We start from the raw sequence: 57,362 nt of genomic DNA on the forward strand, positions 1-57,362 counted from the left end.
TCAATCACTTGCAACCTTCTTTTCAAGATTGCCCCGAAGCATTTCGTCCCGGGTGAGCCGCCCATTCTACATCCCTTTGTTGGTCCGTCAACACCCTTTGCGATGAACTTCTTGCTAGGGGAGTTGCCGTACGCGAGAGGTGCGTTGGCGGGGTGGCGAATATTAGGGATTGCATGCCGATCTGGCAAGCGATTTCTGCAAATTTTTTTGCATGTAGCGCGGCGCGTGCTCGCGCTACATGTCAAGCGGAAGAAAACTCACGCCTGAGTGAGCAACACGCGCGCGAAGTTGCGCTTGCCGACTTGCAACACGGCTTCGAATCCCGGCGCAAACACGCGCTGCGCGTCTTCGACAACTTCCGCATCGATGCGCACGGCGCGCTCTTTGAGCTTGCGGTTCGCTTCGGAGTTGCTAGTGGTAAGGCCCGCGGCGGTGAGCAACGCAGGCAAGCGTAACCCCTCCACCGGCACAGCGATTTCCGTGAGCGGCAGCAAGCTCGTATCGCCCTCACCGCGCACCACCGCGTGCCAGCCTGCAATCGCCTGCTCGGCAGCTTGCGCGCTGTGGAATCGCGCTGCCAGTTCGCGCGCGAGACGAAGCTTGGCATCGCGCGGATTGAGCACACCGCTGGCTACGTCATGCTTCATCTTGGCCAGTTCGTCGAGCGAAACATCGAAGCTCAGCAACTCGAACCAACGCCACATCAGCTCATCGCCGATCTTCAAGGTCTTGGTGACGATATCGATCGCCGGCTCATTGATGCCGATGTAATTGCCCAGCGACTTGGACATCTTGTTGACGCCATCCAGCCCTTCGAGCAGGGGCATGGTGAGCACGATCTGCGGCGGCTGACCGTGATGCTCTTGCAGCGCGCGACCCATCAGCAGATTGAACTTCTGATCGGTACCGCCGAGCTCGACGTCGCACTTCAACGCGACGGAGTCGTAACCCTGCACCAGCGGATAGAGAAATTCGTGGATGGCGATCGGCTGCTGCGCGGCATAGCGCTTGGCGAAATCATCGCGCTCAAGCATGCGCGCAACCGTGTGCTGTGCGGCGAGTTTGATCATGTCGGCCGCGTTCATCTTGCCGAACCATTCGGAGTTGAAACGCAGCTCGGTTTTCTCGCGGTCCAGCACTTTGTAGACCTGCTCGGCGTACGTCTGCGCATTCGCCAGCACGTCTTCACGGCTGAGCGGCTTGCGCGTGATGTTTTTGCCGGTGGGATCCCCGATCATGCCGGTGAAATCGCCGATCAGGAAGATCACGGTGTGCCCCAGATCCTGGAACTGGCGCATCTTGTTGAGCAGAACGGTGTGGCCCAGATGCAGATCCGGCGCAGTGGGATCGAAGCCGGCCTTGATGCGCAATGGGCGCCCGAGCTTGAGGCGTGCCGCCAACTCCTCCTGCTTGATGATCTCGTCGGCGCCGCGCGCAATAGTGGCCAGCGCCTGCTCAAGCTCGTTCATGTGATCCTCTTCGAAAGTAGATGCCTAGGCAGCCAAAAAGGTGATGGTCGCCGTCAATAACGTTAATTGTGCGTTAACCGGAAAGCTTGCGCAAACCCTTGATGCGAAAGGCATTGACGCCCTTTGCACAAGCTCGTTATGGTACGCGGAATTGATACTTTGTAACCGCTGGGGGGCGGTGTTGGCGATGAATAAGAATAATAAGGTCGATTAGCGATGGCCCAGAGCAAGCCCGATCCGCGTACCGCACGCAAACTGGCCATCCGCCGCAAGGCACAACGCCGACACTCCCACTTCTATCAGCACTGCGCGCATTGGTCGTTCAATCGCCAGCCGGACGGTACTCAGCCGCCCATTCACTGGCATCGCGAACGCTGGATGCTTGCGGCGACGGCGCTGTTGATCACCGTGCTCTCCGGTTTCCTGATCCCTGCATGGGCCACGGCGATGAAACCCGTCGCCACACAACCTGTGGCGCACACCCTGTTGCCGCTCGCGTTGCCGAAGATCGAAGCGCCCGCCTTGAAGGCGGCGACCACGGAAGATTGGCGTGTGGTCGCGGTACACCCCGGTCAAACGCTTGCCGATATTTTCCAGAGCCAAGGTTTGAGCCTGGCTGATTTGCAGCGCGTCGTGGACAACGCAGGCGATGCAAAGTCAGCGTTGCATCACATCCGCCCGGGCCAGGAATTCGATTTCCTGATCGGCAGCCACGGTAATCTCGAAGGCATTCGTTTCGACAAGGACGAATCCACACGCGCAATCATCCGTCTCGATAGCGCCACGCCGAGTATGACCACCGTCGCGCGCGCCGTGGAAACGCGCGAGCAGATCGCGCATGGCGTGATTGACGATTCGCTGTTCGCCGCCGCCAACAAGGCTGGCCTCAGCAACGCGATGGTGATCAAACTTGCCGACCTGTTCAAGTACGACATCGACTTCGTGCAGGATCTGCGCGTCGGCGACAGCTTCACCGTGATCTACGACACCGTCTATCGCGATGGCACTTACTTGCACGAAGGCGATATCGTCGCTGCCGAATTCATCAACCAGGGCCAGCGCTATACGGCATATCGTTTCAAGCGCCCGGACGGCAGCTTCGGCTGGTTCAGTGAAGATGGTCGTCCGTTGCAGAAATCCTTCCTGCGCATTCCGGTGGATTTCACACGCATCTCCTCGCCGTTCAGTGCCGCACGCATGCATCCGATCCTTGGCCTGATGCGCGCGCACAAGGGTGTGGATTACGCCGCACCCACCGGCACGCCGATTCACGCTGCCGGCGATGGCGTGATCAAATTCCGCGGCTGGATGAATGGTTACGGTAATTTCGTCATCATCCAGCACAACGCGCACATCAGCACGGCCTACGGTCATATGTCGCGCTTTGCGACCGAACACGTGGGACAGCATGTGCGACAGGGTGATGTGATCGGCTACGTGGGCATGACGGGGTTAGCTACCGGCCCGCATTTGCATTACGAATTCCGCGTCGATGGTGTACAGCGCAATCCGCAGACAGTCACGCTGCCCAAACCCGAACCGCTCCCCGCCGTGCAGCTTGCGCAGTTCAAGAGCACCGTGGTGAAGCCGCAATTGGCGCGCCTGATGGACATCGACAATCACTACAAGCTTGCAAGCGCCGAATCTGCCGCTCATGGCAATGGCTAAGCCGGATGACGCTTCGGCGCTCTACATCGGTTTGATTTCCGGCACCAGCGCGGACGGCATCGACGCCGCGCTCGTGCGTTTCGAGAAGGGCCAGCCCCGACTGATTGATGCCATCGCGCATGCATGGCCCGCTGCGCTGCGCCAGCAGATCCTTGGCGTAGCGCAGGGGGAAGCCACGCTTGATCTGGATGCATTCGGGCGCCTGGACATCGCGGTCGGCCATGCATTCGCCGACGCAGTCGAGACGTTGCTTGCGCATGGCGGCACGCCAGCATCATCGGTGCGAGCCATTGGTTCGCACGGACAGACGATCCGCCATCGCCCTTCCGGCGAATTTCCCTTTACTTTGCAGATCGGCCACGCCAGTGTGATCGCCGAACGATGCGGCATCGATGTCGTGGCGGATTTTCGCAGTGCGGATGTTGCCGCCGGTGGTCAGGGCGCACCCTTGCTTCCTGCCGTGCATGCCATGCTGCTCAGTGCATTCGGCCATACGCGTGTCGTGCTTAACCTCGGCGGCATTGCAAACATCACCGTGCTTACAGCGAACGGACACGTTTTCGGGTTCGATACCGGGCCGGCGAATGGACTGATGGATGCCTGGTGTCTTCGCCATCGTGGCGAAGCCTTCGACCGCAATGGTGCCTTTGCGGCGAGTGGAAGCGTGGATGAAGCCCTTCTCGCCACCTTGTTGCGCGATCCCTACTTTGCGTTGCCGCCGCCCAAGAGCACCGGACGTGAACATTTCCATCTCAGCTGGCTGGATGCACGTGCGCAGGCAAGAGCGTTGTCGCCCGCTGACGTGCAGGCCACGTTGCTGGAGCTCACGGCGCGCAGCATTGCCATGGCGATCGATGCGCATGCAAACGATGCCAAGGATGTTCTGCTCTGTGGCGGGGGCGTGCATAACTCCGCGTTGGTGCAGCGCTTGCGCGAGTTGTTGCAACCGCGCGAGCTGCGAAGCACCGCCGAACACGGCGTCGATCCGGATTACCTGGAAGCCACGGCTTTCGCGTGGCTTGCACGGCAGCGGCTACTTGGATTGCCGGGCAACCTGCCGGCCGTTACGGGCGCAAAAGGACCGCGCGTGCTGGGTGCGGTCTATCCGGCACCCGCTACGCGCTGATCATTCCAGTAATTCACTCACATGACTGGGTGCAAGCTGCTCGGCGCGAGCCGTGGCAAGCGCTTGCATCGCTTCCTGAAACGCCGCGCGCTCATTCGCATCCCAATGGCCGCTGGCGATGGAAAGATCGCTCGATTCCAGCAGGTTTTCCGCCAGCAAGCCACCGCCTTCGGACACGCCCAAACCTTGCCGTAGCGCCTGCAACACGACGTCGTTAATCGACCAATGACGCTCTTTGGCCAGTAGTTTGATGCGATCGGCCATCAATCGGTCGATGTGACGAATCATTAGATCCGGCATAGGACAGTTGCTCCGTTGCCACACAGCCCTGTGTGGCGATCCTCTCCAACTGCGCGGCGGCTGACAATCGTCAGTGCGGCGATTCGTGGATCAGTTCGCAATGGCTTTGTGAGCGCTTTCAGCTCCCGTTGGCGGAAGGTGCTGCAACCGGATCGAAACGCCGCCACAGCCAGGCGAAAAGCAACATCGCCGGCAACGCCGAACCGACGGTAATCACGAAATAGCCGCCATAGCCCGAAGCCGCCACGATGCTGCCAGCAAAAAAGCCAAGCATTTTGCCCGGCAGATTCACCAGTGAACTGAGCAAGGCGTATTGCGTGGCCGTATGTTGGCGATTCACTAGCAAGGAAAGGAAAGCAACAGTGGGTGGACCGAGCATGCCCTCGAAGAAATTCTGGCCGGAAATGGCCAAGGTCAGGATCGAAAGATGACCCTGATGGTGAATCAGCAACACGTACAGCAAATTGCTGACCGCACCGAGCACGATGCATACGCCGAGGGATCGCCACGCACCCCAGCGTGCCACCGCCGCACCGCCGGCGAACGCACCCACGATTCCGACCCAGATGCCATAGATCTTGGTAACAGCGCCGATCTCCGTATTGGAAAAACCCATGTCGCGATAAAACGGTCCCATCACACCGCCAATGATCGCTTGCTCGGGAATCTTGAACAGCAAGATGAACAATAAGGTCAGCAGCGCAAGCATCCAGCCGTAGCGGCGGAAGAAGTCGGCAAATGGATCGATCACGCTTTCGCGCATGGCCTGCCGCCACGACGACGGCCTGAGGCGCAACACGTCGGGCTCGCGCATCGTCAGCGTCGTGATGACCGGTATCGCCATGGTTATCGCCATCAGCACATAGATCTGCGCCCAGCGGATGTGATCGGCCAGAATGAGTGCCAGCGCACCGGACACGAGCATGCCGAGTCGATAGCCCAGCACGTACGTTGCGACCAAGGCGCCTTGTGCCGAGGGCGGCGCAATTTCGATGCGGTACGCGTCAATCGCGATGTCTTGGGTGGCGCCCAGGAACGCGACGATCACCGTGACGGTCACAAACGCCGTCAGCTGGTGCGGCGTCAGCGCAGCCATCCCTAACAGGCCGACGAACACCCCCAGCTGCGCAAACAGCAACCATCCACGGCGCTGCCCCAGGCGCGTGAACAACGGCAGGCGCCAGTGATCCAGCAGCGGCGCCCACATGAACTTGAATGCGTAGGTCATGCCGGCGCTGGCGATCATCGTGATGTCCTTCAGCAGGATGCCATTCTGTTTCAGCCAGAACGACAACGTGTAAGACACCAGCAGAAACGGCAGGCCGGAAGAAAATCCGAGCAGACACAACGTCCACGCGGAGGGCTGCGAGAACGCTTGCCAGATGGACAGCCTACGCGCTGCCGGCGCGGCCACCTCAGTCGGCATAGTCGACTGTATAGGGCGCGTGATCGGAGAAGCGTTCGTCGCGATAGACCGAACAATGTTTGAGACGCTTTTGCAGCGACGGCGTCACGATCTGATAGTCGATACGCCATCCCACATTGTTCTCGCGCGCACGGCCACGGTTGGACCACCACGTATATTCGACCGCCTGCGGCTTGATCGTGCGAAAGCTATCCACCCAGCCGTGCTTGTCGATCAGATCATTGAGCCATGTGCGTTCTTCCGGCAGGCAACCGGAGTTTTTCTGGTTGGAGCGCCAGTTCTTGATATCCAGTTCGCTGCGCACGATGTTCCAGTCGCCGCAAAGCACGTAATCGCGACCACTCTTGAGCCACTTGTCGAAGATCGGCGTGAGCCAATTCATGGCCTTGAACTTGAATTGCTGACGCTCCTCGCCGGACGAACCCGAGGGCACATACAGCGATACCACGCTCAGATTGCCAAAACGCGCTTCGATGTAACGCCCTTCGTTATCGAATTCATCCCAGCCAAGTTGGGTGAGCACCTTGTCCGGCTCGCGCTTGGCGTAGATCGCCACACCGCTGTAGCCCTTCTTGCTGCTGGCATCGCGATAGAAGCAGTGATGCCCATCGGGCCGGAACATGGGGTCGGCGAGCTGATCTTCTTGCGATTTGGTTTCCTGCAGGCAGACCACATCGGCGCGCTGCTTGCGTAGCCACTCGAAGACGCCCTTGGTGGCGGCGGAGCGGATGCCGTTGGCGTTGAGGCTGATGATGCGCATGGGGGCTCCTCGTGGGATGGGCCATGATAGCAACCGCGGGCGCGAAGCGAGGGACGCGTTACCATGGTGCATCTTCACCTTTCGCAAGCGACTGCCATGCACGATTACCAGCGCGACTTCATCGAACTCACCCTGCAACGCGACGTATTGCGCTTCGGCGAATTCACGCTCAAGTCCGGTCGCGTCAGCCCCTATTTCTTCAACATGGGCCGCATCGATTCAGGCGCGGCGCTGGGCCGCCTGGGCCGTGCCTACGCGGCAGCCGTGGTTAATTCCGGACTTCAGGTGGACATGCTGTTCGGCCCCGCCTACAAGGGCATTGCCCTGGCCGCGGCTACTGCCATCGCGCTGGCCGACCAGCATCGCCGCGACGTGCCCTGGGCCTATAACCGGAAGGAGGCGAAGGATCATGGTGAAGGCGGCATGCTCGTCGGCGCGCCACTCCAAGGTCGCGTGCTGATCGTGGATGACGTGATGACTGCCGGCACCGCCGTGCGTGAATCCCTAGCGCTGATTCGCGCGCAGGGCGCCACGCCCGCGGGCGTATTGATTGCGTTGGATCGGCAGGAACGCGGCCAGGGTGAGCTTTCCGCGGCGCAGGAAGTGCAGCGCGACTACGGCATTCCGGTCGTCGCCATCACCAGCTTCAGCGACGTGCTCACCTATGCGGGCGAGCGGCCGGACCTCTCCGCGGAACATCAGCGCATGCTCGCCTACCGCGAGCACTACGGCGTGAAAAGCTGAGGAACCCGTTCGCCGCAGTGATTCCAATCACGCCGGAGCGTTGCCGTCACCCAGATGCCAGAAGCCCATGGCTATACTGGGCCTCGAGGAGGGGGTCATGCGTCGATTTGCGTTACTTGTTTTGTCGTTGAGCATTGCCGGCCTGGCGGCAGCCCAGGGCGCTTCCAACAGTAGCGTTCACTACCGCTGGGTGGACGGCAGCGGCCTGTCGCACTTCAGTGACAGCCTTACCCAGGATGCCATCAAATATGGCTACGATGTCATCAGCAGTAACGGCATGGTGCTGCGGCACGTGCAGCGGGAACTCACGCCAACCGAGCGCGCTGCCGCCGAAAAGCAGGCCGCCGAGGACGCGGCGCGGCAACGCGCCATCAACGAACAGAAGCAGCAGGATCTGCAGCTTCTAAACACCTACCCAGACGAAGACGCGCTCAGATCCGAGCAGCAACAGGTGCTCGACAATCTCGATGAGCAGATGAACACCACGCGCCTGAACCTGCACAGCCAGGATGCCGCGCTGGATGATCTGCTCAACCGCGCCGCCGACGATGAGCGCGCTAAGAAACCTGTGCCGAAAATGCTGACCGATCAGATCAACGATCAACGCACCGTGGTCGCCAACGAACGTGCGCTGCTCGAACGCCAGAAAACCACGCGCGAAACCATGCTGCAACAGCAGGCGCAGGAGCTGGAGCATTTCCGCTCGTTGAAGGCGTCGGAAAAGGCCAACCGCGGCTATTGACCGTTTCATGCTCGCCGCACAGGGCGCAGAAACCCGTCTTCTCGTGGTCGCCATGCCCGCGCAAGCGGAAATCCATGCCGCTTGGATCTAGCCCTATTCCCGTTTGCTTGGGAACAGCGGCACCTAGAACGGCAACTTCAGCGATGGATCCACCGCCAGCAACTGCGCGCGGAACGTATCCTGGATCCGCTTGAGCGCCGGCGCGTTGTCGGCGTCGAAGCGCAACACCAGGACCGGCGTGGTATTGGAGGGACGCACCAGTCCCCAGCCATCCGACCAATCGGCACGTACGCCATCGATGGTCACTAGCGTGGCGTCTTCGAAGTGCGCTTTCTCGCGGAATTTCTCCATGAAACGATAGTGCTCGCCTTCGGCCATTTCCACTTTCAGTTCGGGCGTGGAAACGCCTTTCGGACACGTGGCGAAGATGTCTTCCGGTGTACGCCCTTCGATGTCACCTGCCAGGATTTCCAGCAGGCGCGCGCCGGCATAGATGCCGTCGTCGAAGCCATACCAGCGCTCCTGGAAGAAAAAATGACCGCTCATTTCACCGGCCAACTCCGCCCCCGTTTCGCGCATCTTCGCCTTGATCAGCGAATGGCCGGTACGCCACATCAGCGGGCTGCCGCCGGCATCGAGAATCTGACCTTTCAGATGGCCCGTGCATTTGACGTCGTAGATGATCGTCGCGCCGGGCTGGCGTGAAAGCACGTCGCGTGCGAACAGCATCAGCGTGCGATCGGGGAAGATGATTTCGCCGCTGCGGGTTACCACCCCCAAGCGGTCGCCATCACCGTCGAACGCCACGCCCAGATCTGCACCGGTCTGCTTCACCGACAGAATCAGGTCTTGAAGATTGTGCGGATCGGACGGATCGGGATGATGGTTCGGGAAATTACCATCCACATCGCAATACAGCGGAATCACATCGCAACCGATGCCTTCGAGCACCTGCGGCGCCACTGCACCGGGAATACCGTTGCCGCAATCGACCACGATTTTCAGGCGGCGCTCGGTTTGGACATCCGACGTGATGCGCTCGATGTAGTCGGGCACCACATCGACCTCGCGCACATTGCCGCCGCCGCCCGCTTCGAGCGCGCCTGTGGCAATGCGCTGATAAAGATCCTGGATGGCACCTTCCGAAAGCGTCTGACCGCCGACGACGATCTTGAAGCCATTGTAATCGGGCGGATTGTGGCTGCCCGTCACCGCGACACCGCAACCGGTGTTGAAGCGATAGGCCGCGTAGTAGACCACTGGCGTCGGCGCGGCACCAATGTCGATCACATCCACGCCGGCCAGGCACAGGCCCTCGGACAACGCGCCCGCCAGCTCCGGACCCGACAACCGCCCATCACGACCCACCACGATTTCGTGCAGGCCTTGCTCGCGCATCACGGTGCCGATGGATTGACCAAGCAGCTTGGCGACGGTGGCGGTCAGACTTTTACCCACCACGCCGCGTACGTCATACGCGCGGAAGATGGTGGGATCGACGCTGATGGAGGCTGGTGCCGGCGCAGGGGCCGGCTTGGCGACCACGGGAGCCACGGGTTTGACCGCTTCGGGCTGGGAGGGCATCTGTACGTCCGACAAGGGTTCTTCTTCGACAGCCGCATTGCGCGCAGAGCGCGGATGCGCAAACAACCAGAATAAACCAACGCCGCCCATCAGGCATACCAGGGTGATCAGTGCCGCGAACGGCCATGAAGGCGGCAGCACAATGTAGGCACCCGGCAACACCGCCACGATAAAGAAATTGCTGCCGGCAATGGGCTTGCCGACCGGCTCCACATCCGAGGCCCCGGCGGCACCACGCGCCAGCAACCGCAGGTTTTCGCCATGATCGGTGCTCTGCACGAGCTGCAATCGTCCACTTTCCACCGACACCGCGTTGAAGCGCTGCGCAATCGGCGCAAACGGCAGCTCGATCCACGCCCACCCAAGCGGCTTCTGCGATGGCCCCAGCGGCACCACCATGGTCAGGCGACGATCGCCGGCGCCATGCACTTCCGTTTCCACCGGCGGTGCGCCTTCGGCATCGGGCGCCGACATCAATTGCGCGGCTTTGGCGTAACCGAATTGGTGATAGTTGGCATGCAGCACCTCATCCAGGCCAGCGCTGTAGAGCTCTACGTTCAACGCTTGCGGCAGGTGCTGCTTCAGTGCGGCGAGCACTTGCGGCGCGCTATCGGGTAATCCGCTCGCATCAACACCAGCGACCGCCTCGTCCACGCCGTTGCGTTCCTGGACGATCTCGGCGGCGAGCACTTGGATGGCCCGGTCCTGCGCGGCATGCACGTGATCCACGGCGCTGCCTTGACCGGCGATGAGCCATGTCTGCCAGGCGCAGAAGGCGGCAACGGCCAGCAGCAAGGTGCCCCCAGCCAGCGTCAGCAGTCGCCCCCATTGGATGTGCAAACTCGGCAAACGCGCTTGTGCGCCGCTCATCGCCATGCCCCATTCCCCGCGATTTTCAGTGTTTTCCCGTGGAACCGAAACCGCCCTCTCCACGCTCCGAAGGCACAAATTCGTCAACCAGCCGCAGCCGTGCCTGCCCCACCGGCACCAGCAACAGTTGCGCAACCCGCTCGCCCACCGCAATGGTGTAGGGCTGCGTGCCGCGATTCCAGCAGGAGATCATCAGCGGCCCCTGGTAATCGGCATCGATCACCCCTACCAGGTTGCCCATCACCAGGCCGTGTTTATGCCCCAGTCCCGAACGCGGCACGATCAGGGCGCACCAGCCCGGGTCGCCGATGTGGATGGCCATGCCGCTAGGCACCAGGGCGCTTTGGCCAGGTGCAAGCGTAAGCGGTTCGACCAGCGCGGCGCGCAGATCCATGCCTGCGCTACCGAGCGTGGCCGCTTGCGGCAGTGGGATGCTATCGCCTAGACGCGGATCGAGCAGCTTCACCTCGATATCGATCATCCGCGCACCGCCTTGTAGCGGCTGGCAATGCATTCGATGAGCTGGCGCGCGAGCGCAGCCTTGTCGGTGCGCGGCAACGCGAGTGAGCCATCGGCCCAGTACAGCGTGATCGCGTTGTCCGCCGTTTCGAAGCCCAGACCCTCGCCGACTTGATTGGCGGCGATCATGTCCAGGCCTTTGCGTTGCAGTTTGTCACGCGCATAGATCTCCACGTTCTGCGTTTCGGCGGCAAAACCGACCAGGAAGGGATGCGCTTTCTGCGCCGACAGGCTGGCAAGGATGTCTGGGTTTTCCGCCAGTTGCAGCGTGAGATCGGCGCCATCGTGTTTTTTCAACTTGTGCGCGGCCACGCTGTTGGGACGGTAATCGCCGACGGCGGCCGAACCGATGTAGATGTCTGCACCGCCTGCAGCTTCTGTCACGGCGGCATGCATCTGCGCAGCGCTGCGCACGTCGATGCGCCTGACGATGCCCGCCGGTGTCGGCAGGCTTACCGGGCCTGCCACCAGCGTAACGTGCGCGCCTGCCTGTGCCGCCGCCTCGGCCACCGCGAACCCCATGCGTCCGGAGCTGCGGTTGCCGATGAAACGCACGGGGTCGATGTCTTCGTAAGTCGGGCCCGCGCTGACGACGATGTTCTTACCGCGCAGCACCGGATCGCCAAATGAAGCGACCATGGCCGCGCGCAACTCGTGCGGTTCCAGCATGCGGCCCGACCCCACTTCGCCGCAGGCTTGATCGCCTGCCGCCGGCCCCAGCATCTGCACGCCGCGCGTGCGCAGGATGGCAATGTTGGCCTGCACCGCCGCGTGCGCCCACATCTGCTGATTCATCGCCGGTGCCACGTAGACGGGCGCTGCGGTCGCCAGGCACAGCGTGGTAAGCAGATCGTTCGCATGGCCGTGCGCGAGGCGGGCGATCAGGTCGGCGCTGGCCGGGGCGATCAGCACGCGCTCGGCCCAGCGCGCCAGCTCGATATGTCCCATCGCCGCCTCGGCCGACTCATCCCACAAGCTCACGCGCACTGGTTCGCCGGACAGCGCCTGGAAGGTGGTGGGCGTGACAAAACGCGTGGCGTTCTCGGTCATCACGACACGCACGTGCGCGTCGAGGTCACGCAGGCGGCGGACCAGCTCGCAGGACTTGTAGGCGGCGATGCCACCGGACACTCCCAGGACGATGCGGCGTTCAGCAAGACTCATGATGTAAGCGAGGCCCGACGTACGAATAGACGGCTAGCTTACCGGAATCACATCGACCACCTGCTGCCCGGACAGCCCCCTCAAACGGGATGCTGGTCACATGAGCATTCGACAATGGCCGGAAGGCGAACGACCCCGTGAGAAATTGCTGGCACGCGGCAGCACCGCACTATCAGACGCCGAACTACTCGCCGTGCTGCTGGGCAGCGGCGTACGCGGCAAGGACGCCATCGCACTTGGACGCGAATTGCTGATGCAGGCCGGCAGCCTCGACGCGTTGCTGGGTCGTGCGGAGCGCGACATTCGTGTCCCCGGATTAGGGCCGGCCAAGCGCGCTCGCATTACGGCTGCGTTGGAACTGGCCCGCCGCAGCCTGGCCGAACAGCTCACCAAGCAGCCTTCTCTGAGCAATCCGCGCGAGAGTGGCGACTACCTTCGCGCACAATTGCGGCACCTGCAGTACGAAGTATTCGCCTGCCTTTATCTGGATAACCGAAACCGCGTGCTGGCCTTCGAAGAGCTGTTTCGAGGCACCTTGGACGGCGCGAGCGTGCATCCGCGTGAGGTCGTGCGCGCCTGCCTCAAGCACAATGCCGCCGCCGTGATCTTCGCCCACAACCATCCCAGCGGCGTGGCAGAACCGAGCTCGGCCGACCAGGCCATTACCCGCGAATTGAGCCAAGCGCTGCGGTTGATTGGCGTGCGTGTGCTGGATCATCTGGTGATCGGCCACGCCGAGCCCGTATCCATGGCCGCACGCGGATTGCTTTAGCCCAAGCGCAAAAAAACGGCGCGACCGGGAAGGTTCGCGCCGGGAGCCGCATGAGGGGAGGGTATGAAGGGGTGCGGCGGCCCCGTATCGTGCCGACGGGGGAGACGTCGGTGATACCCGGTCATTGTCGCGATGCGTCATGACCGCCGTATGACATTGCACGATGACAAGCGCACACGCGCGCAGCCGGTGCCCGCTGGCAAAACTTATGCACATAGCGCGCTGGAAGCCACTTAGGGACACATCACTGAAAAGCACATCAAGTACACAATTTAACGTTATGATTTTTAACAACTAATTGCATGACAGTGTGGTTTCCAAGCGGATTTATCGCTTTTATTCCTATGGCGCCTTCACTTTCCCCACAGACTTATCCACAGCTCGATCCACCGCGCTGCAGCAGGCCAGCGGCACTCATGGCGAGGGTTATTCACCCGCTCAGATGCCCAAAACGCTAGGCACTTTATTTAGCTGAACGGGCCAAACCGTGCACAGCGCAACGAAAGGGCCTGAGTCGGGCGGGCTGCAGCGCGGCTGTCTGTTACGATGCGCGGTTCCATTCCCGATCGATCCCCTCCCGTGAAAGAAGCGCTGCGCGAACTGGTCTTAACGGCTATCCGGACCCTTCAGGCTGAGGCCGTCCTGCCCGCCGATCTTGACCTGCCCAACTTCGTGATCGAGCGCGCACGAAACCGCGACCACGGCGATTTCGCCACCAATGCGGCCATGCTGCTGGCCAAACCGGCGCGCGCAAAACCGCGCGACGTGGCCGAGAAACTGGTCGCCGCCCTGCCGGTCAACGCCGCCGTGGCCAAGGTGGACATTGCCGGGCCAGGCTTCATCAACTTTTTCCTTGCGCCCACGGCGTATCACACGGAGACGGCGCGCATCTTGGCCGAAGGCACCACCTATGGCCGCAATCGGAGCGGTGCGGGCCATACCGTGGGCGTGGAATTCGTATCCGCCAACCCGACCGGGCCCCTGCATGTAGGCCATGGTCGCGCCGCGGCGATAGGCGACTGTATCGCCCGCTTGCTTGAGGCCAGCGGCTGGAACGTAAAGCGCGAGTTCTACTACAACGATGCCGGCGTACAGATTCAGAACCTGGCAATCTCGACCCAGGCGCGCGCGCGCGGCGTCGCGCCCGGCGACGCGGGATGGCCGGAAGACGGTTATCGCGGCGACTACATTGCCGATGTCGCACGCGCCTATCTGACCGGTGATACGGTGATCGCCGACGGCCAGGCGATCACCGGCGCGAAAAACCCAGACGACCTCGAAGCGATCCGCCATTTCGCCGTGGCCTGTCTGCGCCGCGAGCAGGATCTGGATCTGCAAGCCTTCGGCGTCGGTTTCGATGTGTACTTCCTTGAATCCTCGCTCTACACCGACGGCAAGGTGGAAGAAACCGTGCGCGAATTGATCGCGCACGGGCACACCTACGAAGAAGGCGGTGCACTCTGGCTGCGCACCACCGATTTCGGTGACGACAAAGACCGCGTCATGCGCAAGTCCGACGGCACCTACACCTATTTCGTGCCGGACGTGGCCTACCATCGCAGCAAGTGGCTGCGCGGTTACGAACGGGCCATCACGGAATTGGGTTCGGATCATCACGGCAGCCTGGCTCGCGTGAAGGCGGGGCTGCAGGCGCTGGATTGCGGCATTCCCAACGGATGGCCGGAATATGTTCTGCACCAGATGGTGACGGTGATGCGTGGCGGCGAAGAGGTGAAGATATCCAAGCGCGCCGGCAGCTACGTCACCCTGCGCGATCTGATCGACGAGGTCGGTCGGGACGCTACGCGCTACTTCTTGATCGCACGCAAGGGCGACTCGCAGCTCGTGTTCGACATCGACCTCGCCCGCTCGCAGAGCAACGACAACCCCGTTTACTACATCCAGTACGCCCACGCTCGCGTGTGCCGCGTACTGGAAGAGCTTGCCGAGCGCGGCCTGCCGCCGGTCGATACGCAGGCCGGCATCGCCCAGATGGCGCGGCTGGACAGCGAGCCGGAGCAGATTCTGCTGACGGAGCTTTCACGCTATCCAGAGGTGGTCGAGACCGCCGCCAACAATCTGGAACCGCACCTGATCGCGCAATACCTGCGCGAACTCGCCGGTGCGCTTCACAGTTACTATCACGAACACAAATGGATCGTGGACGACGCCGCGTTGCGCCATGCGCGCATCACGCTCGCCCTCGCCACCCGCCAGGTGATTCGCAACGGTTTGGATTTGCTGGGCCTCAGCGCCCCGGAGAAGATGTAAATGGCACCACGCAAGGGCAAAGGGCGGCAGGCCGTTCGCAATAACAGCGGCGGGTTTCCAGCCTGGGCCGGCATTCTTATCGGCATCCTGATCGGTGCGCTGGTCGTGGTGGTGCTGATGCGCCACTCGCTGGTGCCGATGGGCCCGAAGGGTCCGCAGCCCAATCCCGAAGCCACCGCGCAACCGGGCAGCGATGAAGGCATCGCTCCCACCACCACCGCGCCCAAGAAGCCGCAGTACGACTTCTATTCCGTATTGTCGGAAAAGGAAGTGCGCATTCCGGATTCGGAGATCAGCGCGCAGGCCAAGGCAGAGCAGCAACAGCAACTGGCCACGCAACAGAAGCCGCAGGCGCAGAATGCCGCGCCGAGCGCTCCGCCGTTGCCGCCCAATGCACCTCGCGCCGAGACGCAGAACATCACCGCCGCGCCGCAGTCGGCGGTGGCGCCACCGCCCGCAGCCGGCCCGGCGCAGAGCGGGTATCTGTTGCAGGTCGGCGCATTCCCCAGCGCCTCGGATGCGGAAACGCTCAAGGCCAAGCTTGCCTTGCAGGGCTTTGTGGCCAATGTGCAATCGGTCAACGTGGGTGGCCAGACCTACCATCGCGTGCGCCTGGGGCCATTCCATTCGGCCACGGACCTGGAGTCGGCCAAACAGCGACTCGCCTCGGCCGGCTTTCCCGCGATCGCACTGAAAGCGGGTATGTAAGCAAAAACGAAGGGCGCCAGAGGCGCCCTTTTTTATGCGTCGCGCTTGCTTGCTGAAAGCGCTCAAGCATGCGCGACGCACCGCTCAGCCCACCGGTCCGCGCCCGATGGCGCAGTGCGCCATGTCAAGGTGAAAACCCCATCGTGTCCATAGCGCGCATAATGGACCGGCCGCCCGTGTCGTAAAGAACCAGGGGAACCTAACTCATCGTTTACAGGGCATCACCCTGAAGAGAGGTTCTTATGAAGCAGATCACGGCATGGCTCGCGCTGGCCCTGCTCTCGGGCGCAGCCGTACAAGCGGCAGAAAAACCAGCCGTCACCGTCGTACGCGATTACACGGATATCGTCGCTCCGGCCGATCAGCAGGCGTACGAAGCTGGCATGAAAAGCTTCAACCAGTGCCTGCATCAGCATGGTTTCAAATACACCTGGACAGCATGGGTGCACGAGACCGGTGATACGTACAGCTATTCGTATACGTCGGCGCCTGTTCCATGGAGCACTTTCGACGAGATGGATGCCGCCGGCAAAGCCTGCGACACGGCGATGAGGTCTAGCGTCAATCCGCACTTGAAGAGCGAAACCAGTGCGTTCATGCAGGTCTTGCCCGAACTGAGCCACATGCCCAAGGCCGTCGATCCGGCACCCAAGCTCATCGAGGTCACGCTGTTCACGCTCAAGCCTAGCCACGAGTCTTCGGAGGCGTTCATGGCCAACGTGAAAAAGATTGCCGCAGCCGCCGAGAAGTCAAAATGGCCGTACTACTACCAGTTCTCGCGCCTCATCGATGCGGGCGACGGAGCCCCGGACTTCATCCTGGTGTCGCCGTCCAAGAGCTGGGCAGAACTCGGGGCCGATCCCGATCCCGACGTATGGAAGATGGCCGAAAGCGTGTATGGCAAGGCCGATGCGGCAGCCATGCGCAAGGCGATCAACGATGCCATCAAAGATGTCTCATCGCACGTCGACAGTTACAACGCGGATCTGACCTACACCGCATCCGGCCAGTGACGGTCGCAGTGAAAACAGGCGGCCTGTCGTGGCCGCCTGTTTCATTTTTTTCAATGTTTGCGTTTGAGGCGGATCAGCGCGGAGATGTCATCATCGCCGTACCCCTGGCGCATCAGCTCGGCGTAATCGACCAGCGAACGCTCAATCACCGTGCGATCCGTACCAACACCTTCGGCGATACCACGCACGATGCCCAGATCCTTATGCAGCAAACCAAGCTTGAAGCCGACGCTGAACTGATTGTTCAACATGGTCGCGCCGCGCTTTTCCAGGAACCAATTGCCCGCGGCGCCGGCTCCCAGCGTGGGAATCAGGCGCTCCGGATCCAAGCCCAGCGCTTCGCCTAAGGCGAGACCTTCGCACACTGCCTGCGCAATGCCGGCCACCAGCACCTGATTGACCGCCTTGGTCGCCTGCCCTGCACCGACATCGCCAAGATGCGTGATGCGCAGCGCGTAGGCTTCGAGCACGGGCCGTGCACGTTCGAGCACGGCCGCCTCGCCACCGACCATGATCGAAAGCTTGCCGTTCTTCGCGCCTTCCACGCCGCCGGAAACCGGGGCATCCAGAAAATGCGCGCCGACGGCTTTCAATCGCACCGCCGCTTGTTTTGCCGTATCGGGCGCCACAGTGGAATGATCGATCACGATGGTGCCTGGCTTTACATGCTGCGCAAGCGCATCGACGGTGCCGAGCACATCCGCATCGGCCGTCACACATAGCGCAATCACGTCACACTGCGCGGCGAGCTCGGCAAGCGAAGGTGCACTGACGCCCAAGGTATGTGCCAGCGCCTGCGCCTTGGCATGGGTGCGGTTGGCTACCGCGTGCAGCAACGCGTGCTGCTTGAGATGTCCTGCCATGGGTTCGCCCATGGCACCCAATCCGATGAAAGCTACCTTCAAGCTCATGCGTGTTCCTTCAAAAATTCAATGATCCGTATCGAGTACGCGATGCACGTCATGCGTCACGAACGGGTTCTCCGGCGAGGGCGGTTCCAGCCAATGCGGACGACTCAAGGTGTGGCGCATGTCGGACAACCCGCTTTGCCAATGCTCGTGCATCGTCGCGGCACTGAATTCGTAATCCTTGTAGTGCCCTTCGTAGGGTTTATCACGATAGATCAGATGGATGAGATTGGTAAGGGCGCCGTTGGCATAACGCTGCGCGCGATGAAAGGCGGGGTTGTCGCGCTTGTCCTGCGGCACCAGCTCCATCAGATCGTGCAATAGACGCTGTTGCTCGCGACTTTGATGCATGTATTCGGTGACCAGGCGCGTACGGCTGGAATACTGGATGTCCTTCGCACGCTCGGTCACGCTGCCCATGTCGCGCGGCAGCGCTCCAACCGAGCTCCACAGATCGACTTGAAAAATCAGCGCATCGCGATGCGGCCGCTCGGTCAGCACTTTATAGAGCGGCGTATTGGAGACCATGCCACCATCCCAGTAATACTCGCCATCGATTTCCACGGCGGGAAAACCCGGCGGCAACGCACCCGACGCCATGAAATGTTCCGGGCGAAGTTTTCCTTGCTTGTTGTCAAAATAGGCGAAGTTGCCCGTGCGCACGTTGACCGCCCCGACTGACACGCGCACCGTGCGTGCATCGTTGATGCGGTCGAAATCGACCAGTCGTTCGAGTGTTTCGCGCAACGGCGCGGTGTCGTACCAGCTTGCAGTGGCCGGCGTGCCGTGCCATTGCAGTATCGGCGGCGGCACGCGCGGCTGGAAGAACCCCGATTGCCCTTCCGTCATCGTGCGCCACGCCGAAAGAGTGTTCACGCTGTCGCGAAAGATCTGCGGCATCATCAAGCCGTCCGGCCATGGAAACGCAGGACGGCCGGGCCATAAAGCGGACTTGCAGATGGTGTCCCAGAATTCCGTAAGGCGCTCGACACGATGCTCCGGCGCATTGCCTGCGATGATGGCTGCGTTCAAGGCGCCGATCGAAATGCCGGCGATCCAGTTCGGATGCAAACCCGATTCGGCCAGCGCCTGGTAAACGCCGGCCTGGTAAGCACCCAGCGCACCCCCGCCCTGCAGCACCAGTGCAGTGACCTTGTATTTATCCTGCATCGGGTGATGCGCGACAGCGGTGGATGATGTCTTGGTGGCGGCCATACAGGCTCCTAAGCATTCTTCTCGTCGAGGTAGTCGTAAACGACCGTACCCAGGTCGAGCGTGAGATCGGTAATGTAATGCACCGCCGATTCCACCTTGAGCACTGGCAAATCGGCCACCGGCGCCAGCGCATGCGGATGCAGCTCCAGCGAAGAGGGGCCCGTCCAGGCGCCCCTGAGGGTGACGTTGGTCGTGTAATAGCGCACCAGCTCGCAGATACGCGGCGTACCATCCACGTGCGGGATGATCTTCAACAGAAAACTCGGCGCGGCCAGGCCAGCGAGGATCGCATCGGCATCGGCCGCACGATGCTTGAAGCCCATGGTCGCCTTGGCCACACGCACCTTGCCGTAATCGAGCGTGCCGACCAATGTGTCGATCTCGGTTTCCAGCACGGGCGTGGCGAGCTTTTTCGGAAAACCCCACAATTCACGACCACCGGCGATCGGCGGATGATCGTTGAGATACATCGCATGCACGTAGCCGCCACGCTGGCCGCGGAAACTCACCGGAATCACTTGCCCCGATTCGGTGTAGTCGCCGAAGCCGGTGGAATCGGGCATGCGGATGAATTCGTACTTCACCAGCGGCTCGGTGACTTCCAGCGGCTCGGGCACGACTTCGCGCAGCGCATCCATGTCGGTGCGATAGGTGATGACGAGAAATTCGCGATTGATGAAACGATACGGGCCCTTGGGAAAGGCGGGGCTCGTCAGAGGCATGGCGAAGGCGTTCGCTTTGACGTCGGCGATTTTCACTTTCGGATCCTTTTCTGGTATTGGCCCTTTCTGCAGCTTCCTTACATTGCCGTCATTCCCGCGAAAGCGGGAATCCATCTTAGCGTTTGCACCAGAGCAAGATGGATTCCCGCTTTCGCGGGAATGACGGCAATGTAAGGGGCAGCGCTTAAGAGCGACAAAGAAAGCCTTACTGCATGTACCAGCCGTGGCTCACCACAATGCTTTGACCCGTCAACGCCGCGCTCGGGAATGCCGCCAGGAACAGCGCCGTCTGCGCGATGTCCTCGACCGTGGTGAACACGCCATCCACAGTGTCTTTCAACATCACATTCTTGATCACATCGTCTTCGCTGATGCCCAGTTCCTTGGCTTGCTCGGGAATCTGCTTTTCCACCAGAGGCGTGCGCACGAAACCCGGGCAGATCACATGCGAGCGAACGTTATGCGCCGCACCCTCTTTGGCCAGCGTGCGCGCAAGACCCAGCAGGCCGTGCTTGGCAGTGACGTAGGCGGACTTCAGCTTGGACGCTTCGTGCGAATGCACCGAACCCATGTAGATCACGGTGCCGCCCCGGCTCTTGCCGGCACCGTCGTCTTTGTACATGTGCTTGAGCGCGGCCTTGGTGGTGAGGAAGCCGCCATCGAGATGGATTGCCAGCATTTTTTTCCAATCGGCGAAAGCGAACTGGTCGATCGGATTGATGATCTGCACGCCAGCATTGGAAATAAGCACGTCCAGACTGCCGAAGGTTTGCACGGTTTTGTCCGTGCCCGCGTTTACCGCCTCTTCGTTGGTGACATCCATGGCAATGCCGATGGCCTTTCCGCCGACTGCCTTGATTTCCGCCGCCGCGGCATCCGCTGCTTGCTGATTGATGTCAGCGATCGCCACTGCCGCACCGTTCTTTGCGTAAAGTTCGGCGATCGCTTTGCCCAGGCCGCTAGCTGCGCCTGTGATCAATGCAACCTTGCCGTCGAGACTTGCCATGTGCCACTCCTTCGGGTGAGGGAAAGATGCAAGGGCGGCACATTGGTTGCCGTGGAAAGTTTCGACACGCTGTCGAAACTTTCCCAGGCAATGTCGCTAACGCACGCCCTCAGAGAGGTAGGTATAGCCGGTCAAGCCTTCATTCAATGTTACAAACAGGCTTTCCGCCTGTTCGCCAGTCATACCCGCTGCAGCAATGCGTTCACGATAGCTGCGGCGAAGCGCCTCCAGGTCGTAGCCGACGTAATCGAGCATCAGGTCGGTGGTATCGCCGCGACGCTGGTGGGCAAACACATAGCTGTCGCCTTGCACGCGCACGTTTACAGCGTCGGTATCGCCAAACAGGTTGTGGATATCGCCCAACGTTTCCTGATACGCGCCGACCATGAAGATGCCCAGCCGATACGACTCGCCATCCTCCAACGCATGTAGAGGCAGGCTTACGTCAACACCTTCAGCATCGACGTAATGATCAATGCGTCCATCCGAATCGCAGGTGAGATCGACCAGCACACCACGCCGCGAAGGGCGCTCGTGCAAACGTGCGATGGGTGCAATGGGGAAGATCTGATCGATCGCCCACACATCCGGCACCGATTCGAACACGGAGAAGTTGACGAAATACTTGTCGACCAGTTTTTCGTCGAGTTCGTCCAGCGCTTGGCGATGCGCACGCTCGGCCGGCAACAGGCGCGCACGTACCGCGTCGGCAATGGCGTAATAGAGATCGTCCAGCCGCGCGCGCGCAGCCAGCGACAACTGCCCCAGCGCGTACAACGTCTGGCCTTCGAGCAGGTGATGCTGCGCTTCGTGGAACAGTTCCAGCGGCGGGCGCGAATCCAGTTCATCGTGCACTTCGCGCAAATGACGCAGCACCGCCGGCTCATTATTCTCGATGGGCGCAAGACTGCCGACAGGCACCGATTCCACTTCGCTCACGTTCACCACCATCACGGCGTGATGCGCGGTCATCGCGCGACCGGCTTCGGTAATGATGTGCGGCGCCTTCAGCCCTTCGGCTTCCACCGCTTCAGCCAGTGATTGCACGATCGTGGCGGCGTACTGCTCCAGCGAATAATTGATCGAGTTATGGCTGCGCGAGCGCGAACCTTCGTAATCCACGCCCAGGCCGCCCCCCACATCGACGATATCCAGCGGCACGCCCATGCGCCTGAGTTCCACGAAATAGCGCGTGGCCTCGCGCATGCCGTTGGCGATGTCGCGCACATTGGAAATCTGCGACCCCATATGGAAATGCTGCAACTTCAACGTGTGCTTCAAGCCGGCCTGTTCCAGGCGTGTCACCAGATTCAGCACCTGTGCCGGCGAGAGCCCGAATTTGCCTTTGTCGCCGCCGGTGTTCTGCCATTTGCCCGCGCCAATGGATGCCAGGCGCACGCGCACGCCGAGCAGCGGCTCCACGTTCAAGGCGTTGGCTTCGGCGATTACATGATCGAGTTCGGACAGCTTCTCGATCACGATATGGATGCGCAGGCCGAGCTTGCGGCCAATCAATGCAAGGCGGATGTATTGGCGATCCTTGTAGCCGTTGCAGATCACGATGGAACCGGGCCGCGCCATCGCCAGCACGGCCATCAGCTCGGGCTTGGAGCCTGCCTCCAATCCGAAACCGTGCGCGCCGGCGGCCACCAATTCGGCCACCACGCCACGCTGCTGGTTCACCTTGATCGGATAGACGGCCGTATAGCCGCCCGCGTAATGCCATTCGCCGATGGCCTTGGCGAATGCGCCCTGCAAGCGCGCAAGACGGTTGGCGAGGATGTCCGGAAAGCGCACCAGCAGCGGCAGACGCAGGCCATCGGCACGCGCGCGTTCGACGATATCGGGAAGTGAAAAAGCAGGGCCGTTCGGCCCTTGAGGGCGGATCACGATATGGCCGCCCTCGTTCACATCCACATAGCCGTCGCCCCAGTGAGGCACGGCATAGGTGTGGCGGGCGGCATCGATGTTCCAGGCATTCGCCATGTGACGGAATCTCCTTGTAGGGGACGACGTCGTCGCAGCGGCGGAGCCTTGACGAACGACTCAGCCGGCCGGAAGCCTCGCACGCCGCGGGGCCGGAAGAGCTTGACGGGCGGCCGGAGCTGGCAACCCGAACGCGTAGTGTAACGGCCCGCTGCGACAATTTGAGGTCATGCGTGCTTGCATCCCGGTCGCCCCGGCGAAAGCCGGGGTCCAGCGACGTTCATAACTGGGCCCCGGCTTTCGCCGGGGCAACGGGGATGCGATGACATGGATTGGCGGCCAATTACGGCTCGACCCTGACTTGCCGCTACAATTGCCCCTCTTTATCGACGCTCTTTAGGATCCCTCTCTCATGTCGCAGCCCACCTGGTTCACCGAAGCCCACCAGGCGTCCGGTTCCTCCATCGGTTATCGCGTTGAAAAGCTGCTGCATGCCGAGAAAACCCCGTTCCAGACCATCGAGATCTACCAGACCACCGACTGGGGCAACCTGATGGTGATCGACGGCTGCGTGATGCTGACCAGCCGCGACAACTTCCTCTATCACGAGATGATGACCCACCCGGCGCTGTTCACCCATGCGCGCGCCAAGCGCGTGGTGATCATCGGCGGCGGCGACTGCGGCACGCTGCGCGAAGTGCTCAAGCATGAGGAAGTGGAGCACGCCGCGCAGGTGGAGATCGACGAACGCGTCACGCGCCTGGCCGAGCAGTATTTCCCGGAATTGTGCGAATCCAACCACGATCCGCGCGCGGAGCTGCTGTTCATCGACGGCATCAAGTACATGGCCGAGGCGGAGCCCGAATCGCTGGATCTGATCATCGTCGATTCCACCGACCCAGTAGGGCCGGCCGAAGGCCTGTTCAACGCGGCCTTCTACACCAGCTGCTACAAGGCGCTGCGTCACGGCGGCATCCTGGTGCAGCAGAGCGAATCGCCGCTGGCGCACGTCGAACTGATCAAATCGATGCGCGCCGCGATGCGCACGGCCGGTTTCAGCGCGGTCAAAACGCTGCCGTTCCCGCAGCCGTGCTACCCCACCGGCTGGTGGAGCTGCACGATGGCGCGCAAAGGCGGCGATCTGGCCGGGTTCCGCGAGCGCGGTGCGCTCAGCAAGAACTTCGCCACGCGCTACTACAACGCCGAAGTGCACAAAGGCGCGCTGGCCGTACCGGAATTCATGCGCGAAGCGCTCGGGGACTAAAGCGCGGGGAACGGGCGGATCATCGCCGTTCCCAAGCCCTCAGAAAATCCGGCTGCGCACTTTCGGCAGCAACACGATAACGAGGGTGGCGAGCGGACCGAACACCAGCGACAGCAGGAACCACAGCAGGCCGTTTCGGTTCTTGCCCTGCGCCAGGCCGGCATTGATCAAGGCTAACGTGCCCCACCCGACGAACCACGGGGCAGCATTCGCTTGGGTCAGCATCGAAAACGACTCCACAGCTTTCTCCTGTGTACCTCACGGGCGAGCGGTCATGCATGCTACAGGAGCTTTGTGCGGCATGCCCATGTTCCCGTTCCCGAAAAAAAACTGCGGAATTTCCGTTCAGAACCACCTCAAACCGGTCCAGCTATGCTGACCGCTTTTATGACCGTTGGAGCAGCCCCCATGCGCGGATGGCGCACTCTTGCCCTTATTACTGCGGTTTGCACGTTCGGCGCTACCGCCACCGCCGCAGGCCCGCAAGCGACACCCGATGCCGCCAAAACCTCGCAGGGCCGCCAAAAAGCCCTGCTCGCCTTCCAGAGCGACCTGGTCAGCGTGCTCGCCCCCAGTGGCGATGCTGACCGCCTGCTCGCCGCCGCCCTGTTGGCCCGCCCGCTGCCCAACCCCGGCAAATTGAGCAACTTCCACAGCCTGATCGAACGCGCCGCGCACGCTGACGACGCCGGCCCCGCCGTGAATTGGGCACGCCTCGCCGATTGCGACCCCGGCGCCCACGCCTGCCCCAACAGCACTGCCCTGACCCAACTCGTGCAGCAGGCACCGGACAACGCTGCCGTGTGGTTGGTGAAATTGAGCCAGGACGTCAATACGCTGAAAAAAGACGATGCCCGGCAGGATCTGGCCAAGGCCGCGTCCGCCCAGTTGTATGACGACTACAGCGGTGTCGCCCTGAAGGTGCTGGCCAACGGAGCCACCCTGCTGCCGCCGCCGAGCGCCACGCTGGACCCCAATTCCGCCGCCGGCGCCAACGGCGTGCAGGCGCTGATCGTGTTCAGCACCGCCGCCGGCATGCCGCAGCCGGCCCTGCGCGATACCGCCGCCTATTGCGCCGAGCAGGCGCCCAAGGATGCTTCGGTCAAGGATGATTGCCTGAAACTGGGCAAGATCCTGGAATGGGGTTCCAGCCCACTTGCGCGCTCGCTCGGCCTGCATCTGCGCGAGGTGCTCAACACCGATCCGGCGCAGCAGCAGGATGCGCAGAACGCCCGCCTCAACCTGGTCTGGCAGGTGCAGAACTTTGCCGAACTGTCGCTGCGCGCGCAGAACGACAAGGCACGCGCGCAGCATCTGCTGGCGCTGGCGCGCAGTGGCGGCACCCAGATGAGCATGGTGCTGGCCGCCCTGCACGACGATGGCATTCCCACCGACGCACCCGCGGGCTGGCAGCCGCACAAAGCGCAATGACGATGCCCATGGGGCGAGCGGTCGGTACTTACGCCCTCGCCCCTGTTCCTAAAACCCCGTCCCCCCGCTAACCTTGACCCCACCTCACTCCATTAGGGGTAACCGATGCTTACGGTGCTGGTAGCAAGCAGCAAGGGCGGTTGCGGCAAGAGCACGCTGGTCACCCAGCTCGCTTCGCACTGGGCCCAGGACGGCAAGCGCACCGCCATTGTCGATGGCGACCCGCAAGGCTCCAGCTATCGCTGGGCCAGCCTCCGACCGGACAACGTCCCGGGCGTACTGGCCATGGAGGGTGGCCGCCGCTCTCTGGAAAAACTTCCCGAAGATACCGATCGCGTGCTGGTAGACACCGCCGCCGGCTCGCACGAACGGGAATTGGAGCCTTATCTGGAACAGGCCGACATGGTGCTGGTGCCGGTGTTGCCCTCCTCCTTCGACATGCATGCCACGCTGAATTTTCTGCGGCACCTGCGCAGCATCAGCCGCGTCAAGCGTGGCAAGCTGCCGGTCGCCCTGGTCGGCAATCGACTCAAACCATGGACCCATGCAAGCCAGGAGGCCATCGCGCAACTGGCCGAGGAAGCACCCTTTCCCGTGGTGGCGCAACTGCGTGACACCCAGGCCTATGTGCTGCTTACCTCGCTGGGCAAAGGCATTTTCGATTACGGATCCGAACAGGTACGCGGCCATCAGCAGGATTGGACGCCGCTACTGCGATGGATCAAACGACAACACTGATGGCCGTTCCGGTACAACCGAACCGGCCTCGAGGAGAACACACCGTCATGCATGAACTGATCCTGTTGCGACACGCCGAGGCCCAACCCGCCCCACCCGGCGGTGACGACGATGTGCGTCGTCTGAGCGGCCGCGGCGAACAGGAAGCGCGCGCGGCAGGTACATGGCTCAGGAAGCATCAAAAGCAACCCGATCGCGTGCTGTGCTCACCCTCCGAACGCACCTGCGCCACGGCCTCGCTCGCGCTCGGTGAGCTCGATCGCATGCCGACGATGCAGATGGCGCCGGAAATCTACAACGCCACGCCCGGCGAGCTGCTCGCGCTGCTGGACCAGCATGAAGATGCCAACACCGTCATGCTGGTCGGCCACAACCCCGGCATCGAGCGCCTGGTGGCGCTGCTGGTGGAAGGCCGTTCGGATGAATTTCGCGGCATGCCACCGGCCGGATTGGCCGTGCTTCACTTCGATGGCTCGCTGGAACCGGGCAACGCACGACTGGATGCGTTCTGGTCCCCATGAGGTTTTGCAACGCGCCGCGTAAACGACCCTGGCGGCGCATCGTTCCCTTGCTTTTATGGTTGCCGCTGCCGCTTCTGGCGGCAAACAGTGACACCGACTATCGCATCGACCCGGGCGCATCGCAGGCGGCGTTCCACCTGCGCGTGTTCTGGGTGGACAGCGTCAACGGCCATTTCACGCACGTCGATGGCGACATGCTGCCCGGCCCGCATCCAGCAAGCTGGGTGGTAAATGCCACCATTCCCGTCGATAGCGTTGCCATGTCATCGACGCACCTGCGCCAATGGGTGCTCGATCGCTCCTTCTTCGATGCCAAAGATCATCCGACCATCCACTTCGTTTCCGACCCGATCGCGCAAAGCGCGTTGGATGACGGCGGTACGCTCACCGGCTATCTGACCCTGCGCGGCATTACCGCACCGATTCGCTTCGCCGTGGAACCGATGCATTGTGAGCAATCCGTCAGCGCACCGTGCACGATCGTCCTGCATGGCGACCTGCATCGCAGCACCTTTGGCATGACCAGCGATCGCGTGGCACTTTCCGATAGCGTCCAGCTGAATCTCAGCATCACACTTCAACGCGAAACTCGCTAAACGAAGGTTATGATGTGCCCGCTCGATGACCTGCAGGCCGCAGGTTCCGTTTGCATGCAATCAGGAGTGTGAACGATATGTGGAATTATCGGCGGACGGCTATTCAGACACCCGGTCCGATGGCAACCTTCGCGCGCATGCAGCAGGTGCGGTGACCGAGTTCACTGCATGCATATGCGTAGCGGCCTATGTGCGATCGTTCTGCTCGCAGCCCTGCTGCAGGGTTGCGCGCTGAGCCGTGCACGGATTCAACGTGCCGACGCCGTCGTAGCCGCCAGCATCGATCGCCAGACAACCTGCGATCGCAGCGATCATTGCGCGACACCTTCGCCCTTGCTCGATGCCGCCATCCAAGCGTTATCCGATTCGACACCCGACAAGCCCGAGCACGTCGTCACCCTGCTGGACGACAGCGAAGCATCGCTGGCCGCGCGCATCAATCTGATCCGCGCCGCGAAGCGTTCGATCGACGTGCAAAGCTACATTTGGGATCAGGATGACCTGGGTCAACTTGCGCTCAATGAGTTAATCGCCGCCGCACGGCGCGGTGTGCAGGTGCGCATACTCGCCGATCAGCTTTTCTCGTTCGAAGACCCCGCCGTGCTGGCAGCAGTATCCCGGGCCAGCCCCAATCTTCAGCTACGGCTCTACAACCCCACGTTTCATGCCGCGCACACGCCACCGTTGGAATTTGCAGCCGGCATTCTCTGCTGCTTCATGAAGTTCAACCAGCGCATGCACAACAAAGTGATGGTGGTGGACGATGTCATCGGCATTACCGGCGGACGCAATTATCAGGATCGCTATTTCAACTGGGACAACGATTTCGATTATTTGGACCGCGACGTGATGGTCGGCGGCCCCGCTGCCGAGGACATGGCCAAGAGTTTCAACCTGTTCTGGAATCACAAGCGAGCGGTGCCGCTCACGCATCTGCGCGATGTGAACCGCCTGATTCTCAGCAGCCCCACGCCACCGCCGTGGCCTGCGCCGCAGTACGTTTATCCTGCCCGGGTGGAAGCCGCGCAGGAGGAGGCGGAGGATCAGGATTGGCTGGCCAAACACATCTCCAGCCACAGCCTCTACACCAGCAAGGTGGAGTTTTTCAGCGACTTCCCCGCCAAGACCGAACAGCCCACGCGACGCGGAGCACGCGAATTCACCGCACACCTGATGCACGTGGTCAGTGATGCGCGCAAGGAGGTGGTGTTGCAGACACCTTACTTGGTGATGAGCCGACGCGCCGAAAAGATTTTCAAGACGCTGCACCATAACAATCCGCCAGCGCGAATCATTGTCTCAACCAATTCACTCGCATCCACGGATGCATTCGCGGTATACGCGCTCACGTACAAGCACGGCAAGAGCTATCTCACCGAGTACGGCTTCAACATTTACGAGCTGAAACCGCGCGCAAGCATTGCGACCGATGCCTACCTGCAAGCGAACGTCGAGGACGAAGACGAGGACGACGGCGGCGGTTCCATCACCGACGCGGCAGGCGTCAAGCACCGACGCTTCCCCGGCACTGAACGGCGTCCGGGCCTGTTTGGAAGCGTGGGCAGGCGCAATCGTCCTGCACCACTGACCAGCCCGGGGCGTCGCTTCGGCCTGCACGCCAAGTCGCTGGTGATTGACGACGACATCGGACTGGTCGGCTCGCACAACTTCGATCCACGCTCGGACCACTACAACACCGAAGCCGGCGTGATCGTTTACGACCCTCGTTTTGCCGCCCAACTGCGCGCCGACATCCTGCAGGCGACCGAGCCGCAGAATGCATGGGTGATCGCGCAACGCAAACCAACCATTCCCGTGCTTGGGCAAATCAGCCAGGGCATCGGCGATCTATCGGCGAAACTGCCCATCTTCGATATTTGGCCATTTCGCTACGCCACCAGTTACGACTTAACGCCCGGAGCGAATTGTCCGCCGATGCTACCGAGCAATGCCGACTTCACTCACTGCTATACCGCTGTGGGTGATTTTCCGGATGTAGCCATTTCGCCCAAGTTGATCTACACGCGGCTTATTACGGCGTTTGGTGCGGGCGTGAAGGGCGTGCTGTAGTCATCGCGCTTTTAGAGCCGCGCTATCACCCGTCATCGTCACTCAGGTCTCACCGCCATTCCGGCCTTCGCCAGAATAACAACAAGGTAAAACAGACTTACAGAGAAGACACGGCTCAAAGCATCTGCTCATACATCAAGTAGCGGCATTCCTCCATGCCGAGCTCCCGATACGTCCGCTGCGCCCGCGAGTTCTCCGTTTCCACATACAAACGCAAGCCCACGGCACCCGCCTGCTTCGCCCGCGACGCCACATCGCCATACATGGTGCGGAACACACCACCCCTGCGTGCATCCGGCGCCACGTACACGCTCTGGATCCACCAGAAATCACCATTGCGCCAATCGCTCCATTCGTAGGTCACCAATAAGCAACCCACCGGCTGTCCATCACGCTCGGCGACTAGATAAAAGCCGCGCCGCGGTTCGTCGAACACGGCTGCCACGCCGCGCCGCAATAGATCGGGATCGAGCCGCTTGTGCTCGGTTTCCCACGCCATGGCGGCGTTCCATTCGGCAACGGCTGTGATATCGCTGCGCTCGGCAGCACGAATGATCAAGGTCGACACATCTGACTCCGTTATTTACGTCGCTCGCGCGAGGCGCCCAGTTTGCGCGTGAGCGTATTGCGGCCCACACCCAGCGCCGTCGCTGCGTGCTGGCGATGCCCTTCGTTGGCGGCCAACGCCGCCTCCATCAACACACGGTCGAGTGCTTCGCGCGCACGTGTGTGGATATCCGCTTGGCCACGCTCCAGCGCACGCTCGGCCCAGTCACGCAGTCCATCGGTCCAATCGCCACGCTGCATGTCGGTCGATTTGCCCAGGTCCGCCGGCAGAATTTCCGTGCCCGCGGCAATCACCGCCATGCGTCGGCAAAGATTTTCCAGCTCGCGCACGTTACCGGGAAATTCCCGCTGCGCGACCGCCTTCAAGGCCGCCTTGGAAAAACGCTTTGGCGCAAGCTTGAGTTCGCGCGCAGCGGTGGCCAGAAAATGCTGCGCCAGCAGTGGAATATCACTGCGACGCTGGCGCAGCGGTGGCAGCTCGATGCGCACCACATCCAGGCGATGTTTGAGATCGGCGCGGAATTGGCCGGCCGCGACACGCGCATCCAGATCCTGATGCGTGGCAGCGACGATGCGCACATTGCAGCGAATCAATTCGCGTCCGCCCACCCGATAAAACTCGCCGCCGGCCAGCACGCGCAACAGCCGCGTCTGCAGGATCAACGGCATATCACCGATTTCATCCAAAAATAGCGTACCGCCTTCAGCCTGCTCGAAACGTCCCGCCACGCGCCGTGTCGCGCCCGTGAACGCGCCGGCTTCGTGGCCGAATAATTCGCTCTCCAGCAATTCGCTGGGAATGGCCGCGGTGTTCAACGCGACGAACGGCTTGCTATGGCGCGCGCTTTCTTCATGCAGCGCGCGCGCCACCAGTTCTTTGCCGGTGCCCGTCTCACCCGTCACCAGCACGTTCAGATCGCTGGCAGCAACGCGACCGATGAGACGGAACACTTCGCGCATGGCCGGGCTTTCACCGAGCAATGCATGCGCGGGTACCGCCGTGACAGGCGCAACCTCCATATGAGGCACGTCGGCCAGCGCACGCTGTACCGCCGCAAGCGCTTGGTCCAAATCGAACGGTTTGGCGAGGTAATCCACGGCACCCGCACGATAGGCCGCCGCCGTTGTCGCCACATCCGTGTACGCACTCATCACGATGACCGGCCCGATCGATTGCGCGCGTAGTGCATCCAGCAGCGCAAGCCCGCCTTCGCCAGGCATGCGCACATCGGTGATCACCAGTGCCGGTGTTGCTTCGCCAAGTGCTTTGCGCATGCCTGCCGCATCTTCAAATTCGCGCACCTCCAGCCCGGCATCGCGCAGCGCTTCGGCAAGCACGAACCGCACGCCGCGGTCGTCATCGACGATCCAGATACCCGATCGGTCATCGGACTTAGCCATGCAGGCGCCCCGTCGGTGCGGCCACGCCTGCGCGCGGCGGCAGCGGTAGATAGAGTGAGAACACTGTTTCGCCAGGCCGGCTTGCATAACGCAGCTCACCGCCGTGCTCGTGCGCGATTTCGCGCGATAACGCCAGGCCCAGACCGGTGCCGTCCACGCGCCCCGATACCAGCGGTTCGAATAAGGTGTCGCGCACATTCACCGCTACGCCCGGGCCGTCATCAATCACGTCCAGCCGCAGGGCGCTACGGAACATGCGCTCACCCAGACGCACACCGTGTTCCACACGGCTGCGCAACGTGAGTGTTTTGGCACCGGCTTCGATCGCGTTGCGCACGAGGTTGAGCATCACTTGCTGCAAGCGATCGGCATCGCCGTGCACATCTGGCAAGCTCGGATCGTAATCATGACGTATGCGCGGCGGCGAAGGTTCCGCCTCGATCAATTCGCTCAGCCGTTCGAGCAACAGGTGAAGATTCACTGCACCCAATCGCGGCGCGCCATCATGATGCAGCAGGCGATTGGCCAACGCAGCGAGCCGATCCGCTTCGGCGATCACCATGCCCGCCAGTGCCTGCATGTGCGGATCGTCCAGTCGACGCTGCAATAACTGCGCGGCACCACGCAAGCCGGCCAGCGGGTTCTTCACTTCGTGCGCAAAGCCGCGCAACGTGGCAGACAGCGGCGACACCGTCGACGTCGCTTCAGCGAGCACATGCACTTCCACCAACAGATTGCCCGAGTCGATCGGCTGCAGCGAGACGTCCACGCGCGCACTGCCCTGTCCGCCCGGCACCATCACACCACGGCATTGCACCGACCGTTGCTCGACCAAACTGCGCGCGGCCTGCTCCGCCACCCCCGCATCCTGTAGCAAACCCATCAGCGGCTGCCCCTGCGCATGCCGCAAGCCCAGCCCCAGCCATTCCGCCAGCGCCGGATTGATCCATTGCACCCGCAACTGCGCATCGACCACCGCCAATCCGGTCGACAACTGCTCAGCCCAGCGCTGGGGAGGGTGCTCGCTCATTGCACCAATAATGGACAATGCGCCCGGTTGGTGCAAATGGCGGCATGCCCGTCAACGAACCCCTAGATACCGATGGACAGAACACCAAAGTTTGTATGTGCCTATACAAACTTTGGAAAACCACCGATTCACAAACTTTGCTGTTCGATCTCAACGGATAGGGCTGCCGAACGCGTATGCTTATGAATTTATTGATATTCCTAAAACTACTGGGGTTTGCTTGGTACCTGGTTCTCACAGTCCGAGCGTCAAACACATACTTTGCTGTTTTTCTTGGAACTGTGGCCAGGAGCAGCAGACCCCATCGGATATCGATACCGACGCAACTGGACAGGCCTTTTCCACGCCATCCCTTCAGATTCCCTGCGGCGTTTATTTCGAGACCGACATGACACAGTCAGATCGGCTCGAAAGGGTGCTTAGGGACGCAGCTGGAGAAGTTGGCTTACGACCGGCGCTTTGCCGGGAGCTGTTGCGCAGCGAGACATTTGTCCTAGCAATTGCGCCCGATGGGGCAAAGGCGACCATTTGGAACAGCAAGATCGTCGCATGGATCCGCTTTGATGGAGTGCATGTCATCCCGGTTTGATTCGCAGTACATCTACACCCCAAAGCTCGTTTGCCGGAACGGCTATCTTGAGGGGCGTTGGCGGATTCGGACACTAGTCCCCATGACGGTCGCTCCAGTGGGGTCAAAGACCTAGACACTAGCTGGAAAGCAGTCGTGGCCACGCCGTCTTTGCGGCAGATTGTTAGCCGGACGTCGAGTCGATAGAGTTGTGCGGAATCAGTCGTTTATCGGCCGCGTTCAGAAAGGCGGCAAGGATGTATAACCGGACGTCGTCGTCCGTCTATTAGGTAGTTAGGTAGTGCAATGAATCGCATATGGCCATGCATATATTTAGTACTGTTTGTAATCTTTTTTCTGCTCGGCGCGGGCGTGTTGGGCAAGGATTACGGTAATACCAACGTTGACTGGATCTTAGTGTCGGTAGTATTTGTCATAGCCCTAGTCTTCCCGTCGTGGATGATCTCATCAGCGCGCTTGCGAACAAGAAGTCGTCTTCCTCGCGCCTCTTTTTCGAGGGCACCCTCTATCAGCTGGCGGACCGACCCCTTGCAATGCCTTCGCACGGGTAATTTGTTGCTCGGTGGCTATGTTCTTGGATCATTGATTACGTTGCCGCATGTCAACTCACAGGGTGTGATGTGTGTGTGGTTACTGGCAGCCATGCTGCTTGGTTTTTTAATTGGCGAATTTGTCGCGCTGAAGAAGTTCCGTGGCAGCATTACCTAACTACTCATTCAAGGCGGACGCCTACGGCGCCGCTTAACTCAGGCGTTAGAGACAACAAGGAGCACAGCCATGGATCGCTCTCCCTACCAAACACGAATGACAAAATTCGTTGTAGCAGGCGGCATCTATGCTGTTGCATTTCCAGCTGCCATCAAATATTTCGCCGCACCCAAAGAATATTACTTCGTGTATTTCAGTACGCTGGTCATTCTGTATTGCTTAGCAGCAGGCTTGGACGCAGTGTGGGTGGTGGCCTCAACCGGTCGATGCAACACACTAACGCCTGAGTTAAGCGGCTCGCGGTTAGCGCGTCCGCTTGAATGAATTGTTAGGCAGACCGGATAACGTCAACAATTTTTGAGCCTTTAGTGACGATAGTTGGCTTGCCTAGAGCGTCCAACATATCAGAAGGTAGGTGACTTGCTGCACTGATTTTATGCATAAGTGGACCATTGCAACCTGGAAAATATAGGACGGTGTTACCCAGGGTGAGTAGATGGGCAAGGCCGTCCCAGAGCCTTGGGTCTTTGCAAGGGCGTTCGACGGTTATGTTGTGGATTTGGTCAGATAAAACATCGACTGCGGAGAGAAACAAGTCGCAGGAATCGTTAGGTCCAAACACCAGGCACCAAAGATTTTGCTCAAGCTCGGATAGATATGGCGAGAAGGTGTTACGAATACACGCGCGTGGCAGGCCCGAAGGCTGGCCGAGTTCGAAAGTTTGAAGGTAAACATCGAAGCTCATAACTGCCTAACGCTGGAGTTAAGCGGCGGCGAAGCCGTCCGCCTTGAACGAACTGTTAGCCCTGAGCCTCAGCGATCACGGAGCGCGTGTGTTCAACGCATGCTCCTGCAATACGCGACAAGAGCTCGGGCGCCTCTTGCGAATACAACACTTTGGTTGGAACGAGACGGCGCTTAACAACTGGTACGAACAACAGACATTCGTAGTGGATGCGACCAATTAGCCAGATCAATCGGACCCGAAATTTCTGTGTGGGCTGCAAGCTCTCGAAGAAATTCTCCGGTAGTCGAATGCCATCACCAAGGTGCCGCTCGATGGGATCTTGCCCTTGCTCGATGAGCTGAGCAAGACGCGACTGGAGCTGAGGCATGTCCCATTTATGGGAGATGTCGTTGCGAATTCGTCGCAGGCGATCGAGCTCAGTCAGAAGGTCGGCGCTCAGCCAGCTGAAGGCGTATGCGACTTGTATCCGCTGCGAGAGGCGCGAGAGCGGCCCGAAGCCGTTGAGCAGCTCGTTGCGCCCTCCCGGTATACCCTCGGGCATTTCGCGCTTGAACATTTCTTTGAGTTGGTCATCCGCATAGGCACATGCGATGACAGCCAGGGACAGCGGGCTCTCACTGACAAGCAAAGACAAGAGCTTTTTGAGCTCTTCAATTGGTGAGTTCAAAGCATTCATTTCATTCACCAACTCACGCGCCTGATGAGCCTCGAAAGCTGCGGAATAGTTACGAAAAACCTGAAGTCCGTTCTTCTCTCCGTCCGAGAGGTTCATAGCCGCGATATCGGAATCCCAGAAGTCGGTCATAGGGGCTAACGCCTGAGTTAAGCGGCGCCGAAGGCGTCCGCCTTGAACGAGTAGTTAGGGCGCGTTGCCAAAGAATGTGGCTGTGTGCTCACTAACCCATAGTGCAACCTGTGATGCAATCTTGTCATACGCGCTGCTTTGCTGCTTAGGATAGCTGCCGGAATTGGCGTTGTCTGGGCCAAAAACAAACCAATGGTCTTTCCTAGAAAATCCGTCAGGGCCGAGCCTGCCCCGGTGATCGGGCTGGCAATGACCCACTGTTAATGAAGACTCATCGAGAGAGTTGCCGGCATTCGCCCAGAGCTGCTGTAACTCACGAATATGTTGATCGGAAATGCGGCCGGCCTCAACGTAAAAGCTGCCGCCGTACTTGTTGAAGAAGATCATCAGCATCTGATGCTCCTCGTTGGCTCGACGTTTGAAGTGCGGAAAGCTTCCTTTGAACCCAAGAGCACGAATTTGGGGAACGACAAAGTGCTTGAGGGCTCTTTGCATGTTCTCGCGATCAACCGTCATATAAACCCTAACGCCTGAGTTAAGCGGCGCGCGGATAGCGCGTCCGCTTGGACGAATTGTTAGGCACCAACCCGCGGCACCCAGTACATAACCTTTTGCACACCGCCATTCTCCGACACGCCGGGTGTACCAGCCAGCTGACTTACCCGCGCTTCGACTTGAGAAGCTCGCCATATTTTCCCAGTGGATGCTCATCGCTGCCTAACGCCTGAGTTAAGCGGCGCCAGAGGCGTCCGCCTTGAATGAATTGTTAGACACCAGGCACGTCACGTGTCGTACTCGCCGCTATCCCACGGCTCAAAGAAAGCCATGTAGTTGCCCGGCTGCATTTCCACTGCCCATGCATCATCGTCCTCTTGAGGCGGCCGGGCGATCAAGCCGAACTCAAGGTCAAAACGCTCCACAGCGAATGGTGCAACCTCTATACGCTCGATCGAGACGTCACCAAGACTCGTAAGTCTTTCCTCGTACAAAGAACTCCGTGCATCTTCATCAAGCCCAGAACGTGGGCCAAAACTGTCGATCTTCGCATCGATAAGCTGACCGGCCTTGTCGAATATATAAAGCGCAACGAACTCGCAGCCAGGATTATTGCCAATTGCTGGATCGAAGGGATTGGTCAGGATGAACCGGCGTCCATCGCGAGTACAACCTATGTGCTCTGCGTGATAGTCGTCGTGATCAATCGCGATTAACTTCGGTCGCCCTCCCATAATCCCTCTTCTGTTGTCTAACGCCTGAGTTAAGCGGCGCCGGAGGCGTCCGCTTGAATGATTAGTTAGAAAATACCATCGCGTAGCTCGATCCGGCGCAGTCAACTATTGAAATGGTCTTTATTCGAAAGTGTATATGTCCGTTCTTTGAGTGAGTCATACTCCACCCTCAAGATATATTCAGAGTTGGCCAGGTCATCGGAGTTTTCCGACATGTCCGGCGCGGCGAGATTGAAGTCTTCAAGTAGGCGTCCTTCATGGCGGAAGTCAAGATAGCGCACGGCACGAGCCAGGACCCTGCCAATGCCGACGTAGCCCTTGCGCTTTAGATAAGGAACACCCGATTAGACGAACTCACTGAGCAATTTCTTGCTCGGTTACGTGCCGATTTTAATCTAGATATTGATTACATACAGGTCGAACTCCCCGAAGAGCCTCTGCCCACTCAAGAACAGGTTAAGGGTCTTTGACAGCACCTGGAAAGCCTACGAAGTTAGCTTTTGGCTGTAGTCTGGCTTTTACTTCGCGCTTCATGCTTGCCCCTAGATCACCCCTATGAGTCCGAGACCTCCACCTGAAATCAACTCGATTCCTGCCCGGGAATGTGAAAGTCATGTGAAGATCCTAGCCTTAAGGTCCGCAGCACATGTATCCATTGACTGATACCCCAGGGCGCGACTTTATGTATAACCGAGGCAATCTTTCTAGCCTTAGCCGGTAGACTTCGCGTGCCGAGTTGCGCGTGTAGAAAAGTCCTTTGCATGTCTGACAACATATCTCTCACCACCCTCCAGGCAGAGAACGCTCGGCTTATTGCTTTGCTGGAAGCGCACGGCATCGAGTGGCGTTTGCCGCCGATGCCCGAGCCGTCATCAGGCACCCTTGGAGAAGCTGAATCCACGAAACTCAGCACAGCCGAAAAGGTGGCACTTTTTCGCCAGCTGTTCCAAGGCCGTACTGACGTTTATCCCGTCCGGTGGGCCAGTAAATCCACAGGGAAGTCAGGATATTCGCCGGCCTGTGCTAACGAGTGGCTAGCAGGTATCTGCGAGAAGCCGCGTATCAAATGCTCCGATTGCGGTCACCGTCTGCTAATCCCTCTGTCGGACAAGGTGATCTACGATCACCTCGCTGGCAAGCACACGATCGGCGTTTACCCCTTATTGCCCGACGATACCTGCCATTTCCTCGCCGTAGATTTCGATGAGGATGAATGGAAGGCGGATGCTTTAGCTTTCGTGCAATCCTGTCACGACTTAGGCGTCCCCGTGGCACTTGAGATCTCGCGTTCAGGCGACGGCGCGCACGTTTGGATTTTCTTTGCTGGTAGCGTTCCTGCCCGCGATGCCAGACGACTGGGCTCAGCGCTTATTAGCCATACCTGCTCTCGCACAAGACAGCTGAAGCTCAATTCCTATGATCGCCTTTTTCCCAATCAGGACACGATGCCGAAGGGTGGTTTTGGCAATTTAATCGCACTGCCCTTGCAGAAAGAACCTCGTGAAAACGGCCATAGCGTGTTTGTTGATTTGACCTTGCGCCCACATCCAGACCAATGGGCGTTTCTCGCCTCCTTACAGCCGATGGCTACGCACGACATAGAGCCCACCATCCTTCGCGCTACTGGGGGCGTACACCCCTTGGATGTGACCTTTATCGACGAGGAAGATCACAAGGAGCCTTGGAAGCGACCTTCGCATTCGACCCAGAAGCTGACTGGGCCGATGCCGAAGTCGCTCACGGTGACGCTGGCGAATCTTATCTATTTTGAAAAAGCGCAACTTCCGCAGTCCCTTGCCAACCGGTTGATACGCTTGGCTGCTTTCCAAAATCCAGAGTTTTACAAAGCACAGGCCATGCGCTTCGCTGTATGGGACAAGCCCCGCGTGATCGGCTGCGCCGAGAATTACCCCAACCATATCGCACTGCCAAGAGGGTGTCTCGATGCAGTCGACGAATTGTTGCTAACCAACAACATCAAGCGTGATGTGCGCGATGAACGGTACGAAGGGCAGGCCATCGACGTAACATTTTCTGGAACACTTCGCATCGATCAGGAAGCAGCTGCTTCCGCGATGTTACGTCATGATGCCGGTGTGTTATGTGCACCGACCGCATTTGGTAAAACCGTGACTGCCGCGGCCTTGATCGCTCGTCGCAGTGTCAACACACTGATATTGGTTCATCGCAGTGAACTGCTCAAGCAGTGGCAAGAGCGCCTGCAATCCTTTCTGGGTGTTGGCAAAGGTGTGATTGGCGTCATCGGCGGCGGCAAGGCCAAACCGACGGGCAAAATCGACGTCGCGGTAACTCAGTCGTTATCGCGGCGCGGGGAAGTCAGTTCGTTGGTTGAAAGCTACGGACATGTGATTGTCGACGAATGTCATCACGTTGGCGCCGTTTCCTTCGACGCAATTCTCCGGCGAGTCAAAGCTAAATATGTGCTCGGGCTTACGGCTACGCCGATCCGTCGCGATGGCCAGCAACCGATCGTCTTTATGCAATGCGGACCAACACGCTACACCGCTGCCCAATCCGCCAGCGCACCTCATGATCTCGAAGTGATGCCACACTCAATAGATCGACCGATCGATCTCTCTGAACAAGCCGGCATTCAAGACGTCTTCCGTCATCTGGCCAATGATTCTGCGCGGACGGACGCAATCGTCGATACGATCAAGGTCGCATTCGATCAAGGTCGAAAGATACTGGTGTTGACGGAGCGTACCGAACATCTCGAAGCCGTCGCGAGTGCGTTGGTGGGCAAAGTACCCAGTTTCTGTATTCTTCATGGGCGAATGTCAAAGAAGCAGCGGACCAAGTCGATTAAAGAACTTGATGATTTGCCTCCGACCGCGGCCCGCGTACTGCTCGCCACAGGAAAACTCGTTGGTGAAGGTTTCGACCATCCCCCGCTCGACATGCTGGTACTCGCGATGCCGGTATCTTGGAAGGGAACTCTGCAGCAATACGCGGGCCGGCTACATCGCGAGCACGCTACCAAAACCGATGTGCGGATCGTCGACTTTGTAGATACAGGTCACCCGGCACTGTTGCGGATGTGGGACAAGCGTCAACGCGGATATCGCGCCATGGGTTATCGGATAACTGAGGCGTGAAAGGCGAAGTCCCACCTACTGGGTATCTTCTTCCCCCTCGATCCGCATCTGAGTGCCTCGCTGCCCGCCGGCGACTGATTGCACAAACTATGGTACTAAATCTGGCCAACTTCGCGACGTCACTCGCGCGGTAAGTTATTGATCTGAAAGTCAGTGTACAAACTATGGGTCCGAGCTGCGCGCATAGTCTGTGTTGATGGCTTTCCGGATGCACAAACTATGGGGTGCTAAAACGCACAGACTATGGGGTTCTGTCCACCGATTGTTGTCGGGAACGCCTTACCTTGTCGCAAAACGCTTAACCGTGTCGCGACTAGGTAACCCTGTCGCTAAGCGACTGTCCCAAGGTAGCGAAGCCAAGTTCTTGCAATAAAAAACCCGCAAGGGGAAGCCTGCGGGCTTTGGGTCATCCATCTTTACTTTGCTTAGCCAGGAGGGGAAGCCGGCTAAGCGGCGGGATTGGAGTCTCACGACACGTAATAACTATACCCATAAGTTCATTAATAAAACGTAACTTGGTGGCTGGCACCGGTGATTCTGGCGATGAACCCGATTGCCAAGCCGGTTACGCGAGAATTCCATGAGGTGTCATCGCTCACACCTCCTAGTAGTCCTGACCATGCTCCTGCATTCCACGGCCTTCGACAGATCGATTCACACCCCGGGAGGAGGCAGCCCTGGACGCCGGGACCCTGAAAGCGGTCCGTGAGAGCGCCGTCTTTCGCTGGTCCATCAAGGATCGTCTGGTGCGGGAGGCCCGGATCGGCGAAGTGGTGTCATCATCCAGCGTTCTCGCAGGCATTGAGAGCATGAGAGGTTCCATGGGGCACAATGGCCGCGCTAGCGGGCTGAACGCTTATCTGGTCCCATTTCATAGCGAAGTCGCCCATTTACTTTAGCGATTTGTGTATCTTTTGCTGTACAGCAAAAATAGCAGAAATAGCTAATGTACGTTTTATATGGCATATTTTCTGCCCAGCTAAAAAGGCCCAATCACCAAAAATGATTCGGTATACAAAGCCACATCATGGGGACCAAGACCCAGGCTTCGACGAAGTAGCTCAGAACGAGCTCGCCAACGCCGTCATCGGGGCGCTCGTTAGCGCCACTGAGGGCAGGGTCGATGTACGGCATGAGGACTTCCTCCTGAGTCCAGGGCGGCGCCTCGACCTCTTCCTACGCCTGAAAGTGGACGGACAACACGTCGATTTCGCCATCGAACTTGTCCGGGACGCCTACCCCCGTGACGTTGCCAGCGCGATCGCTCACGTCCAGAGCTTTGCCCCTAAGGACAGAGTCCCTGTCATCCATATGGTGGCAGCCAACACGTTAAGCAAAGGCGCCCGCGACCTGCTGCGAGAGAACGGGATCGGATACTTCGATCTACAGGGCAATCTATACATCCGCTGGCGGCGCTGGCTTATCGACGTCCGCACGCAGAACGTCAAGACGTCGTCCAGAAAGAGTGCGGCCAGCAAGGCTGGCCTCGACCTGTTCACGGATGCGCGTGCCTGTGTTGTGCATGCAATCCTTCATGCCACACGCCACCATGCGAACCCGTGGCTGGGTGTCCAGGAAATTGCCCAGATGGCGGGAACGTCCGACTTCACCTGTTCCAAGGTCCTCCAAGAGTTGGAAAAGCGCGAGTGGTGCGAAGCCGAAGGAACCGGGCCCGCGAGGCGCCGGCGTCTGGTCCAACCCAATGCGCTCCTCGATGCCTGGTGTGAAGCGTGGCCGCCGAATAAGGAGAAGCGCACCCACTGGTACTGCTTCGTGCCACCCAAAGCGGGCGCGCTTCAGCAGAAGCTGCGCTCGCTCGTGGCCAGCATCCCTGACATGATCACCTGGGCCTATTCGGGCGCAGCGCCAGCGAACATGATCACCCCCCTACTCACGGCGGTCACCGACGCCGAGATCATCATCCCGCCAGGACAGACGGACCTGGTCGCAGGTGCTCTCGGTGTCGATGCCGCGACGAAGGGCTACAACCTGACGATCGTCGAGCGTGACAGCGCGAGCCTACTGTTTCGTGAGGCACACGGAGATGGCACTTGGTCGGCGAGCCCGTACATCCTCTATCTCGACCTGATGCATGGCCCGGGTCGAAACAAAGAACTGGCCGCAAATCTACGGCAACAACTGGAGCTAGCCACCGATGTCTGACGTCAAACCACGTACCTCGGCTGGCTACAGCTCCGAAGTCACCGCCGCCTGCGAACGAGCCCTCGTAACGCTCATGGGCGCATTCGGAACGCTGAGCGATACGATCCGGCTCGTAGGCGGCCTTGCTCCGCGATACATCATTGGAGGCGAGCCACCTGAGGTTCCCGAGCATGCCGGCACGTCTGACGTCGACGTCGTGCTGAACCTCGCCGTTATTACAGAAGGCGAAAACTACGCCGACCTTGCCACCCAGCTTGAGGCGGTGGGCTTCCGTAGCACAATGGACAAGTCGTCACTCGCGCGCTGGAAGTGGACTTTGCAGGTGGACAATCTGCCGATCACGGTGGAGTTCCTCCGTGATGCTGCCGGCGCCAAGCTAACGAAAGCTGTCCCAATCGACGGCGAGAACGTGACCGCGATGCCCATACCGCACGCCGGTATAGCCCACGAATGGTTTATCGAGCATGTCATCGAGGCTGACCACATCTTTGGAGGTAACGTCCGCACGAAGATTCGCGTTATCGACGCCGTGGGATTTCTCATCCTCAAGGCGCTGGCGGTAAAAAGCCGGATGCAGCCCAAGGATTCCGCGGACCTCATCTACGTGTTGGAAAACGCGGGCGACATAGACCACGTCGCCAACCTCTTTGTCGAGAAATTCTTAAGCGGTCAACACGAACAGGCACTCATCGATGGCCTAGAAGCCATGGATGAAATGTTCGTGAGTCGCGGCCGACGAGAGAACTGGGAAATGGGCGGTCCACAGTGGTACGGCGAATTTCATTACAAGAACGCGAGCGAAGATGAACGCATCACCGCCCAGCGCTACGCCGCAGGATTGGTGGGCTCACTCTTGGGCGCCATTAAAGCGAAACGGCGAGAGGCACGCCGGGCCTCCTTGAAAGCAACGAGGATGGCCACCGAGGGAGACCCGGCATGAGTGGTGTGTTCTCCGGGCAACCTGTGACCTGCACGCTCATTTGTCCGATGGATTCGCGGTGGAGAGGCGCTGTGCACGAGGGCAGTAACGCCATTCTCCGCTCGATTGACGGTCGAAGGGGACGGGGCGCCGCACTTGGTTCTTGAGGCGATAGCGCACTGCCAAGCGGGGGCAACGAGACTTCGATCTCATGCAGGTTCCGCTCGAGATGCTGGAGGTTGAGCTTATAGAGCTTCGCGCGCGGTTTCGCCGCGCGAAGCTGCGCATCCTTGAGTGCCATGTGTTGGGACTTTCCGGCTACGCGACCTGGACGCCTTCGTCTGTCTCATCTGGCAGCAGGAAAATCTGTAACACGTCGCGCAGACGCTTCTCGTATGCGGCGTCCTTACGGCAGTTTGCATCCAGGTCCTGTGCAAACCTAACCAACCCTTTCAGAAATGCCTGGCAAAGATCGCCGTAGTGGACCGGTATGTGTCCGCTACCCAGGTTCGTGATTTCAGAGACCACACGTTGAGTCTGAGGCGTGTTTTCATCGCCCGTAGGAAATTTGATTAATTGATTATGGATCGAACGGAAGCCATGATCAAAAATAGGCGCTCGCAGCCATTGCTGCGCGGCCGCGCGTAACCCAAGGCCGCCCATCCGTTTCCGCCCGTCGTCGATCCAGAGCGACGTTTTGCGCGCTACTCCATCGGGTTTCGCCGACGCTCGCAGGTGCTCTATTCATCATGTCTCAGACCCCATCCACACCCAGCAAAGGCGAACTCGTCGCCCGTTTCATTCCCTTTCTGCAGGAGGTCAAGGACATGACCACGAGCATCGAGGTCGAGCAATGGCTGAATGCGAAGTACGGCGTTGAAGGTGAGTTGTACAAAGACCTATCGCGACTGATCACTCTGGGCGTAAAGGAGGGTTGGGCGGCGGACATCGAAGTCGCCGGCCCGCGTTACCGCCGTTCGCGCCTCGTCATGCCCAGCGCGGAGACTTTTTTTCTTCAGCGCCACGGCGGTGCTGTTGGACAGCACGGATAACACGCAGAACAACCCGGAAGGCAGCTTCCGCGCCGATCACCATGTGCACCCGTATGGCGAGATCAATCTGGTGGTACCGCTCAATGAGGGCGCCGCGCTCGCAGGCCCGAACGGCTGGTGTTATGGCGGTTGGACTGCGCCTGCGCCGGGCAGCCACCATTTTCCGGAAGTGAAGGGAGGTGCCGTCGTCTCGCTCACTTTTCTGCCCGCGGGGCGAATTGCGTTCGACGTCATTCCATAAACAGTAAAACCGACAGGCAACGCGCCCCTGGTCACTGATGAAGGCCAGCCTGCTCGATGGAGCGGCTGGCTTTTATCGATGGTCACTCAGTGTTGCGTGACGACGATGGGTTCGCCCTTGGTAATGATCATCGTGTGCTCGTATTGCGCTGACAAGTTGCCATGCGCGCCAACAAGGGTCCATCCATCGGATGTCTCGGTCACCACCCGGCTCTTGGTTGAGAGGAAGGGTTCGATGGTAATTACCATGCCATCGGTCAAGATGCGCTTGTCCGTCGGATCAAAGTACCCGGGAATGTGTTCGGGTGATTCATGCAGCGCACGACCTACCCCGTGGCTGCCGAGGTTCTCGATGATCTTGAAGCCGTAGGTTTTCGCGGTTCGCTGGATGGCCGCGCCGATGCCATTGATGGGCTGGCCGGCGCGGGCCTGCTTCATGGCTTGCTCAAGAGCCATGCGGGTGGCGTGGCACAAACGCGTCTTCTGGGGATTGGTCGGGGGCACGATTCGCGTTCCTCCGGTATCAGCGAAATAGCCTCCCAACTCAGCAGAAACATCGACGTTCAATACGTCGCCAGCACGAATCACCCGATCACCGGGGACGCCGTGTGCGGCCTCCTCATTGATGCTGATGCAGGTCGAGCCCGGGAAGTCGTAGGTGAGCCTAGGTGCGGATCGTGCGCCGTGTCGTTCAAGCAACTGCTCGCCCAATGAATCCAGCCCACGCGTCGTCATGCCAGGTTCGGCGGCGTCGAGCATCTGGTGAAGCACATAGGAAACGATCTTGCCGATGCGTTTGAGTGCGGCGACATCGTCTTCGGTTTCGATGGTCATGTGACTTCCTATCTGAATACGTAAAACTATCCGAGAACGATGGCGCCGAAGACGAGAGAAAGAAGTTCGGGATCGAATCGCGGGGATGTGGCGCTAGTGAAACCTGACTACCTGATAGACACACGTCCATGTCCGGTTATGCATCTGCGCTCACTTGCCGGATGCAGCCCCCAAAGCGCCGATAGCGGGGACTTTACGCGCCCCGCGTCCGGCTAACAATCCAGAGCAAACCCGATTTTGAACCTAATAAGGCGTGCTTTCCACAGACGCACCCAAAATCGGCCCGCCCTCTTGCTCCTGAACGAGGGCGGCGGTCTTCAGTTCATGTGACGAAGATGCCGGAAGCGAAAAAGTCACGCTGTCACCGTTCCATGTTCCCAAATGGATAAGTTCGCGAACGACATTACGTTGCGCCAATGTACGACCGCTATTCTCGCCTCCACCAATAGGCACCTGTAACGTACGCGGGTCGTATCGCACCAGCCATACATCCGCTGCGCCGCTCGATTTTGTCGAAGCCTCAATCGTTATGCTTTGACCGGACCAATCGATCGCAGGCCCGCTCCTTTGGGCGTTGCCAATCGCTTCCAGCAATTGACTACGATCCGTACCCACCAGGTCGGTCCGTCCGTTTATGTAGACCTGCGGTGTCCAAACCGTATTTCGCCGTCGGTGATGCGCATAGTCCCATTGACGTTGTGTGTAAGCATCGGTAGCGAAGGTGTCTTTCCAGCCAAGTTGATCCCAATAGGTCACACCAAACGACAGGGCGAGTACGCCCGGTGCGGTGGCGATCGCATTGAGATTGGCCTCTGCTGGCGGGCAGGAGGAGCATCCCTGGCTTTGAAAAAGCTCCACGACAACAGGGCTTTGCTGCGCAGCGGCCGAATGATCTTCAGCCTGCACTGCAGGTTGCAGTAACAGCAGCGCATACGTCGCTGCCACTACGCAGAAATAAAACATCCTATTCACCATAACGTCCCACAGGTCTACGCAAGGAAGGGTGTGCGGCATCGTCGCGCTGCCTTACCAGGGGTTCGTTTGACGACTGCCGGTTGTTACACCCGCCCTGGCTGGACAGTCGCCCGTCACATTCGGTGTGCAATGTGATCATTTTGTGATGGTAAGAAACGAATCGTAGTTCGCGCGATGTGGCATTTTCAATGTAACCAAAACGCTTCTTCCCCGAAGTAAAGAGACGTCGATGCGCACGACTATCGGGAGTCACCAGTCGCAGCAACGCAGGTTGCTGCAATTACCCACGCTCTAATCGAGGAAGGATCATGAAAAAAGTAATCTACGGATCAGCGCTTCTGGCGCTGATGGTGGCAGGTGCTGCCAACGCGCAGTCAAATGCTGGCTGGAACGACGGGGATCTCATCGTGACGGCCTCCAACACGGCCAGTAACGCGCTACTGGTTTACAACACACATGGTGCATTGGTTGAACAGATTAAGACCCAAGGCGCCGGCGGTGTCACGGGCAATGCGGGAGGTATCGCACAGAACCATGACCTTCTCGCGGTGGTCAACTTCGGATCGGGAAATGTATCGGTCTTCAGAAAACCCCACGATCACGGTTTGCTGCAGTTGGAAAAAGTCGTTCCGGCGATCACCAACCCCGTGAGTGTCGCCTTTGGCCGTGATCATCTGTATATCCTCACTGCCACGCATATCGAATCCCATCCGATCGACCGCTTCGGCGTAAGTTCTACTGCCGATGGCGAAGCCCAATTGGTAGTGGCCGATGGTTCGGCCGCGCAGGTAGGCGTGTTGCGGGGCCAGCTTGTCATCACTGAAAAAAGCAACGTGATCGAAACGGTCAACCTCACCGCGCAAGGTGCCGTGACCGGTTCCACCCAGCGAGTAGCCAACATTCCTTCCAACGTCAATGCGCCATTTGGATTGGCCACGCGCGGGAATGACGCTTATGTGACGATCGCTCACGCTAACGAGATCAGCCTGGTGCGCAATGATGCCGTGCTGACCGTTACCGGCTCCGGTACGCAGATGGCCCCATGCTGGGTCACGCTCGATGGGCCGTTCCTGTTCTCCGCCAACTCACCGAGCCAATCGGTATCGCGTTACGCGGTTTATGGACAGAAAATTATTCAGGACGACGCGGTTGTCGCCAAATTTTCCGGCAATCCAAGCGACATTACCTATCGCGATGGCCTGGCCGCCGTCATTGACGCGAATGGCTCGGTGTCGCATGTCTCCATTTTCAATGTTGATGGTGACGGTGATTTCAACCTCAAAAGCGCCGTTACGATTGGTAATGCTGCCACAAATGGTGTAGCCATCATTCGAAGCGACGACAACTTCAATTACTGAGGTAAATCAACTTTTCCGTGCTGGGGAGTGTCACTACTCCCCAGTACTCAGCGCTGTTGCCGATCTATGGTTGCCACATTTACTGATGCCTTTTACCTGGCTCGCTTACGTGCACTTCGGTTCGGAGGCGAAAGCTTCTGATTGAGGCTGCACCCGAGGTGCTGCCCTCACATGACACGTTTTAGCTAAGGAAACTTGCGAGTGCAACGGCTCATGCCGGACGGTAGACGACCCCCACGATGCCACCGCTGTAGGGCGTTGCGCTGACCAGGTGCAAATCAGCAGTGCTGTAACGTCCGCCGAACAGTCGTTGGCCTTGGCCCAGTAAAACCGGATGAATCGCTAATCGATATTCGTCAATGAGGCCGGAGGCAATGAGGCTTTGGGCGAACCGGACACCGCCATGTGCAAGGATGAAATCGCCCGGCTGTTCTTTCAGTCGAAGAATTTCCTCTGCGAGATCACCGCGTGCCACCGTGGGTTCGGCCCACGACTTCAGCACCGCCGCTGTCGGCGTAACGCTGGGGCGCCCCTTGGTGAGGCCCGCTTCCGCCTCGGCGGTCCGATCCACTCGCGTGCCGTCCTTGATCCCTGTCTTCGAAAAAACGATCTTGGGGATGTCGTTCATCGACGCCGTGAACGGCGTGTCCGAAAAGGGCCAGAAGGCGGCCATGTCGTAATAGCTGCAACTCCCCATGATGTGCACGCCCGCTTCGCGAAGCGTATCGACCAGCCGCTCTCTGGAATCGGCGCTCGATGACCGGAATATCCAATCGAGCTCGCCGTTCGGTCCGGCGACAAAGCCGTCCAGGGAGACGGACATCTTCAAGACCAGCTTTCGTTTTGTTGCCGTTGCGGTAGCCATCATTCCTCCTTCGTCTTATTCGCAGCGCTGTAACGCCAATGTCGATCTTGGCGCCTTCATGGAACACGACGAACGGGGGAAGCGCGTTTCGACACGGCGGCCTCCGCAAGATCCAACATCGCAAGAGGCTATTACGGGTCGGAAGCCGAATTGGATTTTTTTAAAATGGAGTCTTGCGTGCCGTCAGTCAGCCCGACTGGCTATGTTTGGCGACTGCTTGCCGCTCAATGACCCGAGAGGGGCACAACGACATGCAACACCAGGTCCGCGCTGAAGTGAGCCAGCATGGCGTGTTCCAATCCGCACTTCCAGAATAGCGTGCCCGTCACCAGGCCGACGATCGCATTGAGCAATACGATTTCGCCGATCAACATCGGCGTATGGCTCATGCCTGCTCCGAACGCGTAGGGTAAATGACCTACACCAAATAGAACCGCAGCCAGAATGATCGCGAGCACAAACATCCAGGGTCGTGCTTGCCGTCGGTTGAATAAAGCAAACAGCCATACAAACAGGCTCACGAGAAACAAGCGCAACATTATTTCTTCGCCCGTGCCGCCATATAGCGATGCCAAAGCGCCGCGCCAAGATTGTCCAAGGCGTGAAATGCCCTCGACTGGCGGCGTTATTTTCGGGCCTAGTAGCGCCAGCACCGCCACGAGTGCACCGGTTATCACGCCGACAAGCACTGCCAAACGCCAATGGGTGCGAACGACTGGTTCGCGCCGGGAGCGATCGACGAAAGCGCGCAGCCATGGCGCATCCAACCCGTACTGCGTACCCAAGCTCAACCCGATCCATCCCAGCAAGAAGCATTGAAGACCCGCTTGCACCAGAGCTATGACGAAAAAAGGTACATGTAACTTCGACATGACTCCCGGCATCGTCATGACAAGATAGGGCTGCAATGCAAGCGTCGCGATGACCGCCATCGCACTGAGAAACAGCGCAAGTTTCACATTTGATTTACGCATCGGCGACAGCGTTAATGTCATCGACATGGCATTCCTCCTTGATTCAATCAACGTGAAATTCGATGGTTGCTCGTAATGGGCGGCACTTACGTCAGATATTACGTTTACGACTTCCTCAACGCTGACATACCTGTTTATGGGCTATGGCATGCCTGCTTCGGGCTGCAGATTCAGCCAGCAAATGAATCCGGTCCGTATCGAATCAGGAACTCCGGGGCTCTTTGATGCCACGTAGCAGCAACCATAGGCCGACAACCATTTCATACAGGCCTGCCGGAGTATCGAAATTCACGCCCACCGGGTTAGTAGGCCAGACAATAGTCACCATCGTGCCTGCCAGCATGACTGCATAGCTCAACAAACCGAATCCGGCTAACAATCGGGGGGTATAACGGGATTTGAGAAATAGCCAACTGAAAACAACGCAGCCCAGCGATAAGAAGATCAAACCAATGTTGTAGCCCGCATCGTGCGTGTCATTGAACAACCAGACGAGACTCTGTATTTGCTGACGTGAAAACACCGCGGCATATCGAGCATCGGTCAGTAGCGACAACATGGTCAGACTGTTGAGTGTAATGACACCCAGTACCGCGGCTTCCGCTACGCGCCAGAACGCGGCGAGCAATGCCAGATTTCTGGCGACCGGCCGAAGCACGACGTACAGTGCCACCGCGATGCCAATATCACCGGTAAAAGCCACCAGGTCGCTGACAATACCGACACGAAAAAGAAGCAGGTGATTAAGGATGGCTGTCGCTGTCTTCGCTGGATCGTTGTCGGCGATCAATCCGCCGCGACCGCTGAATTCACCAAACACACCGCACACCATCAGCAGCAGAAACAGAGCACCTGCCACCCTTGCGGCCACGCGCTGAGATCGATCGATCGCGGTACTCGCCACGTCACTCCCCCACCACGCCATAGGTTGGCGCGGCATCGATAGTTAGATGACCTGGTGCACGAACTTGAATCACACTCGACTGGACAAAGCTAACACCCGGCCCTGGACCGGCGAGTGCCAGAGGTCACCATGCAATAAAGCACGTGCCTATTTGGGATGTTCGCTTTGAGCTACAACTTCAGCCGGTCGATGCAACACATGGTTAAAACCGTTCGACTGAAGTCGCAGTCGAAAGCAGACCTCTTGAAAATCACCCTTGCGGTCACTTTACTTCACGCAGCAAGCAATCCTTGAAGTTCGGCTTCAAGATGCCCTCGCTCACTGCATGTGACATCCACACCGTTTGATATGAGCGCAGCGCGCAAGAGGTCGAAACTCGCTTGCGTATTTTGCCTTTACGGAAGGGCTACGCCTCGGGCTCGTGGCAAACCACTTCGATGTTGTGCCCGTCCGGACCTATGACGAAGGCAGCATAGTAGTTCGCGTGGTAGTTTGGTCGCAGGCCGGGCGCACCGTGGTCGCTACCACCGGCATCCAGTGCCGCGCGATAGAACGCGTCGACTTGCCCGCGATTCCTGGCCACGAATGCCAGGTGAAGATGCGCCGGTTTCTCCTCGGTATGCAGCAAGCACAAGGAGGTTTTACCGTCCGAGCTGAGCTCAATACCGCCCGGCCTTTCATGGACGACCGCTATGCCTAGCGGTTCGAGCGCCATGAGGAAGAACGCTTTACTCGTTGCATAATCGCTGACTCCGACCACGACGTGGTCAAACATACGTCCTCCTGACGGCGCGGGCTTGTGTTGCCTATGGTTGTTGGTGTGTGTTTCGACCATCCGTGGCGTTTTTCAAAGCGACACGCCCTTGAACAAGGACGCGTCGGGACCGTATTGAAGTTGCTCGACACTCTTGCGAAGCACCGGATATGCCACGCGCTTGCCGGCGTCATCCTTTGCCTCACCACGCCAGAATAATTGGCCTGCGGCGGGAATGGCGTCTTTTAGAAGGCCGTTGACGGTTGTCTCGTAGCTGTAATCCAGCGTCCCTTTGTCATTCCATACGGCAATCTGTCCACCGACAGGTCCCTGTTGTGTGCTGCAATCGGCGGGCAAGCGTTTGCTCCAGCCCTCGTACAACGCGTCGCCGCGCAGACCGTTGGGGTTGTCGTAGACGGGGCCAAAGGGAACGACATACCAGTCGCCGAACGATTCGATCCATGTGAACCCGCGATCGCTCCAGTTGATCTTCGCTTCGTCACCCCAGTTGATCCAGCGCTGGATCACGAACGATTTATCCAGCCCTGTTGCCATATCGGCGCTACCCCATATTTCGACCTGTTTGCCGTGTTGCTGCAAGAACCTGCCCAGCTTGTTGAGGTAGTTGATCTGCGCGGCGATGCTGACTTTGCCGCCATTGACGTTGACTTCGTCGCCACCGATGTGGATGTCCTTGGAACGAAACCACGGCAGGAATTCAGTGAAAACGGACTCCACGTAGTCCAGCGTACGAGGATTGGCCGGATCAAGCGTGCCGCCGGCTGGCGAGTCGCCCGCATAGGCCAGATCCGGGCGCGCCAGCACAAAGGCTCCCGCGTGTCCCGGCGTATCGATCTCCGGCACGATCGTTACGCCATTGGCTGCGGCGACCTGCTCCAGCGCATCCCAGTCCCGGCGCGTGTAGTAGTGGCCGTCCGCGGGTACGAGCCCGGCGAAGGCGGGGTTGTCACTCTTCAAGCGGAAGGAGCGGCTCAACCATGACTTCTTGTCGTCGCTCAGCACCTGATCGTTGAGATGAAGGTGCAAGGTATTGAGCTTGTACCACCCCATGAAGCGGATGTAGTCCTTTAGAAACGTGACATCGGCAAACTTTCTGCCAACGTCAAACATGACCGCTCGCTCGCGATAGCGTGGGTAATCCACGGCACGGCCGCGCGGAAGCGCGTCATGTTTTCCATCTTGGTGACCATCCAGTACCAGCATTTGGAGCAGTGTGCGACCGGCGTAGAACACGCCATCGCGCGTATTCGCACACACGGTAACGTGAGCACCGATATCGAGCGTGTACCCCTCCTGCCCGATGACCGACGCCGGCGCTCCACAATGTGCCAGCCGCACGACGATATCGCGTGGTTCTGCGCGGGTGCCTCGCTGCACAATCACCTTCAGTCCTGAGACCGCGTGAATATCATCCGACAACCGCACGGCGATGGGTTCCAGCACGGTGGCGCCGGCGGGATCGATGAGCAGGCGCGAACGGTGATTCAAGCGCCAGCTACCTGCGCCTCCTTGCCATGTCTGCAGGGTTGGCACGACGAGAGGAGCGGCATTAGCTTTTGAAGGCCCGGCCTCGGCCATCGTCGGTGCCGCGGCGGCCGCGCCCAGCGCAGCCAGCCATGACAATACGCTCGCTGCCACGCACACGGGGCCGCTGCGTACAGGGTGAGCTGGCCTGGGTTTTTCTTCTACCGGATTCAGGCGCCGCCGAGACGTCCGCTGCTTCACACCTTCATTGCCGCCCGCGCGCTGCTTCTTCAATGACGTCATCTTTCCAATACCCTGCAACCATGATCGTGTCCACGTGTGGACTGCCCGAGATTAAGGCACTTGCAGTTCATGGTGAAAGGATCTTGCTTCAGGAACGATGCAGCGCATGGCGACCGGTAACTTATTGCGCCGGGCCATCCTGGCGATGACGGTTTGGCGTTGTCGGGCAGCGCACGATGACGATGCCCAATCTCGGCGTCGGTCTCACCCAACAGTCCAGAGAATGGTCACGCCCGAGACGCCTCCGCTGATCCCTATCCGCCTCCATTCGTCCCTGAGCCCTGTCACTCCATCCCCATTCATCTGGCTCAATGACGCCTGATAAGCGACTATTTTGGTTCAACCCTCCTAAGGAACGTCACCGTGCCTGGACGCGATCTGCCCAACGCTCCCATAGCTGCTGCTCGCTCGCAGAGGAGCTTCATGCCAGTGCTCGTCATTGCGCTGGTCTTTGGTGCAGCCCACATGCTGACCAACGGGCAGTACGGCTTTCACCGGGATGAATTGCAATTCCTGAGCGATGCGCAGCATATGGATTGGGGCTTCGTGCCTTATCCGCCACTGACTGCTGCACTGGAACATCTCAGCCTGACGATGTTTGGCCTGTCGCTGGTGGGCCTGCGGCTGTTTTCGGTGCTGGCACAGGTTCTGGTGATAGTGGTCAGCGGCCTTATGGCCCGCGACCTCGGCGGTGGCCGGCTGGCGCAAGTCTTTACGGCCATCGCGGTGGCGCTGTCGCCGTTGCCGATCTTCGAGGCGACGGAATTTCAGTACACCTCTTTCGATATGTTGTGGTGGGTGCTTATCGCCTGGAGTGCGATTCGTTTGCTGCGCGACAACGAACCGCGCTGGTGGCTGGCGATTGGCCTGTTTGCGGGCCTTGGCCTGCAGACCAAGTATTCGATCGCCTTCGAGCTTATGGGTGTGCTGGTGGGCGTGCTGCTTACCGATGCGCGGCGCTATGTCGCCAGCAGTTGGTTCTGGGCTGGCGGTGCCATCGCGCTGCTGCTGTTTGCGCCCAACCTCGCGTGGCTCGTCCGCCACGACTTCATTTCCTACCATTTCCTGCAAGGTATCCACGCGCGTGACGTAGCCGACGGACGCGCGGACGGTTTCCTGCTTGATCAGTTCCTGCTGAATGCCAATCTCTTCGCCGCGCCGGTTTGGCTTGCGGGCCTGTTCGCGTACGTGCGCGATCGCCGCTATCGCATGCTCGCCTGGATGTATGCGGTGCCGCTGCTGTTGTTCCTGTTTGCGCAGGGACGCTTCTATTACACCGCTGCGACATACCCCATGCTTCTGGCCATGGGATCGGTGGTCGGAGAACGGTGGTTGCACACCCTGCGTCCCGCATGGCGGGTCAGCGTTGCAACCCTGCTGTTTACGGGTGTTTTCGCCATCGGCCTATATGCGACGCTGTGCCTCGTGCCGCTCGCATCAAGCGGCCCACTGCGCGACTTCGCACTTGGCAAGAGCAGCGATCTGCGTGAAGAAATCGGCTGGAATGAACTCGTCACCGAAGTCGCAGTCATCCGCGATGCACTGCCGGCCGAACAGCAAGCCCATCTGGGCATCGTGGTCGGGAACTATGGCGAATACGGTGCCATCGCCATACTCGGGCAGGCATATCACCTGCCCACGCCGATCACTGCCGTCAATTCCGGGTGGCTGCGCGGTTATCCGCACACACCGCCCACTACCTTCATCGTGTTGGGAAGTTCGCACGAACGCGCCGATGAACTTTTCACCGGCTGCCGTCTCGCCGGCCACTTGACCAACGCCTGGGGCGTGGCCAATGAGGAAAGCACGTCTCACCCCGATATCTTTGTATGCGGCCCGACGCGCAAGCCACTGAGTGTGCTTTGGGCGCATGGACCTGAATTTGGATGACGCATCGCACACGCGGGCGCGCGGCGCGTTCGAAGTGCGTTGACAATTCGGCGATACGGCTATTGTTTGCGTATCAAAGATCGATCTTGGTGCCGATCTCGACCAGACGCGGTGCGGGTATGCCGTAGTACAGCACGGCTGGCTGGGCGTTCCTGTAGAGGTAGATGAACAGGGACTTCCGCCAACGCCAGATGCGATCCTTGCGTTCGGCAGTAATCTTGTCGTTGCCTATGAAATAGGTGAGTTCTTCGCCATTGAGCGCCGGCTCGAAATCCAATGCCTCAAGACCTGCAGGCACGTCGATACGTTCATTGAAACCGAAGCGCAAGCGAATCCAATAGAACCCTTCGCCGAGGTCTTTCACTTCGCTGCGTCGATCGCTCTTCACGCGTGGCGCGTCACCGTCGTCATCGACATGCAGCAGTATGTTGCGGCCATGCAAGACCTGGTTATGCCGCAGGTTTTGCAGTAACGCTTGCGGCGCCCACCGGGCGCTGCGGGTAAGGAACACCGCAGTGCCTTCGGCGCGCAGAGGGCAGCGTTTGATCGTTTCGCGGATCAGTTCATCGAGCTTTTCGCCCTTGGCATGGAGTCGTTGCAGCACCATCATTCGTCCGCGGCGCCATGTGGTCATGATGACCATGGTGGCTGCGGCGAGCAGCAGCGGAAACCAGCCGCCCTCAGGCAGCTTGAGCAAATTGGCGATAAAGAATGCGCCATCGATGACGCCGAACAGAACCCCGAAGCCCACGAGCTTGAGCACACCCCACCGCCACCGCCGCGTGGCCACGAGCAGCAGCAGGATCGTCGTGATCAACATGGTGCCGCTGACTGCAATGCCGTAAGCCCCGGCGAGCCGCTGCGAGGAACGAAAGATGAGCACACTCGCCATCACGGCCGCACACAGCAACATGTTTACCGCGGGCAGATAGATCTGGCCTTCCATGTCTTTGGAGGTATGCAGGATGCGGGCGCGCGGCAGGTAACCCAGCTGTATGCCCTGACGGACCATGGAAAAGGTGCCGGAGACGACCGCCTGCGAGGCGATGACGGTCGCGCAGGTCGCCAGTGCCACCATCGGATAGAGCAGCGCGTGCGGAACCATGCGATAGAACGGCGTGCCGCTGTTGCCCGGTTGCGCCAGCAACAAGGCGCCTTGGCCGAAGTAATTCAGCAACAAGGCCGGCAGCGCCAGACACAGCCAGGACAGTCGAATCGGCTTGGTACCGAAATGGCCGATATCGGCGTAGAGCGCTTCCGCGCCGGTCAGCACCAGCACGATGGCGCCGAGCGATGCGAATCCCTTGAAGCCGTTATGAGCCATGTACAGCACCGCATACTGTGGATTGGCCGCGCGGAATACGCCCGGATGCTGCACGATTGCACTGACGCCCAGTGCCGCGATGGACAGCAGCCATACCATCATCAATGGGCCGAACACGCGTCCGATCAGCGAGCTGCCGCTTCGCTGCAGGAGAAAGAGTCCAGCCAGGATCATTATCGCGATCGGTAGCACCCAGGCCTTGAATGCGGGCGTGGCCAACTGCAAGCCTTCCACCGCAGAGAGTACCGAAATGGACGGCGTGATCACGCTGTCGCCGAAGAACAAGGCAGCACCGCAAAGCCCCAGCAGGATCGTCAATCCGGTAAGGCGCCCGCGCCCGCGCATGGCACCGCGCGCGAGAGCACCGAGTGCCATCATGCCGCCTTCTCCGTGATTGTCTGCGCGCATTACGATCAGCACGTACTTGCCCGTTACGACCATCAACAGCGCATACAAGCACAGCGACAGCACACCCAACACATTGTCGTGGCTGGGTTGGACGCCTTGTTCGCCGAAAGCCTGTTGCAGCGAATACAGCGGGCTGGTTGCAATATCGCCAAACACGACGCCGGTGGCGGCCAGTGCGAGTGCCGGCAGTGATCGCTGCTGCTTGGATTTCGTCGTGCCGCGGTCGGCCATGACATTCACAATGCAAATGTGTTGCTGCGTTCACTTTCGAAAATAGATGAGCGATGGTGCAAACGGTGTCATCAGGTTTTCGTTCGCGGCTGCCGATCCGCAGCCGCATGGGGAACATCGCACGCAAGCAGCTGCCACACGGTGCCGCTTACCGTCGTCCCTCCGATTCTCCTCGCCATTGCAGCGAGGTCGCGATGGAAGCGAAGTGTTATTGATCAAACCCTCACTCGTTGCTTCCATGGGTATCACAGGCCTGTACGCACTATCTCCAGTACCTCACAAGCATCACTCATCTTCTGTCGGAGAACGTCATGGCCCATTCATCCCACTTTCTCACCGCCTCAACGTTAACGGGCGACAAGGTCACGAACCTCAAGGGCGAGTCGCTGGGCGATCTGAAAGACATCATGATCGATACGGACAGCGGAAGCATTGCCTACGGAGTGCTTTCATTTGGCGGGGTCCTGGGTATGGGCGAAAAGCTTTTCGCGGTGCCATGGGAAGCCCTGCGCGTCGATAGCGCCAAGCACGAACTTGTCCTCAACGTCGAAAAAGATCGGCTCAAGGATGCGCCCGGTTTCGATAAGGACCATTGGCCGAATTTCGCCGACACCACCTTTGTCAACTCGATTCGACAGTACTACATCCAGTGACGGCCCCTCGGCCAAGTAGGGCGGCCAACTGCAATGACAAAGGCCCCGAGATCATCGGGGCCTTTGTGCCATTCATCTGGAAACGTTATTGAAATTTGTCGACGACGAGTGTGTGACCGTCAAAATGCGCCCACACACCGTGGCCTTGCACCGAAGTGAGGTCGACTCCGGCAAACAACGCCTGGTGCGTGAACTTCGCAGTGGGGCCGCTATACGAGACGCCGTTATAACGAATCGGACCGCGCGGTGACAATGACCCATCGGCATTGGTTGTGAACACCATTGCCCAGGGCAGCTCATG

The 57,362-nt window shown here is 59.5% G+C and carries 53 protein-coding genes (1 of these 53 running past the window's edge); 24 read left to right on the forward strand and 29 right to left on the reverse strand.

Features of this window, described 5'->3' with window-relative positions:
- Nucleotides 1-257: 257 nt before the first annotated feature.
- Nucleotides 258-1,469 carry a tyrosine--tRNA ligase gene (gene tyrS / locus DWU98_RS16210; RefSeq protein WP_115496614.1) on the reverse strand — a complete coding sequence of 404 codons (1,212 nt, stop codon included), beginning with the start codon at nucleotides 1,467-1,469 and terminating at the stop codon, nucleotides 258-260.
- A 216-nt stretch (nucleotides 1,470-1,685) separates the two neighbouring features.
- On the opposite strand from tyrS, the gene DWU98_RS16215 reads away from it, so the two are divergent.
- Nucleotides 1,686-3,137, forward strand: coding sequence for an OapA family protein (locus DWU98_RS16215; RefSeq protein ID WP_115496615.1), 1,452 nt, complete (start codon nucleotides 1,686-1,688; stop codon nucleotides 3,135-3,137).
- On the forward strand, nucleotides 3,124-4,263 hold the full coding sequence (locus tag DWU98_RS16220; RefSeq protein WP_425480240.1) for an anhydro-N-acetylmuramic acid kinase: 1,140 nt from the start codon (nucleotides 3,124-3,126) through the stop codon (nucleotides 4,261-4,263). The genes DWU98_RS16215 and DWU98_RS16220 overlap by 14 nt, the downstream gene beginning before the upstream one ends.
- Here the strand turns inward: DWU98_RS16220 and DWU98_RS16225 are convergent, their stop codons facing one another.
- The 3 genes from DWU98_RS16225 to DWU98_RS16235 all read right to left on the reverse strand — a co-directional run bounded on the left by DWU98_RS16225 (nucleotide 4,264) and on the right by DWU98_RS16235 (nucleotide 6,749).
- The gene (locus DWU98_RS16225) at nucleotides 4,264-4,563 is read right to left on the reverse strand and encodes a hypothetical protein (RefSeq protein WP_115496617.1); all 300 of its coding nucleotides are present in this window, start codon (nucleotides 4,561-4,563) and stop codon (nucleotides 4,264-4,266) included.
- Nucleotides 4,564-4,681: 118 nt separating this feature from the next.
- A complete protein-coding gene (locus DWU98_RS16230) occupies nucleotides 4,682-5,989 on the reverse strand; it encodes an AmpG family muropeptide MFS transporter (RefSeq protein WP_425480241.1) in 1,308 nt (435 codons plus the stop codon).
- On the reverse strand, nucleotides 5,979-6,749 hold the full coding sequence (locus tag DWU98_RS16235; protein ID WP_115496618.1) for an exodeoxyribonuclease III: 771 nt from the start codon (nucleotides 6,747-6,749) through the stop codon (nucleotides 5,979-5,981). The genes DWU98_RS16230 and DWU98_RS16235 overlap by 11 nt, the downstream gene beginning before the upstream one ends.
- A 96-nt stretch (nucleotides 6,750-6,845) precedes the next feature.
- Between DWU98_RS16235 and pyrE the strand changes: the two genes are divergently transcribed.
- Nucleotides 6,846-7,493 carry an orotate phosphoribosyltransferase gene (pyrE, locus tag DWU98_RS16240; RefSeq protein ID WP_115496619.1) on the forward strand — a complete coding sequence of 216 codons (648 nt, stop codon included), beginning with the start codon at nucleotides 6,846-6,848 and terminating at the stop codon, nucleotides 7,491-7,493.
- A gap of 97 nt (nucleotides 7,494-7,590) precedes the next feature.
- Nucleotides 7,591-8,235, forward strand: a complete 645-nt coding sequence (locus DWU98_RS16245; RefSeq protein WP_115496620.1) for a DUF4124 domain-containing protein — start codon at nucleotides 7,591-7,593, stop codon at nucleotides 8,233-8,235.
- Nucleotides 8,236-8,358: 123 nt separating this feature from the next.
- On the opposite strand, the gene DWU98_RS16250 is transcribed toward DWU98_RS16245, so the two are convergent.
- The 3 genes from DWU98_RS16250 to coaBC are packed head-to-tail and all read right to left on the reverse strand — an operon-like array spanning nucleotide 8,359 to nucleotide 12,372.
- Entirely contained in the window at nucleotides 8,359-10,695 is a 2,337-nt protein-coding gene (locus DWU98_RS16250) for a phosphomannomutase/phosphoglucomutase (protein ID WP_115496621.1), read from the reverse strand.
- A gap of 19 nt (nucleotides 10,696-10,714) precedes the next feature.
- A complete protein-coding gene (gene dut, locus DWU98_RS16255) occupies nucleotides 10,715-11,170 on the reverse strand; it encodes a dUTP diphosphatase (RefSeq protein WP_115496622.1) in 456 nt (151 codons plus the stop codon).
- Nucleotides 11,167-12,372 carry a bifunctional phosphopantothenoylcysteine decarboxylase/phosphopantothenate--cysteine ligase CoaBC gene (coaBC, locus tag DWU98_RS16260; protein ID WP_115496623.1) on the reverse strand — a complete coding sequence of 402 codons (1,206 nt, stop codon included), beginning with the start codon at nucleotides 12,370-12,372 and terminating at the stop codon, nucleotides 11,167-11,169. The genes dut and coaBC overlap by 4 nt, the downstream gene beginning before the upstream one ends.
- 100 nt (nucleotides 12,373-12,472) lie before the next feature.
- Between coaBC and radC the strand changes: the two genes are divergently transcribed.
- The 4 genes from radC to DWU98_RS16280 all read left to right on the forward strand — a co-directional run bounded on the left by radC (nucleotide 12,473) and on the right by DWU98_RS16280 (nucleotide 17,136).
- Nucleotides 12,473-13,144, forward strand: coding sequence for a RadC family protein (radC, locus tag DWU98_RS16265; RefSeq protein WP_115496624.1), 672 nt, complete (start codon nucleotides 12,473-12,475; stop codon nucleotides 13,142-13,144).
- Nucleotides 13,145-13,723: 579 nt separating this feature from the next.
- Entirely contained in the window at nucleotides 13,724-15,415 is a 1,692-nt protein-coding gene (gene argS / locus DWU98_RS16270) for an arginine--tRNA ligase (RefSeq protein ID WP_115496625.1), read from the forward strand.
- Nucleotides 15,416-16,123, forward strand: coding sequence for an SPOR domain-containing protein (locus DWU98_RS16275; RefSeq protein ID WP_115496626.1), 708 nt, complete (start codon nucleotides 15,416-15,418; stop codon nucleotides 16,121-16,123).
- Between the two features lie 242 nt (nucleotides 16,124-16,365).
- On the forward strand, nucleotides 16,366-17,136 hold the full coding sequence (locus DWU98_RS16280) for a hypothetical protein (RefSeq protein ID WP_115496627.1): 771 nt from the start codon (nucleotides 16,366-16,368) through the stop codon (nucleotides 17,134-17,136).
- A gap of 50 nt (nucleotides 17,137-17,186) precedes the next feature.
- On the opposite strand, the gene DWU98_RS16285 is transcribed toward DWU98_RS16280, so the two are convergent.
- The 5 genes from DWU98_RS16285 to speA form a co-directional block, all read right to left on the reverse strand.
- Complete coding sequence (locus tag DWU98_RS16285; protein WP_115496628.1) at nucleotides 17,187-18,047, reverse strand: NAD(P)-dependent oxidoreductase; 861 nt, start codon at nucleotides 18,045-18,047, stop codon at nucleotides 17,187-17,189.
- Nucleotides 18,048-18,065: 18 nt separating this feature from the next.
- Nucleotides 18,066-19,259, reverse strand: coding sequence for a DUF3734 domain-containing protein (locus DWU98_RS16290; protein ID WP_115496629.1), 1,194 nt, complete (start codon nucleotides 19,257-19,259; stop codon nucleotides 18,066-18,068).
- 8 nt (nucleotides 19,260-19,267) lie between these two features.
- Nucleotides 19,268-20,017 carry an acetoacetate decarboxylase gene (locus DWU98_RS16295; protein WP_115496750.1) on the reverse strand — a complete coding sequence of 250 codons (750 nt, stop codon included), beginning with the start codon at nucleotides 20,015-20,017 and terminating at the stop codon, nucleotides 19,268-19,270.
- 169 nt (nucleotides 20,018-20,186) lie between these two features.
- Entirely contained in the window at nucleotides 20,187-20,987 is an 801-nt protein-coding gene (locus DWU98_RS16300; protein ID WP_115496630.1) for a 3-hydroxybutyrate dehydrogenase, read from the reverse strand.
- A 96-nt stretch (nucleotides 20,988-21,083) separates the two neighbouring features.
- Nucleotides 21,084-22,973, reverse strand: coding sequence for an arginine decarboxylase (gene speA, locus DWU98_RS16305; RefSeq protein WP_115496631.1), 1,890 nt, complete (start codon nucleotides 22,971-22,973; stop codon nucleotides 21,084-21,086).
- A gap of 352 nt (nucleotides 22,974-23,325) precedes the next feature.
- Here speA and speE point away from each other — a divergent pair, with 352 nt between their 5' ends.
- Nucleotides 23,326-24,177: a polyamine aminopropyltransferase gene (gene speE, locus DWU98_RS16310; protein ID WP_115496632.1), complete on the forward strand. Its 852-nt coding sequence runs from the start codon at nucleotides 23,326-23,328 to the stop codon at nucleotides 24,175-24,177.
- Nucleotides 24,178-24,216: 39 nt separating this feature from the next.
- On the opposite strand, the gene DWU98_RS16315 is transcribed toward speE, so the two are convergent.
- Nucleotides 24,217-24,402: an antitermination protein NusB gene (locus DWU98_RS16315; RefSeq protein WP_115496751.1), complete on the reverse strand. Its 186-nt coding sequence runs from the start codon at nucleotides 24,400-24,402 to the stop codon at nucleotides 24,217-24,219.
- Nucleotides 24,403-24,585: 183 nt separating this feature from the next.
- Between DWU98_RS16315 and DWU98_RS16320 the strand changes: the two genes are divergently transcribed.
- The 5 genes from DWU98_RS16320 (at nucleotide 24,586) to DWU98_RS16340 (ending at nucleotide 29,533) form a co-directional block, all read left to right on the forward strand.
- Nucleotides 24,586-25,608 carry a hypothetical protein gene (locus DWU98_RS16320; RefSeq protein WP_115496633.1) on the forward strand — a complete coding sequence of 341 codons (1,023 nt, stop codon included), beginning with the start codon at nucleotides 24,586-24,588 and terminating at the stop codon, nucleotides 25,606-25,608.
- A 105-nt stretch (nucleotides 25,609-25,713) separates the two neighbouring features.
- Nucleotides 25,714-26,346, forward strand: coding sequence for a nucleotide-binding protein (locus tag DWU98_RS16325; protein ID WP_115496634.1), 633 nt, complete (start codon nucleotides 25,714-25,716; stop codon nucleotides 26,344-26,346).
- 47 nt (nucleotides 26,347-26,393) lie between these two features.
- Entirely contained in the window at nucleotides 26,394-26,867 is a 474-nt protein-coding gene (locus DWU98_RS16330) for a SixA phosphatase family protein (protein ID WP_115496635.1), read from the forward strand.
- Nucleotides 26,868-26,914: 47 nt separating this feature from the next.
- Nucleotides 26,915-27,463: a YceI family protein gene (locus DWU98_RS16335; RefSeq protein ID WP_158545088.1), complete on the forward strand. Its 549-nt coding sequence runs from the start codon at nucleotides 26,915-26,917 to the stop codon at nucleotides 27,461-27,463.
- Nucleotides 27,464-27,637: 174 nt separating this feature from the next.
- On the forward strand, nucleotides 27,638-29,533 hold the full coding sequence (locus DWU98_RS16340) for a phospholipase D-like domain-containing protein (protein ID WP_115496752.1): 1,896 nt from the start codon (nucleotides 27,638-27,640) through the stop codon (nucleotides 29,531-29,533).
- A gap of 115 nt (nucleotides 29,534-29,648) precedes the next feature.
- Here DWU98_RS16340 and DWU98_RS16345 read toward each other — a convergent pair whose 3' ends face one another.
- Genes DWU98_RS16345 through DWU98_RS16355 form a run of 3 tightly spaced genes read right to left on the reverse strand, consistent with a single transcriptional unit; the run spans nucleotide 29,649 to nucleotide 32,531 of the window.
- Complete coding sequence (locus DWU98_RS16345) at nucleotides 29,649-30,101, reverse strand: GNAT family N-acetyltransferase (RefSeq protein WP_230474875.1); 453 nt, start codon at nucleotides 30,099-30,101, stop codon at nucleotides 29,649-29,651.
- 11 nt (nucleotides 30,102-30,112) lie between these two features.
- The gene (ntrC, locus tag DWU98_RS16350) at nucleotides 30,113-31,501 is read right to left on the reverse strand and encodes a nitrogen regulation protein NR(I) (protein ID WP_115496638.1); all 1,389 of its coding nucleotides are present in this window, start codon (nucleotides 31,499-31,501) and stop codon (nucleotides 30,113-30,115) included.
- Entirely contained in the window at nucleotides 31,494-32,531 is a 1,038-nt protein-coding gene (locus tag DWU98_RS16355) for a two-component system sensor histidine kinase NtrB (protein ID WP_115496639.1), read from the reverse strand. The genes ntrC and DWU98_RS16355 overlap by 8 nt, the downstream gene beginning before the upstream one ends.
- A gap of 874 nt (nucleotides 32,532-33,405) precedes the next feature.
- On the opposite strand from DWU98_RS16355, the gene DWU98_RS21745 reads away from it, so the two are divergent.
- A complete protein-coding gene (locus DWU98_RS21745) occupies nucleotides 33,406-33,828 on the forward strand; it encodes a hypothetical protein (RefSeq protein WP_147293347.1) in 423 nt (140 codons plus the stop codon).
- A gap of 69 nt (nucleotides 33,829-33,897) precedes the next feature.
- Nucleotides 33,898-34,152 carry a hypothetical protein gene (locus tag DWU98_RS21750; RefSeq protein WP_147293348.1) on the forward strand — a complete coding sequence of 85 codons (255 nt, stop codon included), beginning with the start codon at nucleotides 33,898-33,900 and terminating at the stop codon, nucleotides 34,150-34,152.
- A gap of 476 nt (nucleotides 34,153-34,628) precedes the next feature.
- Here the strand turns inward: DWU98_RS21750 and DWU98_RS16365 are convergent, their stop codons facing one another.
- From DWU98_RS16365 to DWU98_RS16375, 3 genes are all read right to left on the reverse strand, one after another.
- Nucleotides 34,629-35,381: a hypothetical protein gene (locus tag DWU98_RS16365; protein WP_115496641.1), complete on the reverse strand. Its 753-nt coding sequence runs from the start codon at nucleotides 35,379-35,381 to the stop codon at nucleotides 34,629-34,631.
- Nucleotides 35,382-35,435: 54 nt separating this feature from the next.
- The gene (locus DWU98_RS16370; RefSeq protein ID WP_115496642.1) at nucleotides 35,436-36,092 is read right to left on the reverse strand and encodes a DUF4304 domain-containing protein; all 657 of its coding nucleotides are present in this window, start codon (nucleotides 36,090-36,092) and stop codon (nucleotides 35,436-35,438) included.
- Between the two features lie 71 nt (nucleotides 36,093-36,163).
- Complete coding sequence (locus DWU98_RS16375; protein WP_115496643.1) at nucleotides 36,164-36,610, reverse strand: hypothetical protein; 447 nt, start codon at nucleotides 36,608-36,610, stop codon at nucleotides 36,164-36,166.
- A 761-nt stretch (nucleotides 36,611-37,371) separates the two neighbouring features.
- Here DWU98_RS16375 and DWU98_RS16385 point away from each other — a divergent pair.
- The 3 genes from DWU98_RS16385 to DWU98_RS16395 all read left to right on the forward strand — a co-directional run bounded on the left by DWU98_RS16385 (nucleotide 37,372) and on the right by DWU98_RS16395 (nucleotide 42,832).
- Entirely contained in the window at nucleotides 37,372-39,729 is a 2,358-nt protein-coding gene (locus DWU98_RS16385) for a TOTE conflict system archaeo-eukaryotic primase domain-containing protein (protein ID WP_115496645.1), read from the forward strand.
- 1,002 nt (nucleotides 39,730-40,731) lie between these two features.
- Complete coding sequence (locus tag DWU98_RS16390) at nucleotides 40,732-41,892, forward strand: type IV toxin-antitoxin system AbiEi family antitoxin (protein WP_115496646.1); 1,161 nt, start codon at nucleotides 40,732-40,734, stop codon at nucleotides 41,890-41,892.
- Nucleotides 41,885-42,832: a hypothetical protein gene (locus DWU98_RS16395; protein WP_115496647.1), complete on the forward strand. Its 948-nt coding sequence runs from the start codon at nucleotides 41,885-41,887 to the stop codon at nucleotides 42,830-42,832. The genes DWU98_RS16390 and DWU98_RS16395 overlap by 8 nt, the downstream gene beginning before the upstream one ends.
- A gap of 297 nt (nucleotides 42,833-43,129) precedes the next feature.
- On the opposite strand, the gene DWU98_RS16400 is transcribed toward DWU98_RS16395, so the two are convergent.
- Nucleotides 43,130-43,474 (reverse strand): hypothetical protein, encoded by a 345-nt coding sequence (locus DWU98_RS16400; protein WP_115496648.1) that lies wholly within the window; start codon nucleotides 43,472-43,474, stop codon nucleotides 43,130-43,132.
- 86 nt (nucleotides 43,475-43,560) lie between these two features.
- Here DWU98_RS16400 and DWU98_RS22440 point away from each other — a divergent pair, with 86 nt between their 5' ends.
- Nucleotides 43,561-43,863, forward strand: coding sequence for a 4-hydroxylaminobenzoate lyase (locus DWU98_RS22440; protein WP_268990245.1), 303 nt, complete (start codon nucleotides 43,561-43,563; stop codon nucleotides 43,861-43,863).
- Entirely contained in the window at nucleotides 43,847-44,104 is a 258-nt protein-coding gene (locus DWU98_RS22445) for a 4-hydroxylaminobenzoate lyase (RefSeq protein WP_268990246.1), read from the forward strand. The genes DWU98_RS22440 and DWU98_RS22445 overlap by 17 nt, the downstream gene beginning before the upstream one ends.
- A gap of 86 nt (nucleotides 44,105-44,190) precedes the next feature.
- On the opposite strand, the gene map is transcribed toward DWU98_RS22445, so the two are convergent.
- On the reverse strand, nucleotides 44,191-44,937 hold the full coding sequence (map, locus tag DWU98_RS16410; protein WP_115496649.1) for a type I methionyl aminopeptidase: 747 nt from the start codon (nucleotides 44,935-44,937) through the stop codon (nucleotides 44,191-44,193).
- Nucleotides 44,938-45,180: 243 nt separating this feature from the next.
- Nucleotides 45,181-45,900, reverse strand: coding sequence for a DUF1223 domain-containing protein (locus tag DWU98_RS16415; protein WP_158545089.1), 720 nt, complete (start codon nucleotides 45,898-45,900; stop codon nucleotides 45,181-45,183).
- Between the two features lie 320 nt (nucleotides 45,901-46,220).
- Between DWU98_RS16415 and DWU98_RS16420 the strand changes: the two genes are divergently transcribed.
- The gene (locus tag DWU98_RS16420) at nucleotides 46,221-47,270 is read left to right on the forward strand and encodes a hypothetical protein (RefSeq protein WP_115496651.1); all 1,050 of its coding nucleotides are present in this window, start codon (nucleotides 46,221-46,223) and stop codon (nucleotides 47,268-47,270) included.
- Nucleotides 47,271-47,481: 211 nt separating this feature from the next.
- Here DWU98_RS16420 and DWU98_RS16425 read toward each other — a convergent pair whose 3' ends face one another.
- The 5 genes from DWU98_RS16425 to DWU98_RS16445 all read right to left on the reverse strand — a co-directional run bounded on the left by DWU98_RS16425 (nucleotide 47,482) and on the right by DWU98_RS16445 (nucleotide 52,555).
- Nucleotides 47,482-48,135, reverse strand: a complete 654-nt coding sequence (locus DWU98_RS16425) for a dihydrofolate reductase family protein (protein WP_115496753.1) — start codon at nucleotides 48,133-48,135, stop codon at nucleotides 47,482-47,484.
- A 224-nt stretch (nucleotides 48,136-48,359) separates the two neighbouring features.
- On the reverse strand, nucleotides 48,360-49,160 hold the full coding sequence (locus DWU98_RS16430) for a CPBP family intramembrane glutamic endopeptidase (protein ID WP_230474876.1): 801 nt from the start codon (nucleotides 49,158-49,160) through the stop codon (nucleotides 48,360-48,362).
- A gap of 151 nt (nucleotides 49,161-49,311) precedes the next feature.
- Nucleotides 49,312-50,013: a DUF4386 domain-containing protein gene (locus DWU98_RS16435; RefSeq protein WP_158545090.1), complete on the reverse strand. Its 702-nt coding sequence runs from the start codon at nucleotides 50,011-50,013 to the stop codon at nucleotides 49,312-49,314.
- A 406-nt stretch (nucleotides 50,014-50,419) separates the two neighbouring features.
- Nucleotides 50,420-50,788 (reverse strand): VOC family protein, encoded by a 369-nt coding sequence (locus tag DWU98_RS16440; protein ID WP_115496654.1) that lies wholly within the window; start codon nucleotides 50,786-50,788, stop codon nucleotides 50,420-50,422.
- 72 nt (nucleotides 50,789-50,860) lie between these two features.
- The gene (locus DWU98_RS16445) at nucleotides 50,861-52,555 is read right to left on the reverse strand and encodes a family 20 glycosylhydrolase (protein WP_230474877.1); all 1,695 of its coding nucleotides are present in this window, start codon (nucleotides 52,553-52,555) and stop codon (nucleotides 50,861-50,863) included.
- A gap of 423 nt (nucleotides 52,556-52,978) precedes the next feature.
- Here DWU98_RS16445 and DWU98_RS16450 point away from each other — a divergent pair, with 423 nt between their 5' ends.
- Nucleotides 52,979-54,445, forward strand: coding sequence for a glycosyltransferase family 39 protein (locus tag DWU98_RS16450; protein WP_115496655.1), 1,467 nt, complete (start codon nucleotides 52,979-52,981; stop codon nucleotides 54,443-54,445).
- Nucleotides 54,446-54,518: 73 nt separating this feature from the next.
- On the opposite strand, the gene DWU98_RS16455 is transcribed toward DWU98_RS16450, so the two are convergent.
- Nucleotides 54,519-56,408, reverse strand: coding sequence for a potassium transporter Kup (locus tag DWU98_RS16455; RefSeq protein WP_115496656.1), 1,890 nt, complete (start codon nucleotides 56,406-56,408; stop codon nucleotides 54,519-54,521).
- A gap of 311 nt (nucleotides 56,409-56,719) precedes the next feature.
- Here DWU98_RS16455 and DWU98_RS16460 point away from each other — a divergent pair, with 311 nt between their 5' ends.
- Nucleotides 56,720-57,061 (forward strand): PRC-barrel domain-containing protein, encoded by a 342-nt coding sequence (locus tag DWU98_RS16460; protein ID WP_115496657.1) that lies wholly within the window; start codon nucleotides 56,720-56,722, stop codon nucleotides 57,059-57,061.
- Between the two features lie 85 nt (nucleotides 57,062-57,146).
- On the opposite strand, the gene DWU98_RS22300 is transcribed toward DWU98_RS16460, so the two are convergent.
- Nucleotides 57,147-57,362: the 3' portion of a hypothetical protein gene (locus DWU98_RS22300; RefSeq protein ID WP_230474878.1), read on the reverse strand. Its footprint extends 84 nt past the window's final position; the window shows 216 of its 300 coding nt (coding positions 85-300); the start codon falls outside the window, past its right edge — the gene reads right to left on this strand; it ends in the stop codon at nucleotides 57,147-57,149.

The sequence above is a fragment of the Dyella monticola genome (assembly GCF_003363155.1).
GTDB classification, from domain to species: Bacteria; Pseudomonadota; Gammaproteobacteria; order Xanthomonadales; family Rhodanobacteraceae; genus Dyella_B; species Dyella_B monticola.

Coding starts and splice junctions, on each gene's coding strand:
- DWU98_RS16445 (WP_230474877.1), bottom strand. CDS start 52,555: ATGACGTCATTGAAGAAGCAGCGCGCGGGCGGCAATGAAGGTGTGAAG.
- DWU98_RS16325 (WP_115496634.1), top strand. CDS start 25,714: ATGCTTACGGTGCTGGTAGCAAGCAGCAAGGGCGGTTGCGGCAAGAGC.
- DWU98_RS16420 (WP_115496651.1), top strand. CDS start 46,221: ATGAAAAAAGTAATCTACGGATCAGCGCTTCTGGCGCTGATGGTGGCA.
- DWU98_RS16455 (WP_115496656.1), bottom strand. CDS start 56,408: ATGGCCGACCGCGGCACGACGAAATCCAAGCAGCAGCGATCACTGCCG.
- DWU98_RS16385 (WP_115496645.1), top strand. CDS start 37,372: ATGTCTGACAACATATCTCTCACCACCCTCCAGGCAGAGAACGCTCGG.
- DWU98_RS16230 (WP_425480241.1), bottom strand. CDS start 5,989: ATGCCGACTGAGGTGGCCGCGCCGGCAGCGCGTAGGCTGTCCATCTGG.
- DWU98_RS16280 (WP_115496627.1), top strand. CDS start 16,366: ATGAAGCAGATCACGGCATGGCTCGCGCTGGCCCTGCTCTCGGGCGCA.
- DWU98_RS16315 (WP_115496751.1), bottom strand. CDS start 24,402: ATGCTGACCCAAGCGAATGCTGCCCCGTGGTTCGTCGGGTGGGGCACG.
- DWU98_RS16300 (WP_115496630.1), bottom strand. CDS start 20,987: ATGGCAAGTCTCGACGGCAAGGTTGCATTGATCACAGGCGCAGCTAGC.
- DWU98_RS16290 (WP_115496629.1), bottom strand. CDS start 19,259: ATGGCCGCCACCAAGACATCATCCACCGCTGTCGCGCATCACCCGATG.
- DWU98_RS16245 (WP_115496620.1), top strand. CDS start 7,591: ATGCGTCGATTTGCGTTACTTGTTTTGTCGTTGAGCATTGCCGGCCTG.
- DWU98_RS16415 (WP_158545089.1), bottom strand. CDS start 45,900: ATGTTTTATTTCTGCGTAGTGGCAGCGACGTATGCGCTGCTGTTACTG.
- coaBC (WP_115496623.1), bottom strand. CDS start 12,372: ATGAGTCTTGCTGAACGCCGCATCGTCCTGGGAGTGTCCGGTGGCATC.
- DWU98_RS16235 (WP_115496618.1), bottom strand. CDS start 6,749: ATGCGCATCATCAGCCTCAACGCCAACGGCATCCGCTCCGCCGCCACC.
- ntrC (WP_115496638.1), bottom strand. CDS start 31,501: ATGGCTAAGTCCGATGACCGATCGGGTATCTGGATCGTCGATGACGAC.
- DWU98_RS16320 (WP_115496633.1), top strand. CDS start 24,586: ATGCGCGGATGGCGCACTCTTGCCCTTATTACTGCGGTTTGCACGTTC.
- DWU98_RS16225 (WP_115496617.1), bottom strand. CDS start 4,563: ATGCCGGATCTAATGATTCGTCACATCGACCGATTGATGGCCGATCGC.
- DWU98_RS16390 (WP_115496646.1), top strand. CDS start 40,732: ATGATTCGGTATACAAAGCCACATCATGGGGACCAAGACCCAGGCTTC.
- DWU98_RS22440 (WP_268990245.1), top strand. CDS start 43,561: ATGTCTCAGACCCCATCCACACCCAGCAAAGGCGAACTCGTCGCCCGT.
- DWU98_RS16440 (WP_115496654.1), bottom strand. CDS start 50,788: ATGTTTGACCACGTCGTGGTCGGAGTCAGCGATTATGCAACGAGTAAA.
- DWU98_RS16355 (WP_115496639.1), bottom strand. CDS start 32,531: ATGAGCGAGCACCCTCCCCAGCGCTGGGCTGAGCAGTTGTCGACCGGA.
- DWU98_RS21750 (WP_147293348.1), top strand. CDS start 33,898: ATGGATCGCTCTCCCTACCAAACACGAATGACAAAATTCGTTGTAGCA.
- DWU98_RS16365 (WP_115496641.1), bottom strand. CDS start 35,381: ATGACCGACTTCTGGGATTCCGATATCGCGGCTATGAACCTCTCGGAC.
- DWU98_RS16400 (WP_115496648.1), bottom strand. CDS start 43,474: ATGGGCGGCCTTGGGTTACGCGCGGCCGCGCAGCAATGGCTGCGAGCG.
- DWU98_RS16275 (WP_115496626.1), top strand. CDS start 15,416: ATGGCACCACGCAAGGGCAAAGGGCGGCAGGCCGTTCGCAATAACAGC.
- DWU98_RS16215 (WP_115496615.1), top strand. CDS start 1,686: ATGGCCCAGAGCAAGCCCGATCCGCGTACCGCACGCAAACTGGCCATC.
- DWU98_RS16370 (WP_115496642.1), bottom strand. CDS start 36,092: ATGAGCATCCACTGGGAAAATATGGCGAGCTTCTCAAGTCGAAGCGCG.
- DWU98_RS16395 (WP_115496647.1), top strand. CDS start 41,885: ATGTCTGACGTCAAACCACGTACCTCGGCTGGCTACAGCTCCGAAGTC.
- speA (WP_115496631.1), bottom strand. CDS start 22,973: ATGGCGAATGCCTGGAACATCGATGCCGCCCGCCACACCTATGCCGTG.
- DWU98_RS16450 (WP_115496655.1), top strand. CDS start 52,979: ATGCCAGTGCTCGTCATTGCGCTGGTCTTTGGTGCAGCCCACATGCTG.
- tyrS (WP_115496614.1), bottom strand. CDS start 1,469: ATGAACGAGCTTGAGCAGGCGCTGGCCACTATTGCGCGCGGCGCCGAC.
- map (WP_115496649.1), bottom strand. CDS start 44,937: ATGACCATCGAAACCGAAGACGATGTCGCCGCACTCAAACGCATCGGC.
- DWU98_RS16460 (WP_115496657.1), top strand. CDS start 56,720: ATGGCCCATTCATCCCACTTTCTCACCGCCTCAACGTTAACGGGCGAC.
- radC (WP_115496624.1), top strand. CDS start 12,473: ATGAGCATTCGACAATGGCCGGAAGGCGAACGACCCCGTGAGAAATTG.
- dut (WP_115496622.1), bottom strand. CDS start 11,170: ATGATCGATATCGAGGTGAAGCTGCTCGATCCGCGTCTAGGCGATAGC.
- DWU98_RS16250 (WP_115496621.1), bottom strand. CDS start 10,695: ATGGCGATGAGCGGCGCACAAGCGCGTTTGCCGAGTTTGCACATCCAA.
- speE (WP_115496632.1), top strand. CDS start 23,326: ATGTCGCAGCCCACCTGGTTCACCGAAGCCCACCAGGCGTCCGGTTCC.
- DWU98_RS16285 (WP_115496628.1), bottom strand. CDS start 18,047: ATGAGCTTGAAGGTAGCTTTCATCGGATTGGGTGCCATGGGCGAACCC.
- DWU98_RS16340 (WP_115496752.1), top strand. CDS start 27,638: ATGCGTAGCGGCCTATGTGCGATCGTTCTGCTCGCAGCCCTGCTGCAG.
- DWU98_RS16220 (WP_425480240.1), top strand. CDS start 3,124: ATGGCAATGGCTAAGCCGGATGACGCTTCGGCGCTCTACATCGGTTTG.
- DWU98_RS16330 (WP_115496635.1), top strand. CDS start 26,394: ATGCATGAACTGATCCTGTTGCGACACGCCGAGGCCCAACCCGCCCCA.
- DWU98_RS16375 (WP_115496643.1), bottom strand. CDS start 36,610: ATGGGAGGGCGACCGAAGTTAATCGCGATTGATCACGACGACTATCAC.
- DWU98_RS16425 (WP_115496753.1), bottom strand. CDS start 48,135: ATGGCTACCGCAACGGCAACAAAACGAAAGCTGGTCTTGAAGATGTCC.
- DWU98_RS21745 (WP_147293347.1), top strand. CDS start 33,406: ATGAATCGCATATGGCCATGCATATATTTAGTACTGTTTGTAATCTTT.
- pyrE (WP_115496619.1), top strand. CDS start 6,846: ATGCACGATTACCAGCGCGACTTCATCGAACTCACCCTGCAACGCGAC.